The following is a 57671-nucleotide window of genomic DNA, read 5'->3' on the forward strand; positions in this document are numbered from 1 at the left end:
GATGGATGTAGAAAATGTCAACATAATCCAATCGCAGGTGTTTGAGTGACCGATCGAGACACACCATCAGGGATTTTTTGGAGAGCCTCTCACCATAGGGTTCTGAGTTCATCTGATAGCCCGCTCCGGTAGCGATAATTAGTTCATCACGTGGCATCGTGTGCAGGATTTCCCCCAGGATGATTTCGACATCGATAAGTTGTTGTCCATATGTATATGCCAGATCAAAGTAGGTAATTCCCAGATCAAACACGCTATAGAAATACTTTTGCGCACCAAGTTCTCTCCAGTTGCTTGTCACAATTTCCCGGACACCCAGGGAGATGGCAGGCAGTTTCAGTCCTGACTGACCGCAGCGGTGATACCGCATGCCCCCATCACGAGCTTGTGTGAATGCGCTCATCTCTTGATTGATCCTTCTCATTATGAATCCAATTACAATGTGAGTCGGTTTGTTTATTGACACACCATTGGTTGTCAAAACCCATCATATTGTGGAAAGAGCCTCGTCTACGAGCTGCCAGATGATATAAGCACTTGCATCGGCCTCTGGTGCAAACATAGCCCTGGTCTATTTTTTCTCTTCAACGGTGACCAATTCCTCCCAAAATGCTTCAGGGATAGGATACTGAGCCAGGGTAATGGTCTCAGCAATTCGCTGGGGATGACTGATGCCTACAATAGTTGAACTAATGCGGGGATCGCGTAGGGAAAATTGCAAGGCTGCTGCAGCGAGAGGAAGAGTGTACCGCTGACAAAGCGCTTCCTTTTTTCGGGCCAGTGCTAGCAACATTGGATCGGCCTCTGAGTACATATAACGAGGATAGGCAGATGGCCCTTTGGCAAGCATGCCACTGCCGTAGGGAGCTGCATTGATCGCTGCAACCCCATGTTTCATGCATACATCCCAGAATGGATCAGCCTCTGTGTTGAGCAGTGTATAACGATTGTGTGAAATGGCGACCTCGAATAGCCCTGTTTCCACAAAGCAAGTCATCAGTTCGATAGGACCACCGGCAACTCCCAGATGAGCAATTAAGCCTTCTTCCTGACATTGCCGTAAAACTTCAACTGGTCCTCCAGGAGCCATAGCATCCTTAAAGGAGATGTGTTCTGGATCGTGTAAATAGAGGAGCTGGAATTGGTTGAGTCCCAGTAAATGGAGACTGCGCTCGACACTCCGCCGCATTTGCGCTCCACTAAATTCACCGGTCTGAAGGTTGCGGTCTGCTTTTGTGGAGAGGACCATTCCTGCGGGAAGACCACCGTATTCACGGATGACGATCCCGAGACGACGCTCACTCTCGCCATCGCCGTAGGATGCTGCGGTATCAAGAAAGTTAATAGGACTCTCAAATAGTGCGTGAATGGTGGTGAGCGCTTGTTCTTCTGCAACTGTATAGCCGAACGTTTCAGGCATATTCCCTAAAGACGAACAGCCAATACACAGGGAGGTAACCTTCAATCCTGTTTGGCCCAAGGGACGGCGAGGGAGCAAAACCTCCTGTGCCATGTCGTAGCCTCCTACTCGGGAAAACTCTTTGATGAGAGAAATGCTGATCTCATGAGAGCATGTACCTGTAATGATTTCGAGAAACCGTTTACACCAAAAGCATAGACAGAAGAGCATACTTTGTCAAGGGGAACACAAAAATTGAGGAAGAGATCTTGTCTTCAGGGCGATTTCCGCTTATAATGCCTGTACAGGAAAGAATGAAACAAAGGTCTCTGTTTCGGTAGAGGGGAAGATTGTTATGAGCAAGAAACCGGTCTCATTTCTCTCAGTTGCGATCGCCTATGTATTAGAGAACAAAGAAACGAGAGGAATGTATGGCAGAATCCCGTAGTCCAGATGGTGTACAGGGGCAAAAATCCGTTACTATTCGTGATGTAGCAAAACAGGCAGGTGTATCGGTAGCGACCGTTTCGCGTGTTTTAAATGGATCTCCCAAAGTTGATCCAGGCATAGCTGAACGGGTCCATACAGTTGCAGCTCAATTGAACTATCAACCAAGCAAGGTGGCACGCATGCTGGCCGGGCGGGGTTCTACTCTGCTTGGATTGCTGGTCACAGATATGCAAAACCCATTTTATTTGGATTTGATTCGTGGTGTAGAAGAGGTTGCGCAACAGCATAACTACCTGGTCATCGTTTGTAATACGATGGAAAATACACAAAAAGAGGAGAACTATCTGAAAGTGTTATCTGCCGAACCCATTGCGGGAGTGATTGTCGTACCAACACGAGGACAGATAGCAGGGATTGAGTACTTAAGAGAACGCAACATTCCCCTGGTTGCAGTTGATAGGAGAGTGGAAGATCGTTCAATTGATTGTGTGATTATCGACAATATAGCGGCAGCGCGAGAAGCTGTGACTCACCTCATTACCAATGGCTATCGCAGGATTGGTGTCATTGGGGGACCCAAAACAGTCACGAACGCCAATGAGCGTATCTTAGGGTATCGTCAGGCGCTCCAGCAGGCCGGTATTGTACGTGAGGCAGCACTGGAACAGCGAGGGGTGCTCATTGGTGACAATGTCGGCATTGCTCTTGCCAATCGGTTACTGGATCTCGATCCGCCCGTTGAGGCTATCTTTGCCGCTAACAACCGCCTCACGATCGGGGCAATGCGTGCTATTCATGCGCACCAGATGCGTATTCCCGAAGATATCGCTCTGGTGGGTTTTGATGATATCCAATGGGCTGTTCCTGAACAAGTCTCGGTCACAACGGTCATCCAATCAGCTTATGAGTTAGGAAGCGCAGCCGCCAATCGCCTGATCCAACGACTACAAAAGCCAGATGCGCCGAGGCAGGAAATTGTCTTGCAACATCAGTTAGCAGCGGGTACATCGTCGACCCCGCATGCGGCCAGAGAGACATTTCCTCGTGCCATCTCTGGAAGGGTTGAGAAGAACAAAAAGAAAGCGCCACGGCGTGTGATCCCACAAGAAACGTTCTCCGACTGAGAGGTCAAGAGGGCACCTTCCCTTTTTTTTTACGCCTTGTCTCCACTCCCTCTTGACAAATTGCATCTTTCAATGTAGTCTTTAACCAGATTGCGTGAAACCGGTTTCTCGTAGAACAGGCGAAGCCAATGCAGGTGTCGCTGAATCGTAGCCACTATACAACGATCCGATTTTTAACAAAGGACTGTTTCCAGAAGGAAATTGTATATGCTGTCGTGGAGGACAAGCAAATGAACTCTTTTTTCGTTGTCATGTGTCCATTTCTTTCTGCGTACTCTCTTTTCTGTGGATGCGGTTTGCTCAGTAGCATCAAGGACCTGGCTCTTCGCTCCTCGTCCCTTCTCAATTCAAGCGAGTGTCAACAAGAACAATTTGGATCTGCCCAATTCGATGTGTTGCTAATAAATTAATCTATTCCCGGAGAAACTGACGTGCAGTCATTCTTACGCACGCCTCTTGTGCGTTTACAAGGTATCTCCAAACGATTTCCCGGCGTTGTCGCCGTCGATGAGGTGGATCTGGACATCTATCCAGGCGAGGTGCATGTCGTGGCGGGCGAGAACGGGGCGGGGAAATCGACCCTGATGAAACTGCTCTCTCAGGTTGAGCGACCTAGTAGTGGAACGATGAGCATCAATGGTCAACCTGTGCGATATCAGGGACCACGTTCTGCTCAGGCTCTTGGCATCGCCATGGTCTATCAGGAATTTGCTCTGGCACCCCATTTGACAGTGGCCCAGAACATGTTTCTAGGAAGAGAGCCTGGGAAACTGGGGCTGATTAACCGTGGGAGTGAGATACAGCAAGCACAAGAGCTGCTTCGGCGGGTAGGGTTGACCATTGATCCACAACGACTGGTCTCGACCCTCTCGGTCGCCGAACAACAGTTGGTCGAGATTGCTAAAGCCCTTGCTATCGATGCCAGGCTTGTTATCATGGATGAGCCGACGGCGGTTCTGACCGGTGAGGAGATCGAGGATCTCTTTGCTGTCATTGACCAGCTCACCGCCAGAGGGATTGCCATCCTCTATATCTCCCATCGTCTTGACGAAATCTTCCGCATTGCGGACCGGATTACTGTCATGCGTGATGGAAAAGTGGTTGCAACTTTACCGCGATCCGAAATAGACGAACAGAAACTTATTCGCCTGATGGTCGGGCGCGATCTTCGCAACCTCTACCCCAAGCCATCGGTTGCCATTGGTGAGGTCGTTTTGCGAGTCCAGCACCTTTCACGACCGGGCATCTTACATGACTGCACCTTCGAGGTTCGGGCAGGAGAGATCCTGGGATGTGCAGGTCTCATAGGCGCTGGGCGCACTGAATTGGCACGAGCCGTGTTTGGGGCTGATCCCATCAGTGGGGGCACGATCTGGCTCGACGGGAAACAACTCCAGGTGAAGACGCCAACTATGGCTATTGATGCAGGGATCGGCTATCTGACGGAAGACCGCAAAGGCAACGGCTTAGCTATGAATCTGGGTATCGATCAGAACATTACTCTCGCTCATCTGCCGATGATGGCGGGAATGATTGATTTGAAGCAGGAACGGTACATTGCCTTGCGCTCGCGCGATGACTTACGCATTCGTACTCCATCGATCAAGCAACAAGTTCAGATGCTCTCAGGAGGGAATCAACAAAAAGTTGTGGTCGCCCGTTGGCTTCAGACGAAATCTCGTGTTCTCTTCTTTGATGAGCCTTCGCGTGGTATTGATGTGGGAGCCAAAGCTGAGATGTTTGATCTCATTGGTCATCTTGCTCAAGAAGGGCGTGCCATTGTGATGATTTCCTCTTATTTACCCGAACTGCTTAATATGTGTGATCGTATCCTGGTGATGCGTGAAGGAAAGATCGTTGGTACGCTCGACCGTGAGCAATTTTCGGAAGAGCGGGTCCTTGCGCTGGCAACAGGAGCCAGGGAGACTGAAGCGTTATGAAAGAAACAGTGCCACCACTAATAGAAACGGATAATCCACCAAACAAAAGAAGTTTGAGTCTTGCTTTCATGGGAAGGTTTCGTACGCAATTAGTTGACCTTGCTGCACAACTAGCAGCGGCAGGTGCACTGATTCTTGTGTTTGTATATCTCTCATTTGCCTCACCAGTTTTTTTGACTTTTAACAATTTGTTCAACGTGATCGTACAAACGACCGTAACCGCTGTAGTCGCCATAGGCATGACCTTTGTGATTATCACAGCGGGCATTGATCTGTCAGTCGGTTCAGCGGCAGCTCTGGCTGGCATGCTTGGAGTCATGATGATGGTGCATGGGGTCAGTTGGCCTCTTGCAGTTATTGGCGGCGCACTCATTGGGGGTATAGTGGGACTGGTCAATGGCGCATTGATTACCGGGGCGAAATTGAGTCCATTTATTGCGACGTTGGGGATGATGAGTGTTGCTCGTGGATTGGTCTATATTTCTACCAATGCTGTCGCCATTTATGGAGCACCAAACGATTTTGGTTTGCTGGCACAGGGCATTATTTATGGTATACCCATCCCACTCATTATTCTGGTCGTGATTGCGGTGCTGGCCCACCTGATTTTGACTAGAACGCGGCTGGGACGCTATACCTATGCGATTGGTTCCAATAAAGAAGCCGCGCGTCTCTCTGGCATTCCCATTGAACGGTATCAGTTGATCATTTATGGGCTGTCAGGGTTGCTAGCGGGCTTTGCAGGCATGATAGGTTCTTCGCAGGTGACATCGGGGCAACCGAACTTTGGACAAGGGCTAGAACTGGATGTGATCGCGGCTGCCGTGATTGGTGGTGCGAGCCTCTTTGGTGGTCAGGGCACGATTGCTGGAACTCTGATTGGTGCCTTTTTAATTGCTCTCATTCGCAACGGAGCAGTTCTCCTCAATGTGAATCTTTTCTATCAAAGCGTCATCATTGGCGTTGTGATCTGGTTAGCGGTCATCTGGGACCAATTCAGACGACGCAAGCTTGCTACGCTTTCCCAATAAATGGATGCCCAGGGGAGCATGGGAAGAACACTCTTGGGGAAAGGAGGAAAAAACGCCAACTAGTAGCGCCTGTGATTCTGCCAGGTGGACAGAGAGAAAAAGACGAGCATGATTTTCAATACACGAGCGAAACAGCGCATTCTGTCTTGCTCAACGAGTGGAAAACATTTTTTATTTTGCATGCATAAGGAGAAAGGAATGCAGCGATTATTGGCACAGGGATTGGCGAGTATTATGTTGATACTACTTGTCATCTTGATTACCGGTTGTGGAGCTGTCCAGCAAGTAAACAGTACCGGCAACACAAGTGGTAACACAAAAAGCAGTGGCAATGCGGCAACAAAAGCCCTGAAGATAGCTGTTGTGCCAAAAGCGGTAGGGTCCGATTATTGGGAAGTCGTGCATAAAGGAGCTGAATGTGCAGCCTCGAAGCTGCAAAATGTCTCCATTCAATGGGATGGAGTCACCGCAGAAACAGATGTCACTGGTCAGGTCAACCTGCTCAAGAACTTTATCACTCAGGGTGTTGACGGCATTGATTATGCAGCCACCGATGCCAAAGTGTTAGCACAGGTCTCTACGCAGGCGACAGCAGCCAAAATTCCGGTTGTCAATATCGATTCTGGAACTGATCCGCAACCAGGGAATGTGCCACTCTTTGCGACAGATAATGTCGCCTCTGCGGTGAAAGCTGCTGATTTGCTGGCGACGGCCTTACATGGGAAGGGGAAGATCGCCTTCCTGCCCTTCCTGGCAGGTTCATCGACCAATGATCAGCGTGCAAAAGGCTTCTTGCAAGGACTTACGAAATATCCCAATCTGCAACTGGTGGCAACTCAGTACAGCCAGAGTGATGCGAACGTGGCCTTTCGGGTGACTTCCGATATCTTGAGCGCACATCCGGATATCTCAGGCATTTTTGCAGCCAATGAGCCTGGGGTAATTGGAGCCGCGAAGGCAGTTCAGAAAGCAGGTCTCGCCGGGAAAGTGGTCATTATCGGTTGGGATGCTGCACCTGACGAGATTAAGGGGGTCCAGAGTGGAGAAATCACGGCTCTGGTCGTGCAAAATCCCTTCAAGATGGGCTATGACAGCCTGAATAGCATCGTCAAGATGATCCGTACTGGCGCTCAGGTCAGCAATGAGGATACTGGCGTCACATTTGTTGAGAAGTCGAATATGAACGATCCCAAAACGCAGGCAGTGCTCAATCCGAGCTGTCAAAATCCTCCTGTCTAATCAACTTTTCTTGAGAAGAGTTACAGGAATCTATCACCCGTTGATGAGGGATGTGAGGACTGAGTTCCAATCAGCATCCCTCTTGTTGCTTCTGACAGGGAAAAAACGCGCATATAGGGTCAGCAAAACAAGGGAAGGAGGTATTTTGTGAGTGAGCTTGAACGTAGCAGCGAAGTGGCTCAACTGCGACAACGCATTCTTCTGGAATATGAGGCGGCACAACGAGGATTAACTGGCACCGCACAGGGAACGACACGCCATGCTTTTATTACAAAACGCCTGGAAAACATGTCTGCTTATCATCAAGTACTCAAACAACTGGTAGGAGAGCAAGGAGCGATTGAGCTTCTTGTGGAAGTTCTTGAGCAGCCTGACTAACTTGATGTTTCTCGTTTTCCGCTGAGTATGGTACGCATATCTGCTGGGAATACTGTGTTGTAAAAAGAAGCTGATCTGTCAAAATAGTGAGAAAAGAAGAACAAGAGAGCCAGTCATGGCTGAGCGGCCCCCCTTCACATGGCTTCATTTTGAAGCGGAGCTTCTTCTCCTCCGCGTGCGCTGATACCTCTGTTATTCATTGAGCTACGAAATACAGCATCCGGGACCGATGGTCGGACCCTGGAGGCCTCAGATAGATGCAGCGACCAGCGTCCGATGCCCCGAAGCCGACGTGTCAGCCCTTGACACTGCCTTGCAGGAGTGCCTTCACGGATTGGCGCTGGAAGATGATGAACACCAGGATCAAACCAGAGGAAGATCCGACAAGTGAGCAGGTTTTGAGGGGAAGAGTGAGCAATCGACGCGAAGCGTGAGCACTAGGACGGAAGCCCCTAGGGAAAAGCGCTCTTCGTCTGGAATACTGCGTGTGAGACTTGTAAATTGCACACTTCATCGCAGGCTGGCTGGACGTCGAGAGCGCTTCATCTGTCGAGCGTTGAGGAAGCAGAGAACAAGGATGACGTATACTCAAGCCGGTTGATATCCTGAATCCGCCTCAAGAATTGACAGGGATACGTCTCTAGCTTTGTTTGCTCAACCTATACAAACTTCTTCAGTTCATCTGCGAGCACTTCATGCGCTGCTTCTGCGAAAAATTGTTCGTCGACACGGTGGACAACTTGAATGGCTTGTGCCAGTTGTGCTCGACCATTCGTCGTCAAGCGCAAGCGAAACGCCCGGGCATCGTATTCGTCGCGAAGCCGTTCAAGTAATTCACGTTTTTCGAGTTGACGTACTACCTGTGACACCACATTTACATCTACACCAGTATTCTCGACGACATCGCGTTGCGTGGGGCCACGCTTCTCTTTCCGAGTGAGACGCGATGTAGAGCCAAGCAGAAAAAACTGCACAGGTGTTAATCCGATGGCTCGCAGCTCCTTAGTAAGTGCCCGGCGCCAGTTGATCGCCGATTGATGGAGCAAGAAGCCCAGACTCTGATGCGGATGGGTGTAAGCTTTTGCATCCATAATGGGTCGCTAGTACTCCGTTTCTGCAAGCTCACACAACCGCTGCATGTTGGGTTCTGACTCTTTTGCAATATCTTGCCCAAACATAGCATAGAAGAAGTCGCCGAGCAACCCGCGAAACTCGGTACGAAAAACAAAGCGGGCACCACCGTCTTCCGTGGGCACGACTTTGTGGAAGCTAAGCATAGTACAAAGTGGCAAATGAGTACGGATGGTGAAGCTTTCGCCCGGCTTTACGTCTTCGATGAGAAGCGTTGCGCCCGGGCCTTTTTTATTTTTGAGTTGCGCGCGGGCACCATTCTCAAAGCAGTCAAGGGTAATCGACTCAATAGTGGGGTCGTGCTTTTTCCAGTTTGGCAGGTCGGTCCAGGCCCTCCAGGCTTGCTCTGGAGTTGCTCTGGTTACCGTGTCTGACGAAAAGGATTTCATACAAAGCCTCCTTGCGTAATTGGTTATTTAGTATGTGTACATACTAAACGACAGTGTGTAATTTTGCAAGTACCCAGGCCGGGGAACAGGGCTTTCCAATTCTCCCATCTAGCGGGAGTGCAGAGGGCTGCCGCCCTCTGCCGGGGTGCGGGGTGTCCCCGCAAAAACCTTTTTTCTTCTCTTTTGCGCGCCGTCGCAGGCGGCGCGCGAAGGAGGGAAGGAAACTGGGGACACCCCAGACCCCGGCAGGGAGACCCTGCACCCCTTTGAGCGGAGAACTGGAAAGCCCTGGCCGGGGAAAAAGACAAAAGCGAGCTTGAGGCTTCTAGAGGGAAAGCGAAAATACTCTAAGCGATAGGAAAAAGGCTAGATAGAAGGAAAGAAGTATTGTCTTAAACAACGGTAAGTAGCGCCAAGAGTGAGTAATCAGCGCGATGCGTGAGTACTGGTACAAATGCCCCTGAAAAAAGTATGCCAATTTACAACATATCGATGGAAGAAGCCAGATGTGGAGCGCTTTTCCCCAAGCACGTTCAGGCCTTTGCTCACGCTTCGCGCCGATTGCTCACTCTACACCTCAAAACCTGCTCACTTGTCGGTTCTTACACACTCTCGGTGAAGCTTATTTGCGCCTGTCACACGAATAGATCGTTCTACATAAATAAAGAGACTGTAGAAGGATCGTATGAAGAAGAGAGAAGTGCTCACACCGCTTGCCTTGCCAGAGGAACTGGAGATTACAGAGATCGAGATGAATGATGAGATCTTCACCCTTACCGCTCATTGCACGCGGAAATACCCCTGCTGTCCCCTCTGCGGTACACCAGCACAACGGTTCCATAGCCATTACTTCCGCCGAATCACGGATCTGCCCTCTGGTGGAATGCGCGTGTGTTTGCAGGTTCTGGTGCGCAAATGCTTTTGTGATGTCAACACCTGTGTGCGCAAAATCTTCGCCGAGCGTTTGGCTCCTTTTGCGGAACCGCTGGCACGAGTCACGACTCGTCTGTTTCAGGTGGTTCAAGCTCTCGGCCTTGCTACTGGTGGCATGCTTGGAGCGCGTCTAGCTGAGCGGATAGGGATCAAGACCTCCTGGATGACGGTTCTTCGCCGCATCATGGCATTGCCATTTGAGCCAGTTGAGCCAGTGCAAGAGCTTGGGATAGACGACTTCGCTTGGAAACGTGGACGGAAATGGGGTACGATTCTTGTCGATATGCAAAGTCACAAGGTCATCGATATTTTGCCTGATCGGTCAGCAGAAACTGCTGCTGCCTGGATAGCAGCCCACTCAGAAATTGAGCTGATAAGTCGAGATCGAGGAGGGGACTATGCATCAGCAGCCAAGACTGCTGCTCCTCAAGCTATCCAGTGTGCAGACAGGTTTCACGTTCTCAAAAACCTTGGCGAGGCTCTGGAGGGCCTTCTGGCCCGCCACCTCGCTGCTCATCGCAGAGGCCAAGCAGAAACATCCTCGGCTACCCCTCTCTCTGATGTGCAAGGGAAACAGCCGCCGAGATATCATCGATCTCATCCAAAGGCAGCCGAGCTGAGCCAGGCAAAGCGAGAAGAGCGCTTGGCTCAATACGAGCAAGTCGTGGCTTTACGCAAACAAGGCTTCTCGCAGACGGCTATTGCCAATCGGATAGGGATCGCTCACTCCACCGTCTCACGCTGGTTGAGGTGTGATACGTTTCCTGAACGACAACCGCCTTTGCGCAAGACTGGTGTTGATGCTTACCTTTCCTTTCTACGCGAACGCTGGGAAGCGGGTTGCCATAACATCATGCAGGTGTATCGGGAATTGCTGGAGCGTGGCTACAAGGGGTCATATCAGTCAGTCTATGATCAGGTGTTTCGCCTGCTTCCCGGAGGAACGAAGAACGCGACAATACCATGCAACCTTTCTGCGGCTCCTCTCTCCTCCAGATCTGCAGCTTTCCTCTTCCTTCGTCAGCCTGAAGCCCTTTCGACCGATGAGCAACAAACACTCATCACCCTCAAACAGCTTGATCTAGAGATCGAACTGGCCTACAACTTTGTTCGGCAGTTTGCCCTGATGCTACACATGCGGACTGGAGGAGAACAGCTTGATGCTTGGCTTGAGAGCGCGAGAGGGAGCCAGGTCCGTGAACTGCAAGGGTTTGTCAAGAGTGTTGAGCGGGACAAAGCAGCCGTACTCGCAGGATTGACCCTTCCCCAAAACAATGGATTAGTTGAGGGTCATGTGAACAAGCTGAAGCTTCTCAAAAGGATGGGATACGGCCGCGCCAGTTTCAAGTTGCTGCGCCAGAGAGTTCTTCATGCTCTCTGACCGAACTGGCTTCACCGAGAGTGTGTAAGAACCACTTGTCACCTTATTTACCAGTTCCGGGCTGTCCCTAATGGGTTTCCAGGTATCGTTGTAATGGGTTGGTCGGCGGGGCTGACCTCGCTACAGCGGAGCGAAAGCTGGGCATATCGATCAAGAACAAGGGCAACCAGAACGCGTGCCGTTTGTCTCTCCCGTTGACCTGCAAGTACCGATACCCAGGAATCAACCACGGCTCGACGGACTCGATTTCCGACCAAGAAAGATGATGGTAAACCAGCGCGTTGTTTCTGCCGCCAATCCCTGCTGCGGAGACGTACCAGCGACTTGCTCGAACGCTCAAGCCGATTGGCAGGAGCAAGACCACTGCAATGGCAGCGAAGCCGAGCAGGACAGAAGCCGCTGCTGTGAGCGAGCCTGCAACAACGGAGACGATCACGCCCAAAGCTGGAAGAGGTGCTAACAGTGTTATGGCCAGCAACCATGGCCGCCAGAGGCTGATCCGAAAGATGAGCTGTGAGGTTTCCTCCATGGACTTTCTCCTTAGAAGATCTGCTGGCCTCTCGCGTCCTTGAGTGGCTGGCTCCGCGACCAGCTTGTGGTAACATCGCTCTCGATCCTCTCGAGAAGGATCTACTGCTATGAACGCCATACATCACGGGATTTTGAGAGCGAAGATTCTGGTGAGACTTTCGACTCTTTTCAATGATTTTGTGTACGTAGTCAGCAGCATTACTTGTGGTGATAGCGTTCCACTTCATGGTAAAATCGCACCCTCACCAGTTCGTTGTCGTGTATGGCTCTATCACATCGCCGGAGAAGAGTTCCGTGCTTTGCGTGCTGAGCTTCCAGGATCGCGCAAAACACGAGATGAAGAAGTGGCAGCATTACGGCGGGAAAACGCCGAGTTGCGAGCACAACTGAAAACAGCGCAAGAACAAGCACGTCTTGCATCCTCGGCTGCGCTGAAGTCGGCAATGATCATGCTAGAGCAGTGGGAGCAGGAAAATCTCGAGCTGCGCGGGCATACTCGAGTCCTCACACGAAGGTTAGAGCAGACAGGAGGATATGCCGATATCACTCCTCCCACTTCTCAAGCAGGTCGCAAGAGCCATTTGAAACCGGTGGATTCATGAGCTTGTGACATACCTCGCCTGCGACTGCGTTAGTCTCGTGCTGAATACCAGTCCAACACTCGTAAGGCGCGCAGGGTGTTCCATCGGCTCGGCTGGCCCTCGCCCTCGTCCGTCTCGACCGGCATCTTGCCAGGGTACAGAGTATCGAGCGGCCACCGACCGTCGCTACCGCGCTTCGACACGACCAGGTCGATTGCCTCAGCTACGCGCTTATCGGGCGTGACGTCGGCGCTGCGCAGGTATTCAAGCCCTCGCAGCACATCGTAGTGCCACCAGGTCGGGAAGGCGAACCGTGTCCATATGGCGTCACTCTTGCGATCCCGCTCGATCACCTCGCCGGTTGACCGTCGGTGGAAGAGGCGGCGCTCAAGGAGGTACTCCTGCCCTTGGAGATGGGCTGCGGAAAGCTTTGGGCTACCTCCGCCCGCTCGTTCGTATTCGAGCAGGGCCTCTAGCACACAGATCGTGGTGTTGAACGACGACCGCATCGAGCCGTTGGGTGCCTCGCAGTTCCAGCCGCCATCGGTCAGTTGTTCGCTGAGCAGCTGGTCAATGATACCCTGGACGTCCTGACCGAAGTAGGCGCCGCTTGCAGCCACCTGTCCGTTGATGCAGGGCTCGACCTCGCCAACGAAGAAGGGGTTGTCGTCCGCTTCCTGCGGGCCGCATCCTTGCCACGTCACGCGGTCGCGAACGAGGCCCACTGCGCGCCGTGCCTCGGAGCTTTCGGGATCGAGACCCATTTCCCGCAGGAGCAACAGGGCATGCATCGTGGAGTCCCACCCGTGGTTCCACGCCGCGCCACCCCACCGCCCGTCGGGTGCCTGGAGGGCGAGCAGTCGAGCGCCTGCGCCCTTGGTTGCGACCCTTGCGCGCTCGGCTGCAACCTCCTTGTCGGGTGCATTGGTCAGGTCTCGCATCACCTGCCAACGGATCGCAGGGTCAGAATCAAGCAGCCACCGTATGACCGAACTCGTTGGCTGCGGGGCTTGCCATTTGGGTGAATGTGTCGGCATCTGTTGATGCTCCTTCCTTTGGTGAAAAGACGTTGGTGATGGCTTCACTCGGCAGAAAGGGAACGTGGCATGAGACCCCTGACACCCTACCTGACTCCGACGGTCAGGTCTTTGTCTTCCATTTCCCAGGCGTGATCCAGCGTGTGATACGCGGTATGCCGAATCAGATACCGCAGCGACCAGGTGCGGGCCATTTTGCCCTCGGCATGGAACGCCCGAATGGCATTGCAATAGGCGTCGCGGTGCGCTCTCAGGCCCTCGTCGGTCCGATCCGCATCGGAAGGCGTGTGCAACCCGAGCTTCTGTGCCCAAATTTGTTCCACGTGAATCGTATGATCGACGATGTGATCCCGATCACGCCCGCCCCCTCGTGGACCCTTCTGCATCTGGGCCGACACACGCCCACGCACAGCGTCGAAGAACGCCCAGCATGCCTGCATCAGGGTCAGTTCCCGTTCCAATGCTCCGCTCGAGAGGTCTTGCTTATCAATGCTTGAGAACGCGAACGAGATGCCCCAGAAGTCGGTTGAGCCCGTGCCTGGATAGTGCTCGACGACGTCAACCGTGCTGAGATCTGCGAACTCTGCATCCATCCCAGCCAGCTTCGCCACCTGGGCATAGCGTGGAAGATAGGATTGTAACCGTTCAAGTGCGGCCTCCTCGGTCTTCGCACCGCGCTCCAGACCGGGCCAATCCGGTGCCACTGCCGCCACCTTCTTGCCTTTCGGTCCGATTTCGAGCGTCACCCGAAGTTGGTTCGCCATCAACCGTGCTCCTGTTCTTTTCGTTCCTGCCGCAAACGTTCGTTCAACTCTCCTCAGTATATGAGAAAAAGCGGTCAAGATGCGCCCGTTTTGCAGGGACTTTGGTGGAAATCCCAGGATAATGCCGGGCGAAACTGGAAGTGCACAGCAAAAGCGAGCGGCTGAAACGAAACTACCAAAGCCACGCATGGGATACTATCGCTATATGATGCCTCGATGATCTTGTTCCAGAAAGTGGCACGGTATTCCCCGGCACTCAAACAATGTTGTGATTTGCCTTGTCCCTGTCCTCATTGGACAAGTTATGATTCAAAAAGTGCGTGGACAACAGGGCTTTCCAATTCTCCCATCTAGCGGGAGTGCAGAGGGCGGCAGCCCTCTGCCGGGGTGCGGGGTGTCCCCGCAAAAACCTTTTTTCTTCTCTTTTGCGCGCCGTCGCAGGCGGCGCGCGAAGGAGGGAAGGAAACTGGGGACACCCCAGACCCCGGCAGGGAGACCCTGCACCCCTTTGAGCGGAGAACTGGAAAGCCCTGGCGTGGACAAGGGCAGTGTTGCAAATACAAAGCTGATCTGCTACAGTGGTGAGAAAAGGAGAACAAGAGAGACGCGTCAGGATTGAGAACAATGCACAAGGCAGAGATCCCTGTTTCCTGTGGTGGGCTGATGATCGGACCCTGGAAGTCTCAGATAGATGCGGCGACCAGCGTCCGATGCTCGAAGTCGACGTGTCAGCCCTTGACACTGCCTTGTAGGAGCGCCTTCACGAATTGGCGCTGGAAGATGATGAACACCAGGATCGTTGGGGCCATGATGAGTAGTGATCCCGCGCAAAGTAACACGATGTCCGTGCCGTATTGACCCTGGAAAGCGCCCAACGCCCCAGCCATCGTGCGCTTGCTCGGGTCGTCAACCAGCACAATAGCCAGGAGGAACTGGTTCCACGTCCACAGGAACAGGAGTACTGCCAGTGCCGAGAGAGCCGGGATCGCTAGCGGTATCTGGATTCTCAGAAAGGCCGTCCAGGAATTGGCACCATCAATGCTGGCAGCTTCGGTGATATCTGCCGGGACTGACAGGAAATGAGTTCGCATCCAGAAGACGCTGAAAGGCATGAAGAGACCAATGAGAGGCAGAATAAGTGCCCAACGCGTGTTGAGCAGGCCCAGGTCACTCATTTGATAGTACAGCGGGATGATGAGGGACTCGAAGGGAATCGTCAGACCAAGCAGCAACAGCAAGAACACGACCTGGCCGCCTCGCACACGCAGCACGCCGAGGCCGTAGCCTGCCATGGTGGCGATCAGCAGCGATACTGGCACCACTCCGAGAATGATGAGTATGCTTGACCAGAGGAGGGTCGCCAGGTTCGCGACGTTGAAGGCATCGATGAAGTTGTGCCATTGGGGGGCCGTCGGCCAGGAGATGCCTGTCGGGATCGTCCCTGCGGGTTGTAGGGCCGTCGAGAGCATGCTAACGAGCGGCATGAGAGTGAAGAGCATGAGGGTGATCAAGACCATCTGACCAATGATGGTGTTGCGGCCGGTCTTACTCATGAGTCATTTCCTTTCATGACGCGCTGGATGATGAACACACACACCACGACCAGGATCATGAGTACTATAGCCATCGCCGAGGCAAGCCCGACCTTCCTCTCATTGAAGGCAAGCCGATAGATCAGCACCCCTGGCACCATTGTCACCCTCCCCGGCCCACCATAGGTACTGATGTAGATGATGTCGAAGCTTGAGAGCGCTGCGATCATTGAGACGGTGACGCAGACACCAATCTCACCGATCACGCCTGGCACTGTGATGGCCCAAAACTCTTGAATGGGGCCTGCGCCGTCAATTCGCGCTGCCTCATACAAGGATGGGTCGATCTTGCTCATGCCTGTCAGCAGTAACACGGTGCAGAAGCCGAGCAGCACCCATGCACCGATGATGCCGACCGCTGGCAACGCCGTCCCGAAGTCGGCAAGCCAGGGGCGCGTGAGGCCACCAAGACCAACGGCTGACAACAGTTGGTTCACGATGCCCGTCTCCGAGTACGCCCATTTCCAGGCGATACCAGCAGCGACCAGAGGGACTACTTGCGGAAGGAACAAGATCGTGCGTGCAGCAGTGCCGAACTTGCCCTCTGAGAAGGTATGGATGAGAGCTGCTGCAACGAGGCCCAGGCCGACCGGGATGACAGTGAAGAAGAAGACAAGCTCAAACGAGTGGACGATGGGGAGGAGCAATTCGCTGTCGGTGAGGACACTCCAGTAGTTACCGAAGCCGACCCACCTCCCGGTGCCAATACCGTTCCAGTCGTACAGCGAATACTCGACACTCGTGAAGAGCGGCCAGAGGACGAAGAGCGCGTACATGACCAGAGCGGGCAGCACATAGAGCCACCCGGCCCATCGACCCCGCGCCGCCGTGTAGCGGCGGCGCGGGGATTGGACAGAGGGTTCCACCGTCAGGTTAAGCGATGGTTCCGAGCCAATCATTGTTGAAGCTCCTTCTGATAGGATTGCTGGATGCTTTGCACGAATCCTTCTGGCGTTTCTTTCCCCGCCACCAGGAGCTGCAATTCTGGCCTGAAGGCGTTGGCATAGATGCCAGGAGTCGCATTGGCGAGAAAGTCAATGGCAACACCAGACGCGGCGAGCTGGCTGGTTGCTGCGAGCGTTTGGGAGAGGACCGTTCCAGCCTGGATGGGAGGAAGAGGCAGGTTGGGGGGACCACCAGGCGACGCGCCAGTCGTCTCGATGATGAGCTTGCGAGCGGTCTTGTCAGTGTGAACCCAGTTCAGAAAGTAGACCATCTCGGCAGCATGTTTGGCCTTCGCTGGGATTACATATGTACCAGGTGCGCTCATCGCGACAACACGGCCACCAGCCTTTTGTGGAGGGAAGAGGAAGAACCCAACATTGCCCGGCATCGCCTTGTCAAGATTGGCCGACTCCCAATCCCCATTGAACATGAACAGACCTTCGCCCTTTTCAAACCGTCCCATCATGGTCGTGTAGTCGAGGCTATTCGCGTCCTTCGGAAAATATCCATTCTTGCCCCACCGCGCGATATACCCGGCTGCCTTCACGGCGCCAGGGGTGTTGATCGTAGCACTGGGCTTGTTGTAAATCCAGTTTGCAAGCCTGGTCGGGTCCTCGAACTGATTGGCGAGCGCCTGATATGGGAAGTTGATACCGCCGATGTCGTTGAACTGCATGATAGGGAGCAAGCCCGCTGCCTTCGCTTTCACCAGGAGCGCCTCAAATTCGTCGATTGTCTTAGGAGGAGAGGTCATCCCGATTTGGGCTGCGAGCTTCTTATTGTAAAATACACCGGTAATGTTGTACCCGATCCCCAGCCCATACAGCGAGCCGTGCCCGCGAATGCCGTCAGTACCGACACGCATCTGATCCAGCAGCGACTGAGACCACTTGTCCCAACCATAAGCCTTGTAGTAGGGGTCCAGGTTCAATAGCAACCCTTGCTTTGCTGGACCCACAATTTGCGGCAAACGTACGAGATCAGGAGGGGTAGGACCAGCCATCTGGCGTGGCCCGTTCTCGGTAATCACCTGGAACTGATCCTCACGAATGTTGAAGGTCACATTTGGGTGCTGGCGTGTAAACTCGTCAGCGAGCCTTTTTGGGAGAGGAAAGCCAGTCTCGATATACATGTTGAGGGTCACCGACCCTGTGGGAAGGGTGGTATTGACTGACCCTGTCGAGGCTGTCTGTGCAGCTTGAGTTGCTCCCGGTCCGCTAGGACCGGAGCAAGCCGTCAGTAGTCCGATCATCACTACCGCCGCGATCATGGCGAAATAGCGCCTGAACATAAATAAAAGACCTCCATCTCCTTTGGGAGTAATTGTCAACTTCGTTGCAACGCGAAGTTGTTCAACATTGAATTTGGAAACGTTTCCGCAATTAGTTTTAACAGTACCATAAAAAACAGCATTTGTAAATAGGAGTATCCTCATATATCGCTCATGATGTCAATCGCCCTATTCACGCTCGTTTCATGCGTGAGCACAGGGATAATCAGGCTTGATATGGACTTTACAGAATCGTTCTCGTATGATATGCTCCAGATAGATGAGGCAATCTGAAAAAGGAAACGTTTCAATTTTTATGAGTGATCAGAATCGAGGGAAGATCCCTACTATCCATGATGTAGCACGTATCGCTGGCGTCGGCATTGGAACCGTTTCGCGTGTCATTAATCATAGTACAGGCGTGAAGCCAGCGACTCGTCAACGTGTCCAGGCTGCCATTGAAGAACTGCGCTACAGTCCGAATCTTATTGCACGCAGTATGATTTCCAGGAATACAGGGGCGATTGGCATCATTGTGCCATTCTTCACGCGTCCTTTTTTCATCGAAGTGCTTCAGGGTGCAGTTGCGGCAATTACCCATATGGGGAGGGAACTCGTTCTCTATAACGTTGAAACCAACGATCAGCGCGACAGGTACTTTCGCGACTTGCCCGGACAGCGCAAAGTGGATGGGCTGCTGGTGATCTCCTTATCTCCTGACGATGTGGCCGCCTCTGCTTTCAGGCAGGCAGGTATGCCTGTGGTGCTGGTTGATGCGTATCATCCGCTGCTCACCTCGCTGGTGGTTGACAACATCGAAGGGGCGTACCAGGCCGTCAAATGTTTGATTGCGCATGGTCATCGCCGCATCGGTTTTATTAACGGGGTTACGGAAGGGAACTTCCGTTTTAATCAGGCGAATGATCGGCTCATTGGACTGCATCGTGCTATCGGCGAGGCGGGCCTGCTCTTTGAGCCAGAACTCGTTCTCACTGCCCCGTGGGATCGCCAGGGAGGGAAACAGGCGGCTTTGCAATTGTTGGCGCGTGCAGATCGCCCGACCGCCATCTTTGCGGCCAGTGATGTTCAGGCGATTGGAGTGCTGGAAGCGGCCAGATCACTCCATCTCTCGGTGCCTGCTGATCTTTCCTTGATTGGCTACGACGATATTGAAATGGCGGAAGTGCTGGAACTGAGTACCGTCCAGCAGCCGATGAAGCGCATGGGTGAACTGGGCGTGCAAAAATTGCTGGCTTGCATTGGAGGTACTGCCGATGGTGAGTTCTTGCCCGAACTGATTCGCTTGCAACCGTCTCTGATGATGCGCCACACAGTCATTCATACAGCACCCAATGTGTGAGAGGGGGCTCTCTCCAGAACAGCGTGCGAGAAAAGGGAAAGAGGAAGAATGTGAAACATATCGATGTGCTTGCTATCGGAGAAGCGTTGATCGACTTTATCTCCGACGGTCAGCAGGCTTCTCTCGTAGGGGCGCAGCATTTTACCATGTATCCTGGTGGTGCGGTGACCAATGTGGCGATCAATGTGGCTCGTCTGGGTGGGTCCGCAGCCCTGGCTGCGTGTGTTGGCGAGGATGCTTCTGGCGCATTCCTTCGTCAGCAGTTGCAACAGGCTGGTGTCATGACAGAACATCTGCACACGACACTTGATGCTTCGACCACGCTGGCGGTAGTCGCACGCAACGATGCCACCCCAGATTTTGCTATCTATCGCGGCGCGGATATTGGCCTGACTCCCTCTCACCTGCCTCTCTCGCTCATATCGGCAATTTCTCTGGTGCATACGTCTGCCTTTGCCCTTTCGCGTGAGCCGCTGTGTTCGACCGTCCTGGAATTTGTGGCGCAGGCTCACGCAGCTGGTTGCATGATCACCTTTGATCCCAACTATCATCCACGGATCTGGGGGGTGCCCGTTGAGCCTGAAAAGATTGTTGCCCGACTTTGTCCGTTTGTTACGGTGGTCAAGCCTTCCCTGGATGACTGCATTCGCCTCTTTGGAGCAGGCCAGGCACCTGAAGTGTATGCTACACGCTTCCTGGATTGGGGAGCCGAGAAGGTAGTGCTGACGATGGGTGCGGACGGGGTTTTGCTGGTCACGCCTGAAAGTACGAGCTATTTCCCTGCCCAGAGGATTGAGGTCGTGGATGTGACGGGGGCGGGCGATTCTTTCTGGGCTGGCTTGTTGATGGCGCTTCTGGATGGATATAACATTGGAGATGCCATCAGGACCGCACAGGCCGTGGCGGCACTGAAGTTGCAGCAGACCGGTCCCCTTTCTCATGCAATCGACCGTCTGGCGCTCTATAGGCAGCTTGACCTCAGAAAGTAGGAATGCTGCCTATCTTCAGGAAGGATCGCTATGTTCATTGAGCAGACAACGAATGAAATACGTGAGGCATATGCCCATGCTCTCGACTTGTTGCGAACTTGCAGTTCTCCGGCAGGCTTTCTCGCTTCGCCGAGCAACGTTGACAATTATGCCCGCATCTGGGCACGTGATGGGGTTATTACTGGCCTTGCTGCCCTGTCCAGTGGAGAACAGGATTTGATAAGGACGTTCCGACAGACACTTGAGATGCTAGCATGCTATCAAGGTTCGCATGGTGAAATCCCCAGCAATGTCAGTATTGATGGCCGGAAAGTGAGCTATGGACATCTGGTTGGTCGTGTCGATGCTGTACTCTGGTATGTAATTGGTGTGTGCTCCTATATACGCGCGACTCACGATACCCATTTTCAAGAGACCATGCGGAGCAGTGTCGAGCAGGCGTTATTCCTGGCAGGCTGCTGGGAGTACAATACACGGGGTTTGATCTACACGCCGCTCTCTGGCAACTGGGCCGATGAATACGTGCAGCACGGGTATGTTCTCGCTGACCAGGCGCTTTATGTGCTGGCCTTACAAAACGCTGGTGACGTGTTCGCGCAATCGGCATGGAGTGAAAAAGCCACGCTCCTGCGGGAACTGCTTGCGCTCAACTACTGGCCACGCACTGCTCATAAGAACGATCCACGCATCTATCATCCACATGCTTATCGTGCTCAGGCCAGCCAGGACGGACCTGTCTACTGGCTTCCCACATTCTCTCCGAGTGGTTACACGACAACATTTGACGGCCTGGCGCATGCGCTCACCTTGCTAGCCGAGATCGGTTCTCATGAACAGCGCGAGCGGGCTGAGGAGTACGTTGAGCAACTGGAACGCGAAACAGGGAGTGCATTGTTGTCTGCATTCTGGCCAGTCATTCAACCGACTGACCCTGCCTGGAAAGCATTGCAGGCAAATCATCTCTATGGCCCGCTCAAAAATCAACCCTATACCTACCACAATGGCGGACTGTGGCCGGTACTCACCGGACTGTATGCTGTGGGGCTGACACGGTATGGACATCTGCAACGTGCCTGGCATCTTCTGGAAGCGCTGGCTATGGCGAATGCTCAAGGGCGTGATGGCAGCACCTGGGAGTTCGCCGAATATCATCACGGCCAGACTCATGAGCCAATGGGAACACGGCATACCGCCTGGAGTGCTGCTGCCACCATTCTTGCTCATCAGGCATTGTCCGGCAGGCAACGTTTTGGTCCCGCATGAGCTCCGTCGAGAGCGTGATGGCAGCCTGCGGATCGTCTATTTCACCAGCAGACGCGACTGCCGTCTATGTCCGTTGCGTGAGCAGTGTCAATGGAACGGGAGGACCACAGCCAAACCGTGCTAAGTGAGCATCCTGCTTCACCCCCTGCCGATAGCCTCTGCTCCGCTCCTCTGGCACCGACGAAACCTTTAGACGTGTGTGACCCCGTGCCCCGTCAGTGCGTCAAGGGGGGCACAAGGTGGTCGCGGCCCCATCCGTCCTAATGGTTGAGGGTTGCACCTGTTTGATGCAAGAGGCGGGCAGAATAGTGCGTGCGCCCTCATCGACTCCGTGTCTACCAATGAGCACCACATGGTCATCGGGAATAGAGCGAAAACCTGAAAGCGTGGCTGTGAGAGCTTACCAGCAGCGACCAGTAAGGGTACTCAGCCCCATCGCATTGAGCAAATCACCAGTAAACGTTTCAGGGATATTGCAATCCCCGTGTCCATCGAACACACCTCTTGCTTGCCTTCTCCTGATATTGGCCGTGTTCATACAAGTAGCTTCCTGTCTTGCTGAGCAATTGCGCCTCTTCAAAACATTACACGAGAGCCACAGGGAGCGTAAAGGTGAAGCTGGCTCCCTTTCCCACCTGACTTTCCACTGCGACGCGCCCACCATGAGCGTGAACCAGTTGCTCAACAATCGCCAGACCCAGACCGGTTCTGAGGTGGTCGTGACTACAGCAGTAATCGTCGTCTCGGAGGCATCAAGGAGCTTTAAATGCAAGCAGGTGGGGTCGGGAAGCAAGGTGGGCTTTGCCATCGCGCGTTGGTATCCTTCCTTCTCTTCTTCAGGTACGAAAGGATACTAGCACCTGATTGAAAGGACAAAAACGCCGCGATATGGCCAATTTTTAAGGAAGAACGGATGTTCTTCATCAACTTTGCGGGAGAGCCAGCATCATCGGGCGGGGTTTGGCGTGATTCCTTGCAATTTGTGGGAATCAGTGGCAAAAATGGATCTGGCTCACTTTTAGTGAATCAGCTCGCTTGTTCAGGGTGAGTATCCCTTGAACACTCTCGGCTCGTGTAGAATGAAAGAGGCAAAAGTCGAATGCAAGCACGATGAGAGTGAAAGGAGTACCATGTCGAACTCAGCGTCCGATGACAACAACCGGCCGACCCTAGTCAGAGTCGAAGCACAGTCCGATGCCGACACGGCGATAGCTGTGTTCGTCAGCGAACTTCAACAGGGATGGGACCAACGAGACGCCGCCATCAGCAATCGCCACTTCGCGGCTGACGTGGCCTGGGGCAGCCCCTACGGCGCCACTGTCCACGGCTATGACCAACTGCACGCGATTCATACCCGGCTCAAGCAGCAGGACACCGGCGGAGCCGCCTCCCGCTACGAGATCGTTCGCGCCTTCGCTGTGTCCGATGACGTCATCATGGCTCACGTCGCCCGCTACGCCCTCAATCCCGAAGGCCAGCCAATCGAGTCCAGCTCCGAGACCACGGACGCATTCTCAGAAATGGCGCTCTACGTCTTGGTTCGCCGTGACGGGGCATGGTGGCTCGCCGCAGGCCAGAACACGCCGATCAGACCAGGCGGAGCCGTCTAATCCGATGGCAAGCATGAAGGGGAAGATACTAGTTCCTGCATGGTGAGGTCATGTGACCTCCAGCATGCTCTCAACCATTTCCGTGATAAGTTTGAGTATAAATTACATCATTGCGTGTCGTAGTTTCATGATGGTTCTATATCGTAATGAAATGTTGCTCCATTGGCTTGTTGCAAACCTTGAAGTGATATAAATGAACATCTGTTTTACGACGCGCAATTGTCCAAAAACATGGGACAGATAATTCTAAAATTTACACTTCTACTGAGTGGTGTATTGTGATATCGTTAGTATTCCGAAAGGAGCCTGACAATGATTGTAGTCGTTTTCAAGCACCGGCCCAAAGCGGGTGTTAGCTTGCAAGAAGACGAACAGTTTATGAAAGAACTGTATCTTCCCGCGAAACACATTCCTGGCTTTCTTTCTGTGAGCGGGTATACCGCAGAGAATGGGGACAGGGTCCATATTGAGTACTTTACCACCCCGGAAGCGGTTGAACAATGGCAAAACTTCCCTGAACATGTTCGCATGATACAGGTGGGTCGCGAGCGCTTTTATGAGTCGTATACGGCCCAAGTTTGCACCCTCGTAAGTCAAATCGACTATCCTGGTGATTCCTCAGAAGTTGGTAAATTGGCTGAAACCTGAGCCAGATTTGAGGGGAAACGTGGATCAAACAAGATTATGAAAAAAGCGTTGACACATGGATGTACGTGTGCCAACGCGAGAACGATGCTCTGATTTTCTGCTGTCCCTGGTCATTACATTCCGTTCAGGCGAGTCAGTACAAGAATGAAATTCTCTATCTGTCTCTCTTGAAGGTAGAAGTAAGAGAAGCCGTACTTCTCACGTTGCTCCTCCAGATATTCTACCACCTGCTCTATTAGTCATTGGGAGCGATTCTATCGGTATCTCTCCCTGGATAAGAGGCGAGGCCGCGACAGGGCTACCGGTCAATTCGATGCCAAAAAGAGTCTTTGTTTGAACCAATTGCGCACCGTTTTTGTGGAGGCGAGTGCAGGGAAAGCTTGAAGTGCTCTCTCAGCCTGGTGCTCGAATGGACACATGACGAGTGCTGCGAATCGCTTCTGGAGCCATGCGTTCAGGCAACCCATGCTCGATTCCCAACATTCGCGCCGATTTCCCATAGATATTGCGTTCAGCCCTTCGCAAGCTTGCTGACCATCTCTTGAGCGGTCAGGATAGCTGAGGCATATGACGGGAGATTCATTGGTTGTGTTGCAAAAAATATGACGAAAACAAATTGAGATGAGTAAGGTTGTCTCAATCCTTCTCAGGTGGCTACACCAAACAGTGTGACAATCAAGGCAATTTGGCCAACGATATCTCCTTTTTGCAACACTACCATCAAAAGTGGATAACAGCCATTTTATCTGAGAAACGTCACAGCCCCAGGTGTTGTCATCTGTGCATTACGTTTTCGCACTATCTGGGCACCCCAGAAAATGAGTAAGCCATACAGAGGCAACAGGCCAATATTCCAGGCCAACCATGCGGGGATGACTGATGGGGACGCCGCCACGATAGGAATATCCGCCTGTCCCTGACCGGAAGGACCAGTCACGGCAATATGCATCGTCCAATCTCCACGTGTGACAAACGTGATACTGCCAGGCGTACCGTAGGGAGTGCTCTGCTGATCATTGATGTCGCTCTGGGTTAAAGAGCCTAAAACACCAGAGCCAGGAGTGGCTGTGACGGTATAATGAAGCTTCCCCTGAGCACTCGTAGATGCGATCGCGAAAGGTATCACATCACCTGCATTAATTGGATCAGCATAAAAAGCCACTTTAAGCGGATATACCCCTGCCTTTGTATCGACAAAGCGAACGGGCGCGCCATGAATAGTTGCCGCTAATACGATGCGATAGAAGGCCACGCCTGTAGCAAAGAGAGCGCCAATCGCGAACAAAAGAAGGAAAACCTGTGTTGCTTTGCGCATAGTCCTATCTCCTCAAGGTCTCGACTGATCCACTGACGATGCTACCCAACCAGCTTCCCAGCAAACCACCCGGGATGGCGATGATAAGAGCCAGCAGGAAAGGGAGTATGCTCTGATGGCCACCACTACCACTACTGCTGCCAGCAGACGCTGCAGCTGCACTCGCCAGCTCAAGTAGTTTCAAGCCTGCCACAATCGCCGTACTTACTGCCGCTGCAATAGCGACCCCCCAATTGCGCGCTGCTGCCCACCAGCGCCCTCTTTTGCTCAAGAAGACGATACCATCGATGCTCAAACCGCTGAGCAACAGCCAGGGAGTTTGCGCCAACAGCGGAACAACTGTGGAACGCAGGAATGTAGAGCCTGGCAGGTAGACTTGATGTTCTGCTTGCATTAACGCTATGATCATCGGCGGCACAAAGACACTGACGAGAGTATATGCTAGAAGAAGAGCTATAATGACCAGGGTTGCGGTGCCAGGCCAGGGTACAAGCCGTACAGCGATTGTGCAGGTGAAGGCGACACAGACACACAGCAGGATGGGAAAAAGACTGATCCCGGCAATATTCACGCTGATCGATGGAATGATGTAGGTGGCAAGCCTGGAGAGCAGAAAGGCCGATGCCAGAATCGCACCCGCATACCCCAGGTACACCAACCAATTTCGGTTCAATTTCTGTGCGAGATGCACCGCTGAAATCAGTACGTATATAAGGCCGATGAGGGCGATGAAACCGCCCACATAGAGCATTGTATGGAAGGGTGCCCATATTGAAACGTCTATCCCATAAAGCGCGTGCCAATAGGTATCAAGTGGAAACGCGACGGCGGAACAGACGGCTGCAAAGCCAACCAGGTAAGTGCCAAGAGAACTATGAAAGATGCCAAGAAAATCTGTACTGTTTTCCTGAAGTTCACGATTGTGTTGGGCCCACCACGTCTCAACCAGGATGCTCGCCAGGGCCACGAGGCCATTTAAGGCGATAGAAATCAAGATCATGTCATGGGGAGGCGTAAAGGTGCGATCGCGACCAACGACCGCATGCCACTGGATATCCCAATCGCCCCCCAGCAGGCCAACCAACGAAACGATGAGTAAGGCATAACCAGTAATCATACGAAGCGCTACAAGATGAACCGGTGTTTTTGCCCTCTGGCCCATCAACGATTGTGAGTGTATGTGTATGCTCTCTGCCATAAAAGGCTCCTTTATTATCTTGCGCGATTTTTCAATTCCAACCCATCTCAGGGAACAAAAAAAGTATAACTTCAAATGGAGAAGAGTTGAGAGTGCGTAACGGACTATTTTTTGAGGAAACAAACCAGGATCAGCCTATCGATCGATACCTATCGATCGATAGGCAAAACATGCCGAACCACCTCTTGCTTACCTAATCTTTTTCATCTATGATATTTTTGAGAATGCTAAGGAAAACCTCTTCTTTCCCCATCTTCGCGAGAGAACAGGCAAGGAACATAGGTAACCGTCGGCAGAGACGAGAAAAGAAAACATGATGTATATAAAGAGAGACCTGCAGATCAGAAGAGAAGATGGTGCTTCTGTATTGCGTGAATTTTTTGCAGTTGCTTATCTCAATGGAAGTGCCACTTTTGTCTATCTTATCGGGCTCATCTTCGGGCTCTATGTACTTATCCGCTATGCAGATTGGTGGCGTATACCTTTTTTTATGGCAATGATTCTGCTCTTATTCCTGCTTGATTATCTAGAATATCGGCGTTATGGGGACAAACCACCAGCCTCTGCAGCTGTACTGATTCTGTGTCTGCGTTTTCTTTGCACTACCGTTGCTGCCCTACTTCCACCTGGTTATATGATCGTATTGTATCTCTCATTCCCCTATCGTTCAACGCTTTATTTTGGGCCGAAAGCTGGTTATGCTGTCGCTACACTGATCATCCTCGTCTCTATAGGCTTCCTCTTATTTGATCTGCATGTCAGTCATAGGATAATAATAACTGATGGAGATACCTACTTCATTGGCCTCTGTATCTGGGTCGTCTTAAAGGCTCAGAGTTTTAGACGTGAGCGAGAGGCTCAGCAACGTGAATATCAAAGCCGCATCCGTGCCGAAGAATTATTAGAGGAAGTAAGACATTCGCATCATCAATTATCTATCTACACAGAACAGATAGCGACGCTCGCCACGATAGAGGAGCGCAATCGTGTGGCACGTGAAATTCATGATGGCCTGGGACACTCACTTACAGCTATCCATCTCCAATTAGAAAAGGCACTTACCTATTACTCTGCCGATTCTCAGGTAGCATTACAATCTGTCCGGGATGCCCGTGATGTTGCACGGGAAGCGCTACAGGAAGTGCGACGTTCCGTTAGAGCCTTGCGCACAGAAGAGCAGCCCTTTTCCTGCACGCATGAGATAGAACAGTTAGGAGCACAATTACGTCAGCACGGCCTGACCGTTGACTTTGTTGCTACAGGGAGAGAAGAGGTTTTTTCCAGACGAGTACTCACGACCCTTTATAGGATCGCGCAGGAAGCCTGCACTAACATTCAGCGCCATGCTCGGGCCAACAATGTGCAGATCTCGCTCGACTTTGGCAGCCAGAGCGCACTCTTACAGGTAAGCGACGATGGCATCGGTTTTGATACTTCCCGGCTAGAGTGGGAAGGCGGAAACAAGCAAAGTTATGGCATACTGGGAATGCAAGAACGTCTGCGGCTGGTTAATGGTGTCTTGCAGATTGAGAGCATTCCTGGTCAGGGAACTCAGTTGACTGCAACGATAAGCAAACAAGGAAAAGATGACCTGGAGGTGAAGAGACCCCTCATCACTGAAAGAAGGGAGGGTGGAACCGATGGAACAGGGAAATGATGGTAACGGCCAAACGCCAATCCGTGTGCTTGTGGTGGACGACCAACGCCTGGTGCGCGACGGGATTGTATCTTTATTGCATGTTCAGAAGGAACTGGAGGTCGTAGGCACGGCAGCCGATGGACAGGAAGCGGTGGAACAGGCCTTTGCACTAAAGCCAGATGTGGTCCTGATGGATGTACGTATGCCTATTATGAATGGAGTAGACGCTACTGCAGAAATCCTTCGTCAGCAACCAACGTGCTGCATCCTGATGTTAACTACCTTTGACGATGATGCTTACGTGAGAGATGCTTTGCGTTCAGGGGCTCGTGGATATTTACTCAAAGACATGCCAGCCTCAGATCTGACGACTGCTATCCTTGCAGCATCAAAGGGCGTTTATCAACTGGATGCATCTGTGATCGAGCGATTCATTGCTCCCGACGCGAGACCACAGAAGATCGAACCAGTGCAGAAAATTGAAACAGTCGAAGGACCATCCGAAACGGTTGCAGAGGCTAAGTTGACCAGGCGTGAACAAGAGATCTTGCATCTCATTGCGACAGGAGCAACAAATCGTGAAGTGGCCGAGCATCTGATTATCAGCGAAGGGACGGTCAAGAACTATCTGGCGCGCCTGTTCAATCGTCTTGGATTACGCGACCGCACCCAGGCGGTTATCTATGCTCGTGAGCATGGTTTGCTTTAATACCAATAGTATGGAGTATACCAAATGGAGGGCGCTTTTTCCTTGTATATCTGTATCAGTGCTCATGCTTCGCGCTGATTGCTCACTCGTCGCCCTAAAACCTGCTCACTAGTCGGTTCTTACACACTCTCGGTGAAGCCAGTTCGGTCAGAGAGCATGAAGAACTCTCTGGCGCAGCAACTTGAAACTGGCGCGGCCGTATCCCATCCTTTTGAGAAGCTTCAGCTTGTTCACATGACCCTCAACTAATCCATTGTTTTGGGGAAGGGTCAATCCTGCGAGTACGGCTGCTTTGTCCCGCTCAACACTCTTGACAAACCCTTGCAGTTCACGGACCTGGCTCCCTCTCGCGCTCTCAAGCCAAGCATCAAGCTGTTCTCCTCCAGTCCGCATGTGTAGCATCAGGGCAAACTGCCGAACAAAGTTGTAGGCCAGTTCGATCTCTAGATCAAGCTGTTTGAGGGTGATGAGTGTTTGTTGCTCATCGGTCGAAAGGGCTTCAGGCTGACGAAGGAAGAGGAAAGCTGCAGATCTGGAGGAGAGAGGAGCCGCAGAAAGGTTGCATGGTATTGTCGCGTTCTTCGTTCCTCCGGGAAGCAGGCGAAACACCTGATCATAGACTGACTGATATGACCCCTTGTAGCCACGCTCCAGCAATTCCCGATACACCTGCATGATGTTATGGCAACCCGCTTCCCAGCGTTCGCGTAGAAAGGAAAGGTAAGCATCAACACCAGTCTTGCGCAAAGGCGGTTGTCGTTCAGGAAACGTATCACACCTCAACCAGCGTGAGACGGTGGAGTGAGCGATCCCTATCCGATTGGCAATAGCCGTCTGCGAGAAGCCTTGTTTGCGTAAAGCCACGACTTGCTCGTATTGAGCCAAGCGCTCTTCTCGCTTTGCCTGGCTCAGCTCGGCTGCCTTTGGATGAGATCGATGATATCTCGGCGGCTGTTTCCCTTGCACATCAGAGAGAGGGGTAGCCGAGGATGTTTCTGCTTGGCCTCTGCGATGAGCAGCGAGGTGGCGGGCCAGAAGGCCCTCCAGAGCCTCGCCAAGGTTTTTGAGAACGTGAAACCTGTCTGCACACTGGATAGCTTGAGGAGCAGCAGTCTTGGCTGCTGATGCATAGTCCCCTCCTCGATCTCGACTTATCAGCTCAATTTCTGAGTGGGCTGCTATCCAGGCAGCAGCAGTTTCTGCTGACCGATCAGGCAAAATATCGATGACCTTGTGACTTTGCATATCGACAAGAATCGTACCCCATTTCCGTCCACGTTTCCAAGCGAAGTCGTCTATCCCAAGCTCTTGCACTGGCTCAACTGGCTCAAATGGCAATGCCATGATGCGGCGAAGAACCGTCATCCAGGAGGTCTTGATCCCTATCCGCTCAGCTAGACGCGCTCCAAGCATGCCACCAGTAGCAAGGCCGAGAGCTTGAACCACCTGAAACAGACGAGTCGTGACTCGTGCCAGCGGTTCCGCAAAAGGAGCCAAACGCTCGGCGAAGATTTTGCGCACACAGGTGTTGACATCACAAAAGCATTTGCGCACCAGAACCTGCAAACACACGCGCATTCCACCAGAGGGCAGATCCGTGATTCGGCGGAAGTAATGGCTATGGAACCGTTGTGCTGGTGTACCGCAGAGGGGACAGCAGGGGTATTTCCGCGTGCAATGAGCGGTAAGGGTGAAGATCTCATCATTCATCTCGATCTCTGTAATCTCCAGTTCCTCTGGCAAGGCAAGCGGTGTGAGCACTTCTCTCTTCTTCATACGATCCTTCTACAGTCTCTTTATTTATGTAGAACGATCTATTCGTGTGACAGGCGCAAATAAGCTTCACCGAGAGTGTGTAAGAACCACTAGTCGGATCTTACACACTCCCGGTGAAGCTCGCTTACCCTCCAATACGGTCTGATGTTGCATGGCAAAATCTTCTTCCCTTCTAGAAAGCATGAAGAAGGCGCTGGCGGAGCAGAGAGATCCCTGCTCGTATTTCGCAAGCCGCTCCTCCCGCTTCGCCTGACTCAGCTCAGCGGCCTTCCGATGAAGTCTGGGTAGCTGTTTCGCTTGCGCTTCAGCGAGAGGAGGGACCAGGGACTTCTCGGCCTGACCTCTGCGATGAGCAGCCAGGTGGCGGGCCAGCAGCCCCTCCAGAGCCTCTCCAAGATTCTTGAGCACGTGAAACCTGTCCGCACACTGCGCTGCCAGTAGTGTTGCAAAAAAATAAGCTCATCAGAATAAGTGATACTCGAAAATCTTATACGGACAAAACTAGCAGAAAGAGTACTCTTTTTCTCTGATAAAACGCATTTTTACCACAATTACCAGCATCTTTCTGAAGAACTTAATTTTTTTGCAACACTACCGGACCAAGTGCGTACGAGAAAATCAGAAATTCTTTGAAAGACCTTTATGCAACAAATTTATCTCATAGACACTTCAGAATTTGCCTCATGATTGTGGCTCTGAGCCGAGCAAGCGTAATGTTTCTTTATAGTGTTCCTCCGTCGTTTTTGTGTCAGTATGCCCAGGCATTAGTTTTTCCTGGCGAATAGCCAGAGCTTGCTCAAAAAGAGGCAATGCTTCTTTGTAGCGTCCCTGGCTTTTATAGACCATTGCCAGATTGTGCATACTCGTTGCTGTGCTCGGATGCTTCTCGCCCTTTGCTTTACTGTGTATGCGAATAGTCAGAGATCTTTGGAAGAACTCTTCTGCCTGTTGATAGCGTTCCTGCACAAGAGAGACGATTCCCAAGTCATCCAGGAGCACTGCCACATCAGTATGGTCTGCTCCTAAGACCTTGATTTGTATAGCAAGTGCTTGCTGATAAAGAGGCTCTGCGCGTGCATAGTCCTGGCGATCTTTATAAAAACGGGCTAAGCCATACAGACTGATCGCTGTGTGTTGATGTTCTGTGCCGAGCATTCTGAGACGTGCATCCAATATAGATTGATAGCCGGATTCTGAGTCGGTTCCATGTGTATGGTGAAGGTAGAGCAAGCATTCTAGCGTATCGAGCGTATCAAGATGGTCTGGCCCCAAATGACGTTGCTGGATCACTAATGCCTGTTGATAGAGAGGTTCTGCTCGTTTATAATCACCTTGGACATGGTACAGGTTTCCTAATTGCTGTAAACTTTCCGCTGTCAGGAGTGTTTCTCCCAGCTGCTTTTCACGGATCGCTAAGGCGCGCAGGTAGAACGACTCTGCTGTTTCATAGTCTGCTCGCACATAATAGAGTCTGGCAAGATCATTGAAGCTCTCGGCGGTATCAAGATGATCTGGTCCTGCAACGTCTTTTCGGAGAGAAAAAGCTTCAAGCAACAATGCTTCTGGGTCTTCCGGTCCGCGCAAGGCATGATACAAATTCCCAAGTTTATTGAGGATCGTTGCAGTTAAGAGCGGTTTTGTCTCCCGCATGGTTTCTGCAATCGTTCGTGCCAGAGAGTACAGGCTTTCTGCTTCCAGGTAGCGGGCGCGTTTATACAGATAGAAACCAATCGTGTGAAGCAATTGAGCGGCTTCATATGTCCAGATGGTATGCCCTCGAATAGACGAGATACACAACTGCGCATGAGGCAAGTAGCGCATGCACTGATCCCATGTTTCATACCTTCCATTGGGAAAAACAGCAGCAACCACGCGGACTGCGCGACCTTCCCACATGCGCTCCACATGTTTCGTCATGGCATCTCGTATGACAGCCTGGACGAGGCGATGGACATCGAGCGTCTGAGTAACAGGATTGCGGGAGATTAGCGAGTATTTTTGCAGTTCCGCAATCGCGGCATTCAACTTGAGCGGGGAGCGAGCAAGCTTTTGAAGTGAACTGGGAAGTTCAGATGCACCCTCCGTAATGAACGCTTCAGGAATGTCGTCAGAAGCAAGAAAGGCGCAGAGGCGTAGAAGGTCAGCAGCCGCCGGGTTGGCTTTGGCAATGCGTTGAAAGGCCAGTTGCCAGGTCGTGGCAACCGGAGCGGGATGGTCGTCTTCCTGTTCACCGCGTTCTTTGAGTAGTTGCTTGCGTTCTTTGCGGTACAGGTTCAGGTAGCCCTGAAAACCGCAAGAGGTTCTCTCAATATAGGCTCCAGCTTGATCGAGAGCCAGCGGTAAACCGTCGAGTTCGCGGACAATGTCGCGAGCGGCTTCGCGTTCCTGGGGATCGAGTGTTTCGGGTGCATGAGGGTCTTCGAGGGTTCCGCTCCTCCGGAAGAGAAAGTCTATCCCTATCTCCTCTGAGAATTTTTTGACTTCAAAGCGTTTGGCGAACTTGCCGAGAGCACCAACCTGGGTAGTAAGCAGAACGCTGCCAGCAAAGTCAGGAGGGAGGAAATCTTGGAGGATACTGACATCGTTGACATTATCCAGGATCAGCAACCAATGGGAATGAGTTTTCAGCCAGGTTTTGACGGCCGTGATGATTTGTGGTTGTTCTACCAGATTCTTTTCAGGAAGATTCAAGAGCATGGCGAGTTCGTTGTAGGAGGCATTGAGCGTTTCAATGGTATCTGCACGGACCCAGAGGACGGCCTGATACTGGTGGCTGTGCTCATACGCATATTCGATGGCAAGCTGTGTCTTGCCCATGCCACCCAGCCCGGTGATGGCAAGCATGGTACTCGTCTTGGCAGTTTTATTCTGTTGCAACTGGGTTTGCAATTGAGCCAGTTCGGTATCACGTCCTCTGAAGAGATGGTTTCGCGCAAAAGGAATATTCCGGATCGGAAGCTTTGACGCACGAGGAGTGCTGGCTGTAAGGTTTGGCAGTTCTTCAACAATAACCCGGCGAATGCCAGCGGCAACATCGGTGAGTGCGGCATCTTTATACTGCCAGGATGCGATGGGTTTCGCGTCAGTGGGGAGAGCTTGTAGATGTGCAAATGGGGCATCTGTGTAGTCCGCTGAACGCACGAGAATAGGAAGAACGCGTGCTTCTCCTGCCGCCTCACGTTCCAAAGCGCGTTTCATTTCGATCCCATAACAGTAGTCGGAAGCGAAGAAATCGGCACTCACGAGCAGCAAAATAAGGGAGGCTGTTTCTAGATGCGCATCAACATCCTTTGCCCAATCTGTTCCAAGAGGAAGAAGTCGATTATACCAGAAAGAAATGAGTCCATGCCGCTGGAGCAAACTCAAATGTTTTTCCAGCTTCCGGAGCCATATTTCGTCCTCGTGGGCATACGAACAGAATACGCTTACAGATTCCCGAGCGCCCTCTGTAGGCTGTTCAAGCATAGATATCCCTTCTCTACACGTTTCTCCATCTCTGCTCCATGTTCTACATGAAACGCATTCTTCTATCTTTTAAACGAAGGAGAGAAGCATTTTGGAAGCGTAAGAGACTGCTTGTTTATAATGGGGGTGGAAAACTGGACAGGTCAATGAGATAAAATAGCAGAAGGGAGAGCGCATTCACAAGGAAGAAATCCGTGGCAAGTTCACCAAAAAAGTATAGCAGTGCTTTTAAAGCCAAAGTGGCATTAGAAGCGATCAAAGGGCAAAAACACTCAATGAGATACCTTCAGAGTATGGAGTGCATACCACACAGATAACGCAATGGAAGAAGCAAGTCCTTGATGAACTGCCACAGATCTTCGCCCAGCCAGGATCGGAACGGGGAAAGAATGAGGAAGCCCTCATCGCCAATTTATATCAAGAGATCGGTCAGCTCAAAGTGGAGTTGGATTTTCTCAAAAAAATCAGGGCCGTACCGTTGAACAGAAGCGTCTTCTGATCGAGCCGAAGTATCCGCAGTTATCGATTGTCCGTCAATGTGAGCTGTTGGGATTAGCTCGGTCCAGTTACTATTATGAACCCGTACCTGAGAGCGAGGAAGACCTCTTGCTAATGTGTTTCAACAATACACGCGTATTCCCTGCAGAGCAAGGATATGCGGTGAATCGCAAACGCGTGAGGCGGCTGATGCAACGCATGGGGCTGGAGACGATCTATCCAAAACCACGGGTGAGCCAACCAAGCGAACCGAGCGTGCGGTATCCGTACCTGTTACGAGGAACGAGCATCACCAGCCGCGATCACGTGTAGAGCAGTGATATTACCTACATCCGCCTGAGGCAAGGGTTTGTGTATCTCGTAGCGATTATTGATTGGTTCAGCCGATTTGTCCTGGCTTGGGAACTGTCAACCACGCTAGATACATGCTTCTGCTTGGACGCACTTGAGCGAGCACTACGGGCTGGCCAGCTTCAGATTTTCAATACAGATCAGGGGGTTCAGTTTACGAGTCAAGAGTTTACCACTCGTCTTCTGCGCTCACACATTCGCATCAGTTGAGATGGGCGAGGGCGAGCCTTAGACAATGTGTTTGTAGAGCGTTTATGGCGTAGCGTGAAGTATGAGGAAGTCTATCTCAAAGATTATCAAACAGTTTCAGATGCAAGAAATGGACTTGCTCAGCACTTCCAGCTTTACAACTATGAGCGATATCACCAGTCATTGGACTACAAAACACCTTTTGCAGTGTATCGTTCTGAGCATTTGTTTTGACTTTTCCATACTGCTGAGTTTACTCTCAAAATTGGCCTTTTTCTGTCTAGACAAACGGTACCACCATACTGCGCTACACAGGCATCGCGGTTTTTGGCTTGTTCCTTCTGGTTCAATGGATCGGATACCTCTTGATAAAGAGATCCATTTTGGAGCCATGTCCCTGAAAGAGAGGCAATGTTGGCAGTTGATCGAGAGCGAGATCTGCTCCGGTGAAATCGGCTTCAGTAAGCACCGCATTGCCGAGATTGGCTTTGGTGAGGTCTGCATTTCTGAGCACTGCCTCATTTCTTCCTCAGCCCGACAAGAGATGCGCAAGCCGCGAAACACTTCTTGTTCAAAACGCTTGTAGCCTCTCATTGCAGTGGGCCGCGTGTCATCAACGTCGACAAAAACGCCGCTTACCCCAAAGCGTTCAACGAGCTGAAAGCGGAAGGATGTCTCCCCGAAAGCTGTGAGTTGAGGCAAGTCAAATACCTGAATAACTTGATGGAACAAGATCATCGTTTCATCAAACGATTGACGAGCCTGCAATGGGCTTTTTCTCCTTCGAGGCCGCCAGACGAACATTATAGGGATAGGAGATGATGAACATGATGCGAAAAGGACAACTGCAAGGGGCGGAAAAAGGGGATGTGAGATGGCAGGTCGCGCAGGTCGCCAGGCTGTTCGGCGTAGCAGTCTAAGCTTGAGAGAACCACTCACGCCCCATTTCTTTTTCTCCAATTTTTGTAACACAACCCTCTGAACCGTCAAGGCGTCTGCTGGGGAAAACTGTAGCCACCGCCTACACGCCGCAGCAAAATGCGCGTGGTGGCCTCTTCCAGCAAACGTGGAGCGTGCCAAGGAAACGTGCGGGAACGGGCGAGCAGCAGACGAATGATGTAGTGGCGTAGGACCGACAGACCGCCGCTGACGATCCACACCAACTGCGAAAATGGCAGTCCCTGAAAAAGTCGCACAAGAGCGGCAGGCACGTCATCGCCAACAAGTAAAACTTCATAAGCAGATCTGGAAGCTGTATCGGCAAGGCTACCATAAAGAGCAGATTGCCCAGCTTGTCGGCGTCAGTTCGAGCACAGTCTGTCGTACTCTCGAACGAGAAACGCCTCCACCTCCGCGACGACGATCTCGTTCTTCTTCCATCGTTGATCCCTACCTTTCCTACTTGGCTTTGCGATGGAATCAGGGGTGCCACAACGTTGCCCGGTTGTACGAGGAAATTGTTGCACAAGGATATACGGGGACGCAGCGCACGCTTCAGATGCGGCTTCACCCCTTTCGTCGGCAAGTCGCGCGCCCTGTCTCCAAGCAGACAGTCATCTGGGACAAACCTCCTTCCTCCAGAGGCGTTGCGCTTATGATGGTGAGGCCAGCACAAAGCCGTACAAGAGAGCAAGTAGCCTATCTAGATCAGCTCATCCAGAGCAACGAGACCATCGCAGTCGTGTTCAAGCTCGCGCAGGACTTTGGCAGGCACCTCACGAAAACATGAGGGGCCGATGCATCTGGAGCAATGGAAAACTGCTGTCCAAGCCAGTGGGATCGCGGAACTGATCACTTTTGTTGATGGACTAGCCGACGATGCGGGGGCAGTTACCAACGGATGTAGCCTGGCATGGAGCAACGGAGTGGTCGAAGGTTTTGGAAATCTAGTAAAATGGATCAAGCGCAGTTCCTACGGGCAAGCCGGATTTGCGCTACTGCAACGCCGTGTTCTGCTTCACCCAACAGCAGGGGAATCATTGCGTAAAGAACAGCGTAAACGCTCCTCTCAGGTGGCGGTTTCTGCTACTCGTGAAACACGTGGCACTGGGTCAACATCGGCAGCCGCCGCAGTTGCATAGTCGGTGCTTGACGGATGATCATCTCTCGCGGTGATGCGCTACAATGAAGACGCGAAGGAGGAAGATATGGCCAAACGGAGTACATCACAACAGGTTCCAAAAGAGATGCAGAAGCGCTTCGAGGAGATCACCCTGCTCACAGATACCTTCAGTCAGACCTACTTAAATGACGAGTATCTCCAACTCTGCCGTGAGCTGGCGGCGACCTTGTGCCGGAAACGTCCTTCACCACTGGCACGGGGGAAGGCTCCCACCTGGGCATGCGGGATGATTCATGCGTTGGGCATGGTCAACTTTCTCTTTGATTCTTCACAAACCCCTCATATTGCAGCAAGCCAGATCTGGGAGTATTTCGATCTCAGTTCGAGCACGATGCAGGCGAAATCCAAACAGATCCGCGACCTCTTGGGCATGTATCCCATGGACCCGGACTGGTCGATCCCCTCCATGGTTGACAAGAACCCTTTGATCTGGATGCTTGAGGTGAATGGGCTCATCATTGATGTGCGCCAAGCACCCAGGGAGATCCAGGAGGCAGCATTCCACAAAGGGTTGATTCCCTCCATCCCCGATGCCTGATCAGTAGCTTTCCGAAGTCAGGTAGGCACACCGAATGTGTCCAACAATCATTATTTCTGAGAAAGGCGAAATGTTATTTGAGAAATGTCACCAGCGGCAAGCCGATTGCGCAGATAGCTCATGAGTTAGGCACTAGGGGCAGTTCATAAACCAATGCTCCTCGCTCAACTTTCTTTTTTGAGGAGAAGCATACCAGAAATGTAACCACTTTGCCACGACATTGTTTGAGTTCTGACAGAACCGATCGGATCAGGCTGTTTGCCGTTGGACGCTAGCCGCTGTTGCATATTTATTGGCAAATGCGCGAGGACTACAATAGATATTGCGTCTGATAAATGGCTCTGGCGCTTCTTGTTTGAGCCGCTCTTGGATGTGAGATTTTGTCGCTCCTAACCCCGTAAACCAGCCTTCTGACAAGATATAGGTCGGATCGTAAATCCACTGTGGGCAAGGAAGAGCATCTGTTTGGCACAGGAACTCGACACTGGCCGCACAAAATGCTGCCCAGCGGCGGAGTTCTAGTGTCACCTCGACTGGTTCCTGAATGGGATCATGCACCAACTCCGCGCGCCGATCCGCTGCATATGCATGCCAATAGTTGAGAAAGTCCCCTAGAGCTGTCCAGGGTCTCTCGCCTTGCACTATCAGCTGGTAGGTCATTTGCATCGTCTGTAGGTCAGCCCACATGGTCTCTATCACCCGCCTTTCTGCTCCCTTTATTATATCATAGCGTGAGAAGAAGGACGATCTCGTTCTTCTAAAACAATGCGTCGAGCGTGGCAGTCAGATTACACTCCAGTTGCCAGCTCCGATCTGCATAGCGATCAACAAGTGCCTGAGCCTGTTCACGAGTCTGGATGCTGAGTTTCTGGCAGAGTGCCAGGATGTCGTCCTCATCTCGATCACGGCCAGCAAGCAACTTGAGCGCCAAAATAAAATCGGCCTGGGGAACATACACTTGGAGATTCGGATAGTTCTGCCATAAAATGAGAGAGTTGGGATCAAGATCCGGGGAGAAGGCGGCCACCACGTCGTTCATCCAATCACGTTTAATCCTATGTGCTTTTGCTACCGCGTGCACCGCCGCTCGGAAGGCTCGTGTCTCCTGGTTTGGATGCGTCGTGTCAGGAAAGTCCAGTGGCATGATGTCTATGTCTTTTGTCGAGGATCGGTTCCTTAAAAAAAACACCATATAGACACCGCCCACAACCACCAGGCGCACTGGCTTTCTGATGCCGCGCTTCTTCCCTAACTCATCATCTAACGTCCGAAGATAGGTCTCAATTTCATTCCCATCCATCTTTTCATGCTTCCTTTCTTATGCCATGTTTTTTATTGCCCCTTATAGAAACGAGCGAACCCGTTAGGGAAGTTCTCATCTCAGAAGTGAGGGGCGATTTAATCGGAAAGAGGGAAGAGCCGATGGAAGTGCACCATTGATGACCGCTGTTGCCAGTAATTGCCCTAGATGCATTCCAAAGGGCATACCATGGCCAGAAAACCCGCCAACAAAGAGAACGCCTGACTTCAGAGACATTTGCTGGATACGCACGTGCGCCGTAGCGTACCGAGGCTTGGACCAGTCCATGAACGAGCCGAACGGAATGCACAAGTCCTTGTTCTGGCAGGAAACGACCACCGATAACGTGTTCCACGATCCTTTTGCATGGCGCTCGCGCAAGATCGCCGTCAGTTTCTGCCGGTATCGCTCCGGCCACACCATCCGCCGCCAGCCAATACACCACAGATCCGGCGTATAGACTCCGATTTCAATCATGGTCGTATTGATGAGCGCGCGACAAAAAGTGTGATGCTCAGGCAGGCCAGGGGCCAGCAAGAAAGAAAAAGGCAGGATGAGTTCCTTGTTGAGTGAAATCTCGAAGAACAGTTCCAGCATGGTTCCTTCTGGATAGATGTTCTATCTCAAAAGAATGCTTCCATATGTCCTGCCGTGGATCGACCCGTGAAAGGATAGCTTTCCGGTGATCGATTTGTAAGGCGAACACAGCCAACACATATTGATCGACTTCCGGGCGGGCATGATCCAATTCCTTTCTGGGGAGCCATATACATCGTGGCACCAAGTGTATCCTGCTCGGAAAACGAGCGAGTTAGGGCACCACCGCAATACCCAAATTGCTGAGAAGAATCTGATTAGCAGATCCTAATAACATATTCTCTAGTATAACCTAAACATTCTACCACCATATTTTCTAAGAAGGTAAAAGGGTTAGGAACTGTAATATATCTCCATTATCGCACAGTTATTGAAATCCATCGGTTGCGTCGTCACTGTCTGCCTGGACCAGAAAAACTGGAGCGACTCGTCAGCAAGCTTTTTGGGGAGATTGAGGACCCAGGACCGAGATACGTGCAAAAATAGGACATAAGGCTTGTCAATGCGGTCTTGAAGGCGAGACGAGGCCAGCAGGAGCCAGTGAAATAGCCTCCATCAGTTCCTTGATTCTCTCACCAATGAGTCACGTTCAAACTCGGCCAATGCCCCTATCACATGGAAAATACGCTTTCCGCTAGAGATGGTTGTGTCAATCTAGGCTACGCGGCGCAAGCTGGCACAATCCACACCATGCTCTTTCAGGAAAAGGCGGCTGGTGTTTTGCTCTTTCCTCCAACTACATTGTTGGCTGAGAAGGGCTTGTGCCAGGACATGGTGTCCCAGAGAAGGATGCCAGCCTGGGACATTTCTTCTTAGGAGAATCAGGACACCGGTCCCATCACAAACACTTCTTCAACAGCTATGCTTGTGAGAGAGGACAGAAAGAGTTGCATTCATGAAGCAGGATGTTAGCGAGATGAGCATGGCCTCTCTTCTTGAGCTGTTGCAGCGTCCGAGCACACAGGGCGACCTGCCGGCCTGGACCGCGTTCCAACTGGGCCTGGAAGAGACCACAAGAATGGGGCGATGTCCGCAAGACGGCTCGTCTGCGGCGCATCATCTTCAAGCAACTCACAAAGGGACGCATCCAGGTATTGGCGCGAAGCGGTGGATCATCTCCCGTTGTTACTTCGGTTCCGCTGTGACGCGAGAAGCTTCCATACACAACTAGACAAGGAGAAAAAATGATGTCTTCTACCACACTGTTTCGTTTGAGTGGCATGATCTTGCTGCTCGGTGCCCTGGTGAGTGTCATCGCAGGCCTCATGACGCTTTTCCTCGATATCAGTCTCAGTGCTTCACCCGGCACTATACTCAGCTCGCTGTGGTCACCCTTCTGGAGTCTAACTTTCGTGGGGACCGTGCTCGTTGTGCTTGGTTTGCCAGCGCTTTACCTGCGCCAGGCAGCAGGACGTGGAGGGATGTTAGGACTTATCGGGGTGTTCCTTGTGGGACTGGGCAACTTTCTGGGCATGGCAACGGTTGCCTACTTTGTCTCGATCCTGCCGTTGCTTGCTGAAAAAGCACCCAACCTCATTAACGCTGGATACGAGACGAGTCTAGCCGCCTTCGGTCTCGGTGCAACCGTGTTGGGAATCATCGGACCCCTTCTGCTGGGAAGCGCGGTCGTCCGGGCGAAGGTCTTTCCCTCGTGGGTCGGTATCCTGCTCATGGTTTCGGCAGTCCTCAGCCCGGTGACCACCTTCGCGAGTGGTGCGCTGGTCGCACTCATCGGCCTGGTAGGGATCGTCTCTGCCGCGATTGCCTATGGCTGGGTTGGCCTGATCTTGACGCAACAGCCAAAGGCGAGAGGAGTAGAAGCTTCCTCTCCTGCTCCAGCGGCGCTCCACTGAACCAATGTCCCATAGCATGGAACACCCTGGGGGCACTCACTCTCCTGACCAGGGTGTCCCTGCTTGGACGGCCAGAGAGCATGTTTTGCGTCTTCTCTCATTGGTAAATGTCCTTCCAATTGAGCAGGGTTTGCCTTCAAATGCGAGCCGTTGCTCCCAATCATGAGCAGCATGGTCATTGATCGGCTGGCAAGCCACTCTAGAGTGGACGGAAAGCAGAGAAGGGTTGTAAATTCAGACTTGGAGAAGGGAGTTTCACATGATCGAACCGACAGACACGAACACAGTGCCTAACATTCCATCCGCGCTCCTGGTCGCGGCGGGCCAGGATCGCTTTGGCGAACAACGCAGACTCGGCATCAACACGATTGATTACAAGGTGACCTCACAGGAGAGCACTGGCCTGCTGATTATAGAAGTGACGAGCCACGCCAAGGGCGGGCCCGAGCGCCACCTGCACGTTGGGCAGGATGAGTGGTTCTATGTGCTTGAGGGGCAATTCCTCATTGAGGTCGCAGCGGAACGGTTCAGGCTCACGTCGGGTGATGCTGTGCTGGCGCCGCGCCGGGTGCCCCACGCCTGGGCGAACGTCGGTGAGGGCAAGGGCAGGCTCCTCGCCGTGCTCACTCCTGCAGGCAAGATAGAAGCGTTTTTCCGCGAACTGGCCAAGACCGCCTCGATGGCACCACCAGATCCAGCACTGTGGCGCGCCTATGACCTGGAGTGGGTCGGGCCGCCATTGCCGATAGAGCCATAGGGAGAGACGGGGAGGAGGACGACACTAGCTGCGGAGGTGCGCCTTTTGGTTGGAGGCGTTAATTACCAACGAGCGGGAAACGGAAATGGCTTCAGAGGCGATTTCTTAACCGACCAATGGCTGTGCTGCTCATGATTGGGGGCAACCCCTGCTCACTTGGGAGGGCATTTGCCACTTATCATGCTTTATCTGTTCTTTAGTACATGTAGACATCTAACGTTCGCGGTGATTTAGTTAAGCATGGTACGATAGAGACAAGGAAGAGCTGACGCAAGAGAAACAGGAAGGGACCAGGATGCACCTTGATAAGATACCAGGGCAAGCAGCCCAACAATCTTCCGTAGCCAATTGGAAACAGGCGAGGGAAACGGAGATGCGCTTACATGGATGTGTGCTCGTAAGCGCAAGGCTCCTATGGCTGCTCATCGCACTGTTCGAGTTCGGTGTTCTTCTGGTCAATCTCCCGGCCTTCGTCGCCCTGCTTCACACAGCCTGCAGCGATCCAACAGGAGCGGCTTGCAATTATCTCCAAATCCGTTCCACGCAGCTTCCTGCCCTTGCTCATTACGGCTTTTCACTCAATGCCTATGCTGTCTACGCGTTGATCTGCGACCTGGCCGTGACCCTGCTGTTCCTGGCTGTGGGTGTACTGATCTTCTGGCACAAATCGGATGAGATTATGGGGCTTTTTGTCTCGCTGCTCTTGATCACCTTTGGTTGCTTTGGCATTTCAGAAGTGCATCTGGTTCTTGAACCATCAGGCGTCTGGTTGCCCATCTTCTGGCTGCTGATCATCCTACAATGGCCCGCTCTAGGCATCCTCTTCTACACCTTCCCAAATGGGCGCTTTGTGCCCCGCTGGTCCTGGATGTTGACCGCTCTTTTCGTGATCCAGTTTGGCTTCTATATCTTGCCCTATCCCTACAATTTTGACAACTGGCCCCCGCTGCTGAACCAGTTTGAAACGCTCGTGGTCTATGGCAGCGCGGTCGGCACCCAGATCTATCGCTATCGACGGGTCGCTTCCCCTCTCCAACGCTTGCAAATTAAGTGGTTTGCCTTTGGCTTTGCAACAACCCTGGCATTCTTTGCCGTCTGGAGTCTGTTGCCCCTGGTCATCTCTTCTCTCAACCGTCTAGATTCCTTCTATCAACTCTTGGGACCGGCTACCCTGGCGCTTTCATACGTGCCCATTCCTCTCGGCATCGGCATCGCCATGCTGCGCTATCGACTCTGGGACATCGATATCCTCATCAATCGCGCACTGGTCTATGCTCTGCTTACAGCAAGTACGCTGGGTTTGTATGTGCTCATCGTCTTTGGGGCTAGTGCGCTCTTGCGGGCAGAGAACGACCTGTTCTTTTCGCTGCTGGCAACTGCACTGATTGCCGTGCTGTTTCAACCGTTGCGCCAATGGTTGCAGCAGGGGGTGAACCGCTTCATGTTTGGGGATCGCCACGAACCCTATCGCGTGCTCTCGCGCTTAGGTCAACGCTTGGGGGAGACGTTGCCCGCTGAGAGCATCCTGCCCACGATTGTGGAGACGGTGGCCCAGACCCTCAAGCTTCCCTACGTTGCTATTGTCTGGAAGCGGGAGCAGGTTCTGCCTGGCACCGAGCCTCCTCTGCTGGCGGCGGCCTTTGGCAGTAGCAGAGGAACTGCCGTAGAGACACGGATGCCCCTGGTTCATCAGGGCAAGCACCTGGGCGAATTGATCCTCTCCCCACGCGGGCGCGAGGAGGAACTGACCCCTGCTGATCTGCGGCTAGTGCGCGATCTGGCTCCCCAGATTGGCATGGCGTTGCATTCAGCCCTGCTGCTGACGAACCTGCAACAACTGACAGTCGATCTGCAACGCTCACGTGAGCGCCTGGTGACCGCACGTGAAGAAGAGCGGCGGCGCTTGCGGCGGGATCTGCATGATGGGCTGGGTCCACAACTCTCCAGCCAGACGTTGACGCTCTCAGCGATCAAGAAACTGCTGCGTCAGGACCCTGACACAGCAGAACACTTGCTGACCGATGCCACCACCCACGCCCAGGAAGCCATCGCCGATATTCGTCGCCTCGTCTATGCGCTCCGTCCGCCAGCCCTCGACGATCTGGGGTTGCTAGCCGCCTTGCAGGAACAGATAGCACAGTACCATGCCAGCGGCATTGAGCTGACGCTCTCTGCTCCAGAGGCGTTGCCCCCTTTGCCTGCCGCTATTGAGATGGCCTGCTATCGGATTGTGCAGGAGGCCCTGACCAATGTGGTGCGCCATGCCCATGCTACCCATGCCACGATTGGTCTCCGTTTGCAACAAGAGGCGCTGGAGGTGGAGGTGAGCGATGATGGGCAGGGATTGCCACCTGGAGTGCGCAGTGGCGTGGGACTCACCTCGATGCGTGAGCGGGCTGAGGAATTGGGCGGCACCTGTCAGGTGGAAGCCAGAACACAAGGGGGAACGCGAGTGTGTGCCCAGCTCCCGGTCGGACGACCAGAGGAGAACGAGACGGCACAGAAAGGAGAAGGGCTGCGATGAGTCGTATTCGTGTGCTGATTGCCGATGATCATCCAGTGTTCCGCTATGGCCTGCGTGCGCTCTTAATGGCAGAGGCGACAACGATGGAAGTGGTGGGAGAGGCGACCTCTGGAGAGGAGGTCACAACTCTAGCTGCACAGGCTCTGCCAGATGTGATTCTCATGGATGTCAACATGCCCGGACTCAATGGGATTGAAGCCACGCGCCGTATCCTGGCGGCAACGCCGCAAGTAGGTATCCTGATGTTAACCATGTTCGACGACGATGAATCGGTATTTGCAGCCATGCGAGCAGGGGCTCGTGGCTACCTGCTCAAGGGAGCAGAGGGGGATGAGACGATCCGAGCTATCACTGGGGTGAGCAAAGGCGAGGCGATCTTTAGCCCGACGATTGCGCGTCGCTTGATCGGCTATTTTGGCAAGCCACCGAAGAATCCACAGATCACACATCCTTTTCCTGAATTAACCGAACGTGAGCGGGAGATCCTGACTCTGATTGCGCAAGGCTATACCAATCCGGCTATCGCCGAACGCCTGGTCCTCTCTCCCAAGACGGTGCGCAACCATGTCTCCACGATTTTCAGTAAGCTACAGGTGGCCGGACGAGCGGAGGCGATTATTCGTGCCAGAGACGCTGGGCTGACGAAAGAGACCTAAGACCGAGATACGTGCAAAAATAGGACTAAGGGCACCGTGACGCAGCAATGGCAGCATCGCTTTGGTCACTGACATGACGCCAAACACATTGGTGTCATAGATGGCTCTCATGTTTTCCAGGTTCGTCTCACTTGGTGTGTTCACCTTCCCCTGCCAGACGTTGTAACAGCGTTTGCTCATGTCCAGACAGTAAATTATAGCTCCAGTCAAATGTCGTCCGTAGCGTCCGCTGACGAGGAGGTGCTGTTCGGTTTCTATTGCTCAATAGACTAAAACGCTCGTCGAGGTCGCCTTTCATCTGTTCTGCAATCTGTTCTACGGGCATCGCTCTTATCCATGCAGCGGCAAACTCAATGGCGAGTGGAAGACCTTCAAGTTGACGGCAAATCTTGGCCAGTACAGGTGCATTTCTGGTACTAACACGAAAATGAGGATGGATCGCTCGTACTCGTTCGAGGAAGAAAGCTGTGGCTTCATACGAAGAGAGATCATCAAGAGAGAGAGCAGTGGAGAGAGGAGGAACGGACAGTGAAGGAAGGCAATAAACCACTTCTCCTCGCAGACCAAGTGCCTCCCGACTTGTGACAAGGATATGAAGGATAGGGCACATTTGTAAAAGCACTTCAATCAGCTTGGCACTGGCTTCCACAAGATGTTCGCAGGTGTCGAGTATGAGCAGTGTTTTTTGGGAGCGCAGAAAGGTATATAATGTTGTGATAAGCGATTCCCCTTGTTCCTTACAGAGATTGAGAGCCTGGGCGATAGACTGCGGGAGTAGGGCCGCATCAGAGAGATGAGCAAGCTCTACGAACCATATTCCCCCATCAAAGAGCGATTCATCAGTTTGCGCGATTTCATTTGCGACATGAATCGCCAGGCTTGTTTTCCCGATCCCTCCTGCGCCAGTCAGGGTGAGCAAGCGAGTTGTAGAGAGGTGCTGTTTGATAGAGCTGATCTCGTGTTCGCGCCCAACAATATGTGTGAGCGGAGTAGGTAAGTTGTTCATGAGAGTATCACGTGGAGTGATGCAAAAATCAGGGAGATGGTTGGATGAATCACTTACGCTCATAGTCTCCTGCCAAATGCATACAAGATAAATAATCGTATCTATCTGTAGTAGCATACCTAATATTGTTGTGTGGGGCAATAGACCCGAAGGGATGAGTGCTTGTCCCCTCAGGAAAAGATCTCAAGATGGCGACACAAACTCTTGCAAGACTGAATGGCTATTCGGTATACCATGTAGAAAAATACAACAATACGCGGTATCTAAAAATGGTAGTGTTGCAAGAAATAGCACAGGAAAAAACTGGGCATGATGGTTCCTCGCCATCGTTTTTACACTGCTACTCCGAACAGCGTAGCGACCAGTGTGATCTGACCTCCCACATCTCCTTTTCCCACACCTTGCAACTGGCCTTTCCTCATCATGTTCATCACCTCAAACCCCTGTAATGTGCGCCAGGCTGTCTCGAACGAGAAGAAGCCCATCCCGGGTTTTGTCAGTCGTTTGATGAAGCGATGGTCTTGTTCCACCAGATTGTTGAGATACTTCACTTGTCGCAGTTCGCTGTGTTGAGGTAAGACTCCGGCTGCTTTGAGTGCATTGAATGCTTTGGGGTAAGCAGCGTTTTTGTCGACGTTAATCACTCGTGGTTCGCTCGTATGAGAAGCAGCGAGGGTTTTGAGCAAAAAACGCTTGATGGCTTGTGCGTCTCTCGTCGGGCTGAAAAAGAAATCGAGCGTGTTGCCTCGCGAATCAATTGCACGATAGAGATACATCCACTGCTTTTTGACCTTGATATAGGTCTCGTCGACGCGCCAGGAATCCGTTGTGGACTTCAAATGAGGACGGCAACGGCGTTCAAGCTCTGGCGCATAGTGCTGAACCCACCGATAGATCGTGGTATGATCCACCCGTAGGCCTCGCTCCAGCATCATTTCTTGAAGGCTTGCGGTAGCTTAAAGCGTAGCGCAAGTACCAGCGTACGCGACATCCGAATGATGTCAGCTTGAAAATGACGCCATTTGAACGGGTGTTGCTTCGTCATAACGAGCCCTCTTATCCTTTTTTTTCCTCACTGTAGCAGATCAGCTTTGTTCTTGCAACACAACCCTGGGGTGTGCCAGGGCTTTCCAATTCTCCCATCTAGCAGGAGTGCAGAGGGCGGCAGCCCTTTGCCAGGGTGCGGGGTGTCCCCGCAAAAACCTTTTTTCTTCTCTTTTGCGCGCCGCCTGCGGCGGCGCGCGAAGGAGGGAAGGAAACTGGGGACACCCCAGACCCCGGCAGGGAGACCCCTGCCCCCCCTTTGAGCGGAGAACTGAAAAGCCCTGTGGGGTGTGCCAAGTTGACAATACCAGCTTGTTTGACTTGTTTGATTACTACAAGTAATGGCGATAGTGCAATATATCTTTGATTATTGATATATCTGTGGGTAAAAATACGTAAGCAAGAGCCATTAAACAAATAGGTAATATTACGCATGTACTTTCACTAGGAAAAGTATATCTTGAGATGGTGATCCATACCTCAATTGAGAACGAGCAAGGAGTGTAGGTGACGATCATCTGTAGCTGATGAACTTATCCGTGTCGCACAATGGAGTACCTGAAATGCCATAGAGCATTCAAGGAGGTATGCATGAAGCCATTTTCCTTTCTCCGTCGTCCTCTGGGAGCCGTGTTAGTCGTTATTCCTGTTGTCCTGATGTTTGTGCTTATAGTATATCCGGCCGCTGCAAACCTCCACGCGGGGAGCAGTCATCAAAGTCGAGCGGCGACATTTCAACCTCGTCTCTTGCGTGATAAGATCAAAGCGCAAGAGCTGGCTTCAACCGTTCAGGTTCTACAATCACAATCGCCCAGCGTCATTCTTCAATTTCCCCTCTTTCCCAGTGGCGTGAAGGCGAAATTTCCCAATGCGAAGGGCGTTGTCACGATCATCCAGGGCAACCCGGAAGTGAGCCTGTTTGATACGGTAACGGTCGATGTAGAAAATATGCCGCCCGATACGACCTTTACCATTTTCTTTATCGAACTGGCGAATAAACCTTTCGGACATGTGCAATATGTTGCTGATTTGCAGACGCGTGAAGATGGGTCCGGTGATGTGACATTTCAGTGTATTACCCTGGTGGCCTTTGCTACTGATGCACGCAACCCTGAAGTATCAAAAGATCAAAGCGGGGATGCTTCTGGCGTTCAATTGGAGCATCTGGGCATGTGGTTCTCTTCCTTGCAGGACGCCCAGAAGGTTTTGAATGACCAGACGCTCAAAGGAACACCTTTTGATGGTGGTAATCCGCCGCTGCATGCCGGACCACAGGCGATGACTGATGGGCAGACTGCTCCCGTCTTTTAAACGCCTGACTCTAGAGGACAGAATAAAAAGGAGGTTCCTCATGAGGACTCTGCGCTCTTTCTTCCGCGTGACGCCGTTCGCTCTCATACTCCTGCTCATGCTCATAGTGACCAGCAGCTTGAGTGCGTCCGCGAATCAGGTGGGAGCGCGTGCAGCGTCGTTAGAGACGCATCATAGTAATACCGCATATCACGCGAGACCCAGAATCCGTAATCCGGAAGCAGAGCATATACGGCAATTAGTACAGAGTGGGCAAATGGCGGCCTCTGTGAGCGTCCTGGATTCGCTTCCACCCACCACGATCGTCCAATTTCCGTTGGTTCCCAGTGGGATCAAACAGAAATTTCCCAACGCGAAAGGGCTAGTGACGATTATTCGTGGGAGCCGCAACGATAGCACCTCTGATACAGTGACGATTGATGTGGAGAATATGCCGCCCCATGTGACGTTTACCATCTTTTTTATCGAGCTTGCGAACAAGCCCTTCGGACATGTCCAATACGTGGCAGATTTGACGACGCGGGGTGATGGCAGCGGTGAGAGTGTCTTTCGCATCATTTCTCTGGTGGCCTTTGCCCTTGATGCTCGCAACCCTGGTTCTTCACAAGATGATACAGAAGGAACTACATCAGGTATCAATCTGGAGCATCTGGGGATGTGGTTCTCTTCGCTAGATGACGCCGTAAAAGTCTTGCAGGATGATACCCTCACCGGTACCATTTTTGATGGTGGTAATCCGCCGCTGCATGCCGGACCACAGGCGATGACTGATGGGCAAACGGCCCCGGTGTTTTAAGCGCAAAGATATATTAGGAGAAATACATAATGCTTCACGATATAACTAGTTCCAGATACATCGAGCAATCTTTGCGGCTTTTTTTGTTGGTGCTGCTTGGCCTGCTCATCAGTGCCTGCCAGGAGCCATTGCAGCCACAAACAAACGCAACCCCGCTCACAACGCCTGCAGCCTCTTTTCCCACAACGCCCTCGTCTTTGCGTACTCCGCAGTTTGGCAACGGGGGCCAGGTTGCTCCAACTGTCAAAGTACTTGCTTCAGTCGATCCCACATTGATTATTCAGTTTCCCCTGGTTCCTGCGGCCAGCATCAAGTCAAAATTTCCCAATGCAAAGGGATTGGTGACTGTGTTCCAGAATCCGAAAGCCAATGATTTTGATGTGGTAACAGTCAATGTGGAAAATATGCCGCCCCATGTCAAATTTACCATCTTTCTGACTGAAAGCTCGTCGAAGCCCTTTGGGCATGGGGAATACATCGGAGATTTGATTACGCGCGATGATGGAAGTTACGAGGCAACCCTGCATCTGATTGCTTTTGTTGCATTCGCCGCTGATGCGCGAAATCCTGAAGTGTCAAAGGATCAAAGTGGGGATGCTTCTGGCATTCAATTGGAACATCTAGGGATGTGGTTCGATGAAGTGACAACAGCCCGCCGTGTCCTGGGTGATCCGAAAATTGCTGGCACTCCCTTTGATGGTGGACGTGGTCTTTTGCATGCAGGACCGCAGGCAATGACCGACGGACAGACCCTTCCCGTTCTGTAACTGTACCAACGATCCATAAAACTATGTTGGGTCTGCATCCCCGGCCCTAAACACTTGCAGACCAGCATTTTCGTGAGAGGATCGACGAATAGCCGTTCGTCGATCCTCTTTATTCATAGATGTAGTGATGCTCAGCAGGTGGATGAAGTCTATATGGTAGTGTTGCAAAAAAAATTAAGCTCATCAGAATGAGTGATACTTCAAAATCTTATACGGACAAAACCGGTAGAAAGAGTACTCTTTTTCTCTGATAAAACACATTTTTACCACAATTACCATCATTGTTCTGATGGGCTTAAATTTTTTTGCAACACTACCCGTATGTGCACTTGCCCGCCAATGTGGTCCTGTCTTGCTTTTGGTGATGACGAATGGCTTGAAAACCCGATGAGAAGCGCGGAGACCACAACAGGAAGGGATGAATGAGAAAAATAGCTCCGATGTTAGGCAAGGACTGGGCTGAGAACATCTCAGCATCACCAAAAGCGAGACAGAGCCCCAATGTGAGCGACTTCAACACATTGACTTGAGCAAACCGCTTCATATCTAGGGTATCGGCAGAGAGGAGTGGAAATAACGACGAGATCTCGGGGTCAACGCATCCAAACCGAAGCTGACAGTTTTCAGGTTTGGATGCGTTGACCCCGTCTTTGCCACGACGCGCGCGAAACTAGAGCAACTTCTAGAATCTGGCAGCGACCAGGTAATTCATCTATAATGGGTGTGTTGGGTGTACAGATATGAAACACGTAGCCTGAAAGGATGGACATGCCGGAAGCGTTCACTTCCTCCTCACTGCTGCTGCCAAAGTTGCGGCCCCCGCGCCTGCTTTCCTCGCTCGTCGCGCGCCCACGCCTGCTGGCTCGACTAGATGCAGCCCTGGAAAGCAAAGTTACGCTGCTCGTGGCTCCTGCCGGCTTTGGCAAGACAACTGTTATCGGCCAGTGGCTGCATGATCGTCAGGCGAAACTTCTGATCTGGGTTTCGCTTGATAGCAGCGATAACGACCTGTTCCGCTTCTGGCATTCGATCATCGCGGCCTACCAGACGTTCCAGCCGGATCTGGGCCGGGGAACGCTGGCGCTCCTCTACGAAGCCACACAGCCGCCCTTCGTCGCACAGCCGCCACAAACGCCCCTGACTCTTCTGCTCAATGAACTTACACAACAGCAGCAGGATACGCTTCTCGTCCTCGACGATTATCATGCTATCGAGGAGCCAGCTATTCACGAAACGCTGACCTTCTTTCTCGACCACTTGCCCAACACGCTCCATGTCCTGCTGCTCTCACGTAATGAGCCGCCGCTTCCGCTGCTGCGCTGGCGCGCTAGGGGGGACATTGCTGAACTGCATGCAGCCGATCTCCGGTTCACACCAGAGGAGACAGCAGCCTTTACACAACAGGCGTTCTCCGCCCCGCTCTCGGACGCAGCGCTCAAGCAACTTGACGCGTCTGTGCAAGGGTGGGCAGCCGGCCTGCGCCTGTTGTCGCTCTCGCTAGCTGGACAGAGGTCACAGCGCGAGGTCGAATGCGCACTCATCTCTCTGGACAAGCGGGCTGAATCTTTCTCTCCCTATCGGCCTTTGCGGGACTACCTCGTAACCGAGATACTAAATGCGCAGCCGCCGGAACTGCAACATTTTTTGCTGCAAACGAGCGCGCTCGGTCGCCTGAGCGGCCCGCTCTGCGACGCCGTTACTCTCGCAGAGGGCAGCGCGACGCGATTAGAAGCTATAGCGCAGGCTGGACTGTTTCTGGAAGCGCTAGATGGAGCGGGAGGCTGGTATCGCTTTCACGCCCTCTTTGCGGAGGTGCTGCGCCGCGAGGCGGTCCAGCACCTGGGAGAAACGGAGTTGCGGGCGTTGTCGCTGCGAGCGAGCCGCTGGTACGAGCAGCACGGACTGATAGAGGAGGCAATAGAGGCAGCGCTGCGGGCATATGATTTTGAGCATGCCGCCCTGCTGATCGAGCGTGTGGACATGGATGGAGAGATCAGCGAACAGTATACGGTGCGCCGCTGGCTGGAATCAATGCCAGAGGCAGTCCTGCGCGTCCATCCGATGCTCTGCTGGCTAGCCGCGCTTTCGTTTCAGATGCTTCAAGAGGATTCCGTCTCCACAACTGTCAGTGAGCGCGTAGAGAGACTATTGCACATGGCCGAGGAGGGTTGGCACCGCCAGGAGGATCTGGCCTCCCTCGGCCTGATTGCAGTCTTTCATGCAATGAGCGCCTGGAGATCGGTACAGTTTCCCCGCGCGACGGAGTACGCGCAGCAGGCACTTGCCATGCTACCAGATAACGAACAGGAACGCCATATCCAGGTATGGTGCAGCATCTGCCAGTTCATCGTCGGAGTTGGTTTCATGTACGATGACCGCTTTGAGGAGGCGCGTTCATCCTTCCTGCAGGCGCATGCACGCAGTCTGATCTCTCGCTATCAACGTCTCACGCGCGGCCTACTCTTGTTGATTGGCGCGTGCAACTACGTCCTGGGCGAACTGCAGCAGGCGCATGAATACTATCAGCAGGTGCTTTCCGCAGCTCGCAGGCAGTCGGATCGCGAGGTCCTCGCGCGGGCGCTGCTGGGCCTGGCAAATATCGCTTTTGAATGGAACGATCTGGCGCACTCCGAGCAGCAGGTCGGTGAGGCACTGGCGCTCGCGCCGGAGGATCTGTCCGATCTGCGCAACGACGCCGCCTTGCAACTCGCGCAAATCGCCCACGCTCGGGGGCAGATCACCTCAGCCCAACAGCAGATCGCGGTCCTGCTGGCCCGCCTTCAGACTGCGACAGCCCCTGAGGCATCCAGCAGACACCTCGATGCACTGGTTTTTTCGGCTCACCTCGCTCTGGAAACCGGCGATATTCAGGCCGCGCAGCATATCCTTGAAAGGCCTGCTCTTCAAGATCTTACGGCTGCACGGGTTGTTCAGACACGCATCCTGCTGGTTCAGAGCAGGCCACAAGAGGCATTGCAGCAACTCGAAAGTCTGCTCCCCGATGCTCGGGCGTGGCGTCTTGCAGTGGAGACACGTATCCTGCTTGCGCTGACTCATGCTGCCTGCCAGCACGAGCGCGAGGCCAGAGAGTGCCTACGGCAGGCACTCTCGCTGGCACGCAGTGAAGGCCTGGTCCGCATCTTCCTCTCAGAAGGGAATCCGCTGGCACGCCTACTGCGTCAACTCATCCCAACACTTCACGAACCGGCGCTGCGTTCCTATGTACAGAGCATCCTGCGCGCGTTTGCCACGCCTGCCGACCACCCTCCTTCCGATACTACCTCTTCCAGTAGCCTACTAGTGCAGTCGCTTTCCACACAGGAGCAACGCGTATTGCGGTTGCTCGCCGCCGGGAGAAGCAACCTGGAGATCGCACAAGACCTCGTCGTCTCGATCAATACAGTCAAGGATCATGTAAAGAATCTCTACCGCAAACTGGGCGTGACCAATCGCTTGCAAGCCAGCGAGGTAGGCCGCCGTCTACATCTTATCGACTTCTAGCTTCCTGCTCTGCTCCTGCTGATACATCCCTCATTACAACCACCCGCAAAACCACCCGCCGGGGTGGTGTTGTCTCCTCATAGTTGCGTTAGACTTTCAGCAGATGGCTGAAACACTGCGTAATCGGGATGGCAATCGAGCCATTCCTGCTCTACGCTCACAAAATTGAAGGAGATTGTCTTATGCGTCGGCTCTTGCCCGCACTTATACTCGTCTTGATGGCGCCGCTGGTGACGGAACTGCTTTCGGGTTCAACTCCCCTTGGCCAGCCCATCGTCCTTGCCGTCTTGCTGCCGATTTACCTGCCGCTCTACGGCGCAGGCGCACTCCTCATTCGAGAACTGGTGTGCCGCAGCGGGCGCGGATGGGCAAGCATTCTGCTACTGGGCGCGGCCTATGGCTTTGTCGAGGAAGGTTTCGGCACACAGAGCCTGTTTCATCCTACCCTCTATCATGCAGCCGATTGGGGAGCGCGCTTCCTGGGAATCAACGGGGTCTTTGCCGAAACGGTGATCGTTATCCACGCGGTCTGGAGCGTCGCCATCCCGATCCTGCTCACAGATCTATTGTTCCCAGCCCGGCGCACCATGCCTTATATGGGGCGATTCGGCCTTGTTGTCACCGGTATCTGCTACGTCCTCGGGGTTGCGCTGCTCTGCCTCGTCGCCCGTGCCTTCTTCGCACCAGGGTATGAGGCGTCACCCCTCCTGCTCAGCCTGACCGCGCTGGTTACACTTGCGCTCGTGGTGGTGGCACTGGCTTTGCTTCCTAGGAAGGCGCGCCAGCCAGTGCGAGAGAATAGCGCTCCGCATCCCTGGATGGTCCTGCTCATCATCGGCATCGGCGGATTCATCTGGCACGCCATGCCGTTTCTCTGGCATATCCAACCGATGTTCTCGCGTTGGCCGTTTGTGCTGGTCCCGATGCTGAGTGCAGCCGCTCTTCTCGCAGGAATAGCCTGGCAGGTGAATCACTGGTCACAAGCTCACGACTGGAGCGACCTTCACCTGCTAGCCCTGGTCTGCGGAGCGCTTGCCTGCCACACACTCACTGGCTTGCTCAGCCCCGATCTCACTCACACTCTGACCGACCGCGTAGCTCTCATCGTGCTGGCGCTGGCAATGGCCGGCTTCCTGACCTGGTTCGCGTTTCGCGTTCGCCGCCGCGTTGCTCGCCATGATCATCCTGCGAAAGGGTTCTGTCAGAACTGAGAACACAGAAAAGCTGTTTGTGTTGCAAGAATGATGGAAAAACTAAAATGAGGAGGAAGTTTTCCTCCTGGTTCAGTTTAGGCGACGACTCCAAAGAGTACGGCGACCAACGCGACCTGCCCTCCCACATCTCCTTTGTTCACTCCTTGCACTTGTCCTTTGCGGATCATGCTCATCACCTCAAACCCCTGTAAAGTTCTCCTGGCCGTCGCAAAAGAGAAAAACCCCATCCCAGGCTTTGTCAATCGTTTCATGAATCGATGATCCTGTTCAATCAGATTACCCCGATACTTGACCTGCCTCAGTTCTATCTGTGTAGGTAGGATTCCAGCGGCTTTGAGGTCCGCAATAGCTTTGGGATATGCCGCGTTCTTGTCGACATTGATCACGCGTGGCTCAGCAGTATGAGAGGCGGCGAGGGTTTTGAGAAAGAAACACTTGGCTGCTTCTCCATCTCTGGTTGGACTCAACCAAAAATCGAGCGTCATTCCCTGAGAATCGACCGCTCGATACAAATACATCCATTGTCTTCTGATTTTGATATACGTCTCGTCGACACGCCAGGAGTCTGTGGTCATCTTTAGATGAGCGCGGCATCGTCGGTCAAGCTCTGAGGCGTAGCACTGGACCCAGCGATAAATGGTAGTGTGGTCGACCTGCATACCTCGCTCCAGCATTATTTCTTCGAGATCGCGATAGCTTAAAGCATAGCGCAGATACCACCTGACGCACAGGAGAATGATATCGGCCTGGAAGTGGCACCATTTGAACGGATGTTGCTCAGTCATGACAGGCCCTCTTTTCTCTCCACTGTAGCAGATCGGTTTACTTCTTGCAACACTACCTTGCGCATTTCCTTGAAGCTTTTTCCAGTTGTGGATGAACGGCGATCTGGAAGGATGGTTGCAGGTGCTCTCAGACGAGATTGTGCTCCACGCCGAATCAGTGTGTATATGGGAAGAGATGGCTCAGGTATTGCCAACTTGTTTATCGCCGCCGAATAGAGTATTGAGAGAGGACGAGGAAAAAGCTGGAGAGGAGAGAGAAATTGGGTGAGAGGAGTGATGGGTTGCTTGTTTGACCTCGGTCTCCTCTAGCCCTTGATGACCACAACGACTGAACAGGCAAGGAAGTACATTGAGGAGATGTGTATGTCCAAAAAAAAAACAAAGGTGAGCTCTAATGCGGTCGTATCCTTGCGCGAAATCACACGAGAAACTGTTGAGAGCATCCTCGAGTTGGAGGTGACGCCCAGGCAAGAAGCATTTGTTGCAACGAACGCTCAATCACTTGCTGAAGCTCTTTTTTCTCCTGAAGCATGGTATCGTGCCATTTACGCTGATGAAACACCCGTCGGCTTTGCGATGCTCTCTGTCAAACCCGAAGTGCCATGCTACTATCTCTGGCGGTTCATGATTGGAGCTGAGTATCAGGGAAAAGGGTATGGGAAACGTGCTCTTGAACTGGTGATTGCTCATGTCAGAACCCTGCCAGGTGCCAGGGAACTCTTGCTCAGTTATGCACCAGGGAAAGGGAATCCACGAAAGTTCTACCAAAAACTTGGCTTTGAGGAAACAGGGGAAGTGGACGACGATGAAATCGTTATGCGCTTGCTTCTTTAGCGGGGGCTGGCTCAGCAGGCCATCGGATTATTTGTCCCACAACACCTGACACCCACCCATTTCTGCCTCTTCCTCATACGCTGTTGTGGATATCAATGGAGCTGGAGATAAGTGTGCTCTACGGGCACGCGCGTGGGTGGTACACTGCGCACCTGTCTCCAAGTGGGTGCGCTTCTGGGAGTACTCAGCGTGGCTTCATGTGAACTGGTTGAGGTTGACCCATTTAAGTCCAGTCAGAAAAGGTGGAAGGCTGACTGGACTACACAGTGATGTAGCAGATGGTAGAATGTCTGCGTGCCGGGCCGACCTGGGGACGTAAGCGGGGAGAAGTGGTGCCGAACGCGCACGGTGGTGCTTCAGACACACACGCATCAGTTTCTCGGCACGTTTGGAGGGCCTGGTAATGGGGATTGCCGAGGCGATTTGGTGCGGGCAATCGAGGTGATCAAGAGCTATGCGACAAAACTTGGACTTCCCACTGCTTTGATGTTACTTCGTTTAGATGGATTGTATGGCGACGCCGCTCCTCTCATCGATGTCCTCACTGCCAACCTTGGAGTGATTGGGAGATCCCGTGACTACAGCCTACTGGATCTGGAGATGGTCCAGCAGGCGCTTGCTCATCCCCCAGATCAGGTGGGCACTCACCTGGAAACAAGCATCCCTCTCGACACTTCCTCTGCCTCTTATTTCACTGGACCAAACAGCGCTTTCATTCAATCCCGGAATCGGGCACCACTCTTTTCCGTCTTTCTGGGCTTTCACCACATTCGCAGAGAGGTGATATCTGGAGTCGATCCGAGTGAGAATATGGCAATACAGGAGGAGTCTCTGAAGAAGAGGCAGTGAAAGAGAGAGAGGTGACACGGGGAGGCTACAAAGAGCCCCTTTGCCTCCCTGCTCTGGCTGCTCAGATGGGTGTTCTCCACTCACTCCTCCTT

At 52.6% G+C, this 57671-nt stretch carries 53 protein-coding genes and 5 pseudogenes (2 of these 58 cut by a window edge); 32 read left to right on the forward strand and 26 right to left on the reverse strand.

Annotated elements, in window-relative coordinates; translation table 11 throughout:
* Both K3T83_RS50180 and K3T83_RS50185 read right to left on the reverse strand, forming a co-directional pair.
* Positions 1-403: the 5' portion of an aldo/keto reductase gene (locus K3T83_RS50180; protein WP_236065261.1), read on the reverse strand. The gene continues 602 nt to the left of window position 1, outside the view; 403 of the gene's 1005 nt are visible here — the first part of the coding sequence; it begins with the start codon at positions 401-403; its stop codon lies off the left edge, out of view.
* Positions 404-571: 168 nt separating this feature from the next.
* Positions 572-1513 (reverse strand): aldo/keto reductase, encoded by a 942-nt coding sequence (locus tag K3T83_RS50185; RefSeq protein ID WP_220210650.1) that lies wholly within the window; start codon positions 1511-1513, stop codon positions 572-574.
* 317 nt (positions 1514-1830) lie between these two features.
* On the opposite strand from K3T83_RS50185, the gene K3T83_RS50190 reads away from it, so the two are divergent.
* The 5 genes from K3T83_RS50190 to K3T83_RS50210 all read left to right on the forward strand — a co-directional run bounded on the left by K3T83_RS50190 (position 1831) and on the right by K3T83_RS50210 (position 7561).
* Positions 1831-2973 carry a LacI family DNA-binding transcriptional regulator gene (locus tag K3T83_RS50190; RefSeq protein ID WP_220210651.1) on the forward strand — a complete coding sequence of 381 codons (1143 nt, stop codon included), beginning with the start codon at positions 1831-1833 and terminating at the stop codon, positions 2971-2973.
* Between the two features lie 431 nt (positions 2974-3404).
* On the forward strand, positions 3405-4913 hold the full coding sequence (locus tag K3T83_RS50195) for a sugar ABC transporter ATP-binding protein (RefSeq protein WP_220210652.1): 1509 nt from the start codon (positions 3405-3407) through the stop codon (positions 4911-4913).
* Positions 4910-5944 (forward strand): ABC transporter permease, encoded by a 1035-nt coding sequence (locus tag K3T83_RS50200; protein ID WP_220210653.1) that lies wholly within the window; start codon positions 4910-4912, stop codon positions 5942-5944. The genes K3T83_RS50195 and K3T83_RS50200 overlap by 4 nt, the downstream gene beginning before the upstream one ends.
* Before the next feature lie 198 nt (positions 5945-6142).
* Positions 6143-7183, forward strand: coding sequence for a substrate-binding domain-containing protein (locus tag K3T83_RS50205; RefSeq protein WP_220210654.1), 1041 nt, complete (start codon positions 6143-6145; stop codon positions 7181-7183).
* 147 nt (positions 7184-7330) lie between these two features.
* The gene (locus K3T83_RS50210; protein WP_220210655.1) at positions 7331-7561 is read left to right on the forward strand and encodes a hypothetical protein; all 231 of its coding nucleotides are present in this window, start codon (positions 7331-7333) and stop codon (positions 7559-7561) included.
* Positions 7562-8220: 659 nt separating this feature from the next.
* Here K3T83_RS50210 and K3T83_RS50215 read toward each other — a convergent pair.
* Positions 8221-8652: a MarR family winged helix-turn-helix transcriptional regulator gene (locus tag K3T83_RS50215; protein ID WP_220210656.1), complete on the reverse strand. Its 432-nt coding sequence runs from the start codon at positions 8650-8652 to the stop codon at positions 8221-8223.
* A gap of 9 nt (positions 8653-8661) precedes the next feature.
* Positions 8662-9081: an SRPBCC family protein gene (locus K3T83_RS50220; protein WP_220210657.1), complete on the reverse strand. Its 420-nt coding sequence runs from the start codon at positions 9079-9081 to the stop codon at positions 8662-8664.
* A 685-nt stretch (positions 9082-9766) separates the two neighbouring features.
* Here K3T83_RS50220 and K3T83_RS50225 point away from each other — a divergent pair.
* On the forward strand, positions 9767-11395 hold the full coding sequence (locus K3T83_RS50225; RefSeq protein WP_220207339.1) for an ISL3 family transposase: 1629 nt from the start codon (positions 9767-9769) through the stop codon (positions 11393-11395).
* 67 nt (positions 11396-11462) lie between these two features.
* Here the strand turns inward: K3T83_RS50225 and K3T83_RS50230 are convergent, their stop codons facing one another.
* On the reverse strand, positions 11463-11924 hold the full coding sequence (locus K3T83_RS50230) for a hypothetical protein (RefSeq protein WP_220210658.1): 462 nt from the start codon (positions 11922-11924) through the stop codon (positions 11463-11465).
* A gap of 109 nt (positions 11925-12033) precedes the next feature.
* Here K3T83_RS50230 and K3T83_RS50235 point away from each other — a divergent pair, with 109 nt between their 5' ends.
* Positions 12034-12528, forward strand: coding sequence for a hypothetical protein (locus K3T83_RS50235; protein WP_220210659.1), 495 nt, complete (start codon positions 12034-12036; stop codon positions 12526-12528).
* 29 nt (positions 12529-12557) lie between these two features.
* On the opposite strand, the gene K3T83_RS50240 is transcribed toward K3T83_RS50235, so the two are convergent.
* From K3T83_RS50240 to K3T83_RS50260, 5 genes are all read right to left on the reverse strand, one after another.
* Positions 12558-13544: a prenyltransferase/squalene oxidase repeat-containing protein gene (locus K3T83_RS50240; RefSeq protein ID WP_220210660.1), complete on the reverse strand. Its 987-nt coding sequence runs from the start codon at positions 13542-13544 to the stop codon at positions 12558-12560.
* 86 nt (positions 13545-13630) lie between these two features.
* Positions 13631-14497, reverse strand: coding sequence for a hypothetical protein (locus K3T83_RS50245; protein WP_220210661.1), 867 nt, complete (start codon positions 14495-14497; stop codon positions 13631-13633).
* Between the two features lie 539 nt (positions 14498-15036).
* Positions 15037-15861, reverse strand: coding sequence for a carbohydrate ABC transporter permease (locus K3T83_RS50250; protein WP_220210662.1), 825 nt, complete (start codon positions 15859-15861; stop codon positions 15037-15039).
* Entirely contained in the window at positions 15858-16799 is a 942-nt protein-coding gene (locus tag K3T83_RS50255; RefSeq protein WP_220210663.1) for a carbohydrate ABC transporter permease, read from the reverse strand. Before K3T83_RS50255 ends, K3T83_RS50250 begins: the two co-directional genes overlap by 4 nt.
* Entirely contained in the window at positions 16796-18136 is a 1341-nt protein-coding gene (locus K3T83_RS50260) for an ABC transporter substrate-binding protein (protein ID WP_220210664.1), read from the reverse strand. The genes K3T83_RS50255 and K3T83_RS50260 overlap by 4 nt, the downstream gene beginning before the upstream one ends.
* Positions 18137-18431: 295 nt before the next feature.
* Here K3T83_RS50260 and K3T83_RS50265 point away from each other — a divergent pair, with 295 nt between their 5' ends.
* From K3T83_RS50265 to K3T83_RS50275, 3 genes are read left to right on the forward strand one after another with little or no spacing between them, the layout of a single operon-like run.
* Positions 18432-19475: a LacI family DNA-binding transcriptional regulator gene (locus K3T83_RS50265; protein ID WP_220210665.1), complete on the forward strand. Its 1044-nt coding sequence runs from the start codon at positions 18432-18434 to the stop codon at positions 19473-19475.
* 50 nt (positions 19476-19525) lie between these two features.
* Positions 19526-20464: a carbohydrate kinase family protein gene (locus tag K3T83_RS50270; protein ID WP_220210666.1), complete on the forward strand. Its 939-nt coding sequence runs from the start codon at positions 19526-19528 to the stop codon at positions 20462-20464.
* Positions 20465-20494: 30 nt separating this feature from the next.
* On the forward strand, positions 20495-21727 hold the full coding sequence (locus tag K3T83_RS50275; RefSeq protein ID WP_220210667.1) for an amylo-alpha-1,6-glucosidase: 1233 nt from the start codon (positions 20495-20497) through the stop codon (positions 21725-21727).
* 400 nt (positions 21728-22127) lie between these two features.
* Here K3T83_RS50275 and K3T83_RS58710 read toward each other — a convergent pair whose 3' ends face one another.
* On the reverse strand, positions 22128-22535 hold the full coding sequence (locus tag K3T83_RS58710; RefSeq protein WP_236065262.1) for a hypothetical protein: 408 nt from the start codon (positions 22533-22535) through the stop codon (positions 22128-22130).
* A gap of 322 nt (positions 22536-22857) precedes the next feature.
* On the opposite strand from K3T83_RS58710, the gene K3T83_RS50285 reads away from it, so the two are divergent.
* Positions 22858-23337, forward strand: a complete 480-nt coding sequence (locus tag K3T83_RS50285; protein WP_220210668.1) for an SgcJ/EcaC family oxidoreductase — start codon at positions 22858-22860, stop codon at positions 23335-23337.
* A gap of 312 nt (positions 23338-23649) precedes the next feature.
* Positions 23650-23985, forward strand: coding sequence for a hypothetical protein (locus tag K3T83_RS50290; protein ID WP_220210669.1), 336 nt, complete (start codon positions 23650-23652; stop codon positions 23983-23985).
* Positions 23986-24727: 742 nt separating this feature from the next.
* On the opposite strand, the gene K3T83_RS50295 is transcribed toward K3T83_RS50290, so the two are convergent.
* Positions 24728-25300 carry a hypothetical protein gene (locus K3T83_RS50295; RefSeq protein WP_220210670.1) on the reverse strand — a complete coding sequence of 191 codons (573 nt, stop codon included), beginning with the start codon at positions 25298-25300 and terminating at the stop codon, positions 24728-24730.
* A 4-nt stretch (positions 25301-25304) separates the two neighbouring features.
* A complete protein-coding gene (locus K3T83_RS50300; protein WP_220210671.1) occupies positions 25305-26498 on the reverse strand; it encodes a hypothetical protein in 1194 nt (397 codons plus the stop codon).
* Between the two features lie 367 nt (positions 26499-26865).
* On the opposite strand from K3T83_RS50300, the gene K3T83_RS50305 reads away from it, so the two are divergent.
* Entirely contained in the window at positions 26866-28155 is a 1290-nt protein-coding gene (locus K3T83_RS50305) for a sensor histidine kinase (RefSeq protein ID WP_220210672.1), read from the forward strand.
* Positions 28139-28846, forward strand: coding sequence for a response regulator transcription factor (locus K3T83_RS50310; protein WP_220210673.1), 708 nt, complete (start codon positions 28139-28141; stop codon positions 28844-28846). The genes K3T83_RS50305 and K3T83_RS50310 overlap by 17 nt, the downstream gene beginning before the upstream one ends.
* Positions 28847-28993: 147 nt before the next feature.
* Here K3T83_RS50310 and K3T83_RS50315 read toward each other — a convergent pair whose 3' ends face one another.
* The 3 genes and pseudogenes from K3T83_RS50315 to K3T83_RS50325 all read right to left on the reverse strand — a co-directional run bounded on the left by K3T83_RS50315 (position 28994) and on the right by K3T83_RS50325 (position 34087).
* Positions 28994-30622 (reverse strand): ISL3 family transposase, encoded by a 1629-nt coding sequence (locus K3T83_RS50315; RefSeq protein ID WP_220207339.1) that lies wholly within the window; start codon positions 30620-30622, stop codon positions 28994-28996.
* 213 nt (positions 30623-30835) lie between these two features.
* Positions 30836-31057, reverse strand: a pseudogene (locus tag K3T83_RS58715) (ISL3 family transposase); the annotation flags it as partial.
* Between the two features lie 246 nt (positions 31058-31303).
* Complete coding sequence (locus K3T83_RS50325) at positions 31304-34087, reverse strand: tetratricopeptide repeat protein (RefSeq protein ID WP_220210675.1); 2784 nt, start codon at positions 34085-34087, stop codon at positions 31304-31306.
* A gap of 194 nt (positions 34088-34281) precedes the next feature.
* On the opposite strand from K3T83_RS50325, the pseudogene K3T83_RS50330 reads away from it, so the two are divergent.
* Positions 34282-35359: pseudogene (locus tag K3T83_RS50330) on the forward strand (IS3 family transposase).
* A gap of 112 nt (positions 35360-35471) precedes the next feature.
* On the opposite strand, the gene K3T83_RS50335 reads toward K3T83_RS50330, so the two are convergent.
* Positions 35472-35639, reverse strand: coding sequence for a pentapeptide repeat-containing protein (locus K3T83_RS50335; protein WP_220210676.1), 168 nt, complete (start codon positions 35637-35639; stop codon positions 35472-35474).
* Between the two features lie 8 nt (positions 35640-35647).
* On the opposite strand from K3T83_RS50335, the pseudogene K3T83_RS58350 reads away from it, so the two are divergent.
* Positions 35648-35878, forward strand: a pseudogene (locus K3T83_RS58350) (DDE-type integrase/transposase/recombinase); the annotation flags it as partial.
* 74 nt (positions 35879-35952) lie between these two features.
* Positions 35953-36045: an integrase gene (locus tag K3T83_RS58355; protein WP_373324720.1), complete on the forward strand. Its 93-nt coding sequence runs from the start codon at positions 35953-35955 to the stop codon at positions 36043-36045.
* Between the two features lie 66 nt (positions 36046-36111).
* On the opposite strand, the gene K3T83_RS50345 is transcribed toward K3T83_RS58355, so the two are convergent.
* On the reverse strand, positions 36112-36288 hold the full coding sequence (locus tag K3T83_RS50345) for a hypothetical protein (protein WP_236065264.1): 177 nt from the start codon (positions 36286-36288) through the stop codon (positions 36112-36114).
* Positions 36289-36296: 8 nt separating this feature from the next.
* Here K3T83_RS50345 and K3T83_RS56835 point away from each other — a divergent pair, with 8 nt between their 5' ends.
* The 3 genes from K3T83_RS56835 to K3T83_RS50355 all read left to right on the forward strand — a co-directional run bounded on the left by K3T83_RS56835 (position 36297) and on the right by K3T83_RS50355 (position 37785).
* Positions 36297-36854, forward strand: coding sequence for a helix-turn-helix domain-containing protein (locus tag K3T83_RS56835; protein WP_236065265.1), 558 nt, complete (start codon positions 36297-36299; stop codon positions 36852-36854).
* A gap of 7 nt (positions 36855-36861) precedes the next feature.
* Entirely contained in the window at positions 36862-37206 is a 345-nt protein-coding gene (locus tag K3T83_RS56840; protein WP_236065266.1) for a transposase, read from the forward strand.
* 66 nt (positions 37207-37272) lie between these two features.
* Entirely contained in the window at positions 37273-37785 is a 513-nt protein-coding gene (locus tag K3T83_RS50355) for a DUF6398 domain-containing protein (RefSeq protein WP_220210678.1), read from the forward strand.
* A 249-nt stretch (positions 37786-38034) separates the two neighbouring features.
* On the opposite strand, the gene K3T83_RS50360 is transcribed toward K3T83_RS50355, so the two are convergent.
* The 4 genes and pseudogenes from K3T83_RS50360 to K3T83_RS58360 form a co-directional block, all read right to left on the reverse strand.
* The gene (locus K3T83_RS50360; RefSeq protein ID WP_236065267.1) at positions 38035-38484 is read right to left on the reverse strand and encodes a hypothetical protein; all 450 of its coding nucleotides are present in this window, start codon (positions 38482-38484) and stop codon (positions 38035-38037) included.
* 58 nt (positions 38485-38542) lie between these two features.
* Positions 38543-39085 (reverse strand): hypothetical protein, encoded by a 543-nt coding sequence (locus K3T83_RS50365; RefSeq protein WP_220210679.1) that lies wholly within the window; start codon positions 39083-39085, stop codon positions 38543-38545.
* A gap of 75 nt (positions 39086-39160) precedes the next feature.
* Positions 39161-39682, reverse strand: a complete 522-nt coding sequence (locus tag K3T83_RS50370; RefSeq protein WP_220210680.1) for a hypothetical protein — start codon at positions 39680-39682, stop codon at positions 39161-39163.
* Between the two features lie 567 nt (positions 39683-40249).
* Positions 40250-40336 (reverse strand): annotated as a pseudogene (locus K3T83_RS58360) (recombinase family protein); the annotation flags it as partial.
* 241 nt (positions 40337-40577) lie between these two features.
* Here K3T83_RS58360 and K3T83_RS50375 point away from each other — a divergent pair.
* From K3T83_RS50375 to K3T83_RS50395, 5 genes are all read left to right on the forward strand, one after another.
* On the forward strand, positions 40578-40853 hold the full coding sequence (locus K3T83_RS50375; RefSeq protein WP_220210681.1) for a hypothetical protein: 276 nt from the start codon (positions 40578-40580) through the stop codon (positions 40851-40853).
* Positions 40854-40866: 13 nt separating this feature from the next.
* Positions 40867-41535, forward strand: a complete 669-nt coding sequence (locus tag K3T83_RS50380) for a hypothetical protein (RefSeq protein WP_220210682.1) — start codon at positions 40867-40869, stop codon at positions 41533-41535.
* Between the two features lie 259 nt (positions 41536-41794).
* On the forward strand, positions 41795-42292 hold the full coding sequence (locus K3T83_RS50385; protein ID WP_220210683.1) for a cupin domain-containing protein: 498 nt from the start codon (positions 41795-41797) through the stop codon (positions 42290-42292).
* 295 nt (positions 42293-42587) lie between these two features.
* Positions 42588-44816 (forward strand): sensor histidine kinase, encoded by a 2229-nt coding sequence (locus K3T83_RS50390; protein WP_220210684.1) that lies wholly within the window; start codon positions 42588-42590, stop codon positions 44814-44816.
* Positions 44813-45472, forward strand: coding sequence for a response regulator (locus K3T83_RS50395; protein ID WP_220210685.1), 660 nt, complete (start codon positions 44813-44815; stop codon positions 45470-45472). The genes K3T83_RS50390 and K3T83_RS50395 overlap by 4 nt, the downstream gene beginning before the upstream one ends.
* Positions 45473-45599: 127 nt before the next feature.
* On the opposite strand, the gene K3T83_RS50400 is transcribed toward K3T83_RS50395, so the two are convergent.
* Both K3T83_RS50400 and K3T83_RS50405 read right to left on the reverse strand, forming a co-directional pair.
* Positions 45600-46541 carry an ATP-binding protein gene (locus K3T83_RS50400; RefSeq protein WP_220210686.1) on the reverse strand — a complete coding sequence of 314 codons (942 nt, stop codon included), beginning with the start codon at positions 46539-46541 and terminating at the stop codon, positions 45600-45602.
* A gap of 269 nt (positions 46542-46810) precedes the next feature.
* Positions 46811-47523, reverse strand: a pseudogene (locus K3T83_RS50405) (IS6 family transposase).
* 590 nt (positions 47524-48113) lie between these two features.
* Between K3T83_RS50405 and K3T83_RS50410 the strand changes: the two are divergent.
* The 5 genes from K3T83_RS50410 (at position 48114) to K3T83_RS50430 (ending at position 55108) form a co-directional block, all read left to right on the forward strand.
* A complete protein-coding gene (locus K3T83_RS50410) occupies positions 48114-48833 on the forward strand; it encodes a hypothetical protein (protein WP_220210687.1) in 720 nt (239 codons plus the stop codon).
* A 40-nt stretch (positions 48834-48873) separates the two neighbouring features.
* On the forward strand, positions 48874-49629 hold the full coding sequence (locus tag K3T83_RS50415; RefSeq protein WP_220210688.1) for a hypothetical protein: 756 nt from the start codon (positions 48874-48876) through the stop codon (positions 49627-49629).
* A gap of 29 nt (positions 49630-49658) precedes the next feature.
* Complete coding sequence (locus K3T83_RS50420; RefSeq protein ID WP_220210689.1) at positions 49659-50396, forward strand: hypothetical protein; 738 nt, start codon at positions 49659-49661, stop codon at positions 50394-50396.
* A 768-nt stretch (positions 50397-51164) separates the two neighbouring features.
* Positions 51165-53897, forward strand: coding sequence for a winged helix-turn-helix domain-containing protein (locus K3T83_RS50425; RefSeq protein ID WP_220210690.1), 2733 nt, complete (start codon positions 51165-51167; stop codon positions 53895-53897).
* Between the two features lie 182 nt (positions 53898-54079).
* On the forward strand, positions 54080-55108 hold the full coding sequence (locus K3T83_RS50430) for an AF_0692 family protein (RefSeq protein ID WP_220210691.1): 1029 nt from the start codon (positions 54080-54082) through the stop codon (positions 55106-55108).
* Between the two features lie 77 nt (positions 55109-55185).
* Here the strand turns inward: K3T83_RS50430 and K3T83_RS50435 are convergent, their stop codons facing one another.
* Positions 55186-55896 (reverse strand): IS6 family transposase, encoded by a 711-nt coding sequence (locus K3T83_RS50435; protein WP_220210692.1) that lies wholly within the window; start codon positions 55894-55896, stop codon positions 55186-55188.
* Between the two features lie 363 nt (positions 55897-56259).
* On the opposite strand from K3T83_RS50435, the gene K3T83_RS50440 reads away from it, so the two are divergent.
* Together K3T83_RS50440 and K3T83_RS56845 are read left to right on the forward strand one after the other, a co-directional pair.
* A complete protein-coding gene (locus K3T83_RS50440) occupies positions 56260-56730 on the forward strand; it encodes a GNAT family N-acetyltransferase (protein ID WP_220210693.1) in 471 nt (156 codons plus the stop codon).
* Positions 56731-57024: 294 nt separating this feature from the next.
* Positions 57025-57579 (forward strand): hypothetical protein, encoded by a 555-nt coding sequence (locus K3T83_RS56845; protein WP_236065268.1) that lies wholly within the window; start codon positions 57025-57027, stop codon positions 57577-57579.
* A gap of 80 nt (positions 57580-57659) precedes the next feature.
* Here the strand turns inward: K3T83_RS56845 and K3T83_RS50450 are convergent, their stop codons facing one another.
* Positions 57660-57671: the 3' portion of a hypothetical protein gene (locus K3T83_RS50450; protein WP_220210694.1), read on the reverse strand. The gene runs 132 nt beyond the window's last position; only the last 12 of its 144 coding nucleotides appear in the window; its start codon lies beyond the right edge, outside the window; the stop codon is at positions 57660-57662.

The sequence above is a fragment of the Reticulibacter mediterranei genome, from assembly GCF_016587455.1.

Excerpts from the sequence above, each read along its gene's own strand:
- K3T83_RS50185 (WP_220210650.1), bottom strand. The coding sequence starts at position 1,513 with ATGGCACAGGAGGTTTTGCTCCCTCGCCGTCCCTTGGGCCAAACAGGA.
- K3T83_RS50190 (WP_220210651.1), top strand. The coding sequence starts at position 1,831 with ATGGCAGAATCCCGTAGTCCAGATGGTGTACAGGGGCAAAAATCCGTT.
- K3T83_RS50200 (WP_220210653.1), top strand. The coding sequence starts at position 4,910 with ATGAAAGAAACAGTGCCACCACTAATAGAAACGGATAATCCACCAAAC.
- K3T83_RS50205 (WP_220210654.1), top strand. The coding sequence starts at position 6,143 with ATGCAGCGATTATTGGCACAGGGATTGGCGAGTATTATGTTGATACTA.
- K3T83_RS50215 (WP_220210656.1), bottom strand. The coding sequence starts at position 8,652 with ATGGATGCAAAAGCTTACACCCATCCGCATCAGAGTCTGGGCTTCTTG.
- K3T83_RS50220 (WP_220210657.1), bottom strand. The coding sequence starts at position 9,081 with ATGAAATCCTTTTCGTCAGACACGGTAACCAGAGCAACTCCAGAGCAA.
- K3T83_RS50225 (WP_220207339.1), top strand. The coding sequence starts at position 9,767 with ATGAAGAAGAGAGAAGTGCTCACACCGCTTGCCTTGCCAGAGGAACTG.
- K3T83_RS50230 (WP_220210658.1), bottom strand. The coding sequence starts at position 11,924 with ATGGAGGAAACCTCACAGCTCATCTTTCGGATCAGCCTCTGGCGGCCA.
- K3T83_RS50235 (WP_220210659.1), top strand. The coding sequence starts at position 12,034 with ATGAACGCCATACATCACGGGATTTTGAGAGCGAAGATTCTGGTGAGA.
- K3T83_RS50240 (WP_220210660.1), bottom strand. The coding sequence starts at position 13,544 with ATGCCGACACATTCACCCAAATGGCAAGCCCCGCAGCCAACGAGTTCG.
- K3T83_RS50245 (WP_220210661.1), bottom strand. The coding sequence starts at position 14,497 with ATGCGTGGCTTTGGTAGTTTCGTTTCAGCCGCTCGCTTTTGCTGTGCA.
- K3T83_RS50250 (WP_220210662.1), bottom strand. The coding sequence starts at position 15,861 with ATGAGTAAGACCGGCCGCAACACCATCATTGGTCAGATGGTCTTGATC.
- K3T83_RS50255 (WP_220210663.1), bottom strand. The coding sequence starts at position 16,799 with ATGATTGGCTCGGAACCATCGCTTAACCTGACGGTGGAACCCTCTGTC.
- K3T83_RS50260 (WP_220210664.1), bottom strand. The coding sequence starts at position 18,136 with ATGTTCAGGCGCTATTTCGCCATGATCGCGGCGGTAGTGATGATCGGA.
- K3T83_RS50265 (WP_220210665.1), top strand. The coding sequence starts at position 18,432 with ATGAGTGATCAGAATCGAGGGAAGATCCCTACTATCCATGATGTAGCA.
- K3T83_RS50275 (WP_220210667.1), top strand. The coding sequence starts at position 20,495 with ATGTTCATTGAGCAGACAACGAATGAAATACGTGAGGCATATGCCCAT.
- K3T83_RS58710 (WP_236065262.1), bottom strand. The coding sequence starts at position 22,535 with ATGGCAAAGCCCACCTTGCTTCCCGACCCCACCTGCTTGCATTTAAAG.
- K3T83_RS50285 (WP_220210668.1), top strand. The coding sequence starts at position 22,858 with ATGTCGAACTCAGCGTCCGATGACAACAACCGGCCGACCCTAGTCAGA.
- K3T83_RS50290 (WP_220210669.1), top strand. The coding sequence starts at position 23,650 with ATGATTGTAGTCGTTTTCAAGCACCGGCCCAAAGCGGGTGTTAGCTTG.
- K3T83_RS50295 (WP_220210670.1), bottom strand. The coding sequence starts at position 25,300 with ATGCGCAAAGCAACACAGGTTTTCCTTCTTTTGTTCGCGATTGGCGCT.
- K3T83_RS50300 (WP_220210671.1), bottom strand. The coding sequence starts at position 26,498 with ATGGCAGAGAGCATACACATACACTCACAATCGTTGATGGGCCAGAGG.
- K3T83_RS50310 (WP_220210673.1), top strand. The coding sequence starts at position 28,139 with ATGGAACAGGGAAATGATGGTAACGGCCAAACGCCAATCCGTGTGCTT.
- K3T83_RS50315 (WP_220207339.1), bottom strand. The coding sequence starts at position 30,622 with ATGAAGAAGAGAGAAGTGCTCACACCGCTTGCCTTGCCAGAGGAACTG.
- K3T83_RS50325 (WP_220210675.1), bottom strand. The coding sequence starts at position 34,087 with ATGCTTGAACAGCCTACAGAGGGCGCTCGGGAATCTGTAAGCGTATTC.
- K3T83_RS58355 (WP_373324720.1), top strand. The coding sequence starts at position 35,953 with ATGATGCGAAAAGGACAACTGCAAGGGGCGGAAAAAGGGGATGTGAGA.
- K3T83_RS56835 (WP_236065265.1), top strand. The coding sequence starts at position 36,297 with ATGGCAGTCCCTGAAAAAGTCGCACAAGAGCGGCAGGCACGTCATCGC.
- K3T83_RS56840 (WP_236065266.1), top strand. The coding sequence starts at position 36,862 with ATGCATCTGGAGCAATGGAAAACTGCTGTCCAAGCCAGTGGGATCGCG.
- K3T83_RS50355 (WP_220210678.1), top strand. The coding sequence starts at position 37,273 with ATGGCCAAACGGAGTACATCACAACAGGTTCCAAAAGAGATGCAGAAG.
- K3T83_RS50365 (WP_220210679.1), bottom strand. The coding sequence starts at position 39,085 with ATGGATGGGAATGAAATTGAGACCTATCTTCGGACGTTAGATGATGAG.
- K3T83_RS50370 (WP_220210680.1), bottom strand. The coding sequence starts at position 39,682 with ATGCTGGAACTGTTCTTCGAGATTTCACTCAACAAGGAACTCATCCTG.
- K3T83_RS50375 (WP_220210681.1), top strand. The coding sequence starts at position 40,578 with ATGAAGCAGGATGTTAGCGAGATGAGCATGGCCTCTCTTCTTGAGCTG.
- K3T83_RS50380 (WP_220210682.1), top strand. The coding sequence starts at position 40,867 with ATGATGTCTTCTACCACACTGTTTCGTTTGAGTGGCATGATCTTGCTG.
- K3T83_RS50385 (WP_220210683.1), top strand. The coding sequence starts at position 41,795 with ATGATCGAACCGACAGACACGAACACAGTGCCTAACATTCCATCCGCG.
- K3T83_RS50390 (WP_220210684.1), top strand. The coding sequence starts at position 42,588 with ATGCACCTTGATAAGATACCAGGGCAAGCAGCCCAACAATCTTCCGTA.
- K3T83_RS50395 (WP_220210685.1), top strand. The coding sequence starts at position 44,813 with ATGAGTCGTATTCGTGTGCTGATTGCCGATGATCATCCAGTGTTCCGC.
- K3T83_RS50400 (WP_220210686.1), bottom strand. The coding sequence starts at position 46,541 with ATGAGCGTAAGTGATTCATCCAACCATCTCCCTGATTTTTGCATCACT.
- K3T83_RS50410 (WP_220210687.1), top strand. The coding sequence starts at position 48,114 with ATGAAGCCATTTTCCTTTCTCCGTCGTCCTCTGGGAGCCGTGTTAGTC.
- K3T83_RS50415 (WP_220210688.1), top strand. The coding sequence starts at position 48,874 with ATGAGGACTCTGCGCTCTTTCTTCCGCGTGACGCCGTTCGCTCTCATA.
- K3T83_RS50420 (WP_220210689.1), top strand. The coding sequence starts at position 49,659 with ATGCTTCACGATATAACTAGTTCCAGATACATCGAGCAATCTTTGCGG.
- K3T83_RS50425 (WP_220210690.1), top strand. The coding sequence starts at position 51,165 with ATGCCGGAAGCGTTCACTTCCTCCTCACTGCTGCTGCCAAAGTTGCGG.
- K3T83_RS50430 (WP_220210691.1), top strand. The coding sequence starts at position 54,080 with ATGCGTCGGCTCTTGCCCGCACTTATACTCGTCTTGATGGCGCCGCTG.
- K3T83_RS50435 (WP_220210692.1), bottom strand. The coding sequence starts at position 55,896 with ATGACTGAGCAACATCCGTTCAAATGGTGCCACTTCCAGGCCGATATC.
- K3T83_RS50440 (WP_220210693.1), top strand. The coding sequence starts at position 56,260 with ATGTCCAAAAAAAAAACAAAGGTGAGCTCTAATGCGGTCGTATCCTTG.